At 39.4% G+C, this 57,671-nt stretch carries 54 protein-coding genes, 1 tRNA gene, 1 other RNA gene and 1 pseudogene (1 of these 57 cut by a window edge); 13 read left to right on the top strand and 44 right to left on the bottom strand.

All coding sequences use genetic code 11. The features are described from left to right. Positions 1–6: 6 nt before the first annotated feature. Positions 7–321 (top strand): thioredoxin, encoded by a 315-nt coding sequence (trxA, locus tag NMM19_RS04260; RefSeq protein ID WP_001029584.1) that lies wholly within the window; start codon positions 7–9, stop codon positions 319–321. An 89-nt stretch (positions 322–410) separates the two neighbouring features. Here trxA and NMM19_RS04255 read toward each other — a convergent pair whose 3' ends face one another. The 8 genes from NMM19_RS04255 to NMM19_RS04220 form a co-directional block, all read right to left on the bottom strand. Beyond that, complete coding sequence (locus NMM19_RS04255; protein ID WP_178894555.1) at positions 411–1,079, bottom strand: MIP/aquaporin family protein; 669 nt, start codon at positions 1,077–1,079, stop codon at positions 411–413. 412 nt (positions 1,080–1,491) lie between these two features. Continuing rightward, entirely contained in the window at positions 1,492–5,838 is a 4,347-nt protein-coding gene (locus tag NMM19_RS04250; protein ID WP_178894554.1) for a DUF4011 domain-containing protein, read from the bottom strand. Between the two features lie 133 nt (positions 5,839–5,971). Continuing rightward, entirely contained in the window at positions 5,972–6,718 is a 747-nt protein-coding gene (locus NMM19_RS04245) for a 16S rRNA (uracil(1498)-N(3))-methyltransferase (RefSeq protein ID WP_178894553.1), read from the bottom strand. A gap of 1 nt (position 6,719) precedes the next feature. After that, complete coding sequence (gene prmA, locus NMM19_RS04240; RefSeq protein WP_178894552.1) at positions 6,720–7,670, bottom strand: 50S ribosomal protein L11 methyltransferase; 951 nt, start codon at positions 7,668–7,670, stop codon at positions 6,720–6,722. 12 nt (positions 7,671–7,682) lie between these two features. Continuing rightward, complete coding sequence (locus tag NMM19_RS04235; protein WP_178894551.1) at positions 7,683–8,702, bottom strand: AbiH family protein; 1,020 nt, start codon at positions 8,700–8,702, stop codon at positions 7,683–7,685. Between the two features lie 20 nt (positions 8,703–8,722). Beyond that, on the bottom strand, positions 8,723–9,157 hold the full coding sequence (locus NMM19_RS04230; RefSeq protein ID WP_178894550.1) for an NUDIX hydrolase: 435 nt from the start codon (positions 9,155–9,157) through the stop codon (positions 8,723–8,725). A gap of 46 nt (positions 9,158–9,203) precedes the next feature. Beyond that, a complete protein-coding gene (locus tag NMM19_RS04225) occupies positions 9,204–9,746 on the bottom strand; it encodes a hypothetical protein (protein ID WP_254730115.1) in 543 nt (180 codons plus the stop codon). A 55-nt stretch (positions 9,747–9,801) separates the two neighbouring features. Continuing rightward, positions 9,802–10,272, bottom strand: a complete 471-nt coding sequence (locus tag NMM19_RS04220) for a DUF3013 family protein (RefSeq protein ID WP_178894549.1) — start codon at positions 10,270–10,272, stop codon at positions 9,802–9,804. 115 nt (positions 10,273–10,387) lie between these two features. Between NMM19_RS04220 and NMM19_RS04215 the strand changes: the two genes are divergently transcribed. From NMM19_RS04215 to NMM19_RS04205, 3 genes are all read left to right on the top strand, one after another. Continuing rightward, positions 10,388–11,659 carry a replication-associated recombination protein A gene (locus NMM19_RS04215; protein WP_178894548.1) on the top strand — a complete coding sequence of 424 codons (1,272 nt, stop codon included), beginning with the start codon at positions 10,388–10,390 and terminating at the stop codon, positions 11,657–11,659. 66 nt (positions 11,660–11,725) lie between these two features. Then, positions 11,726–11,919, top strand: a non-coding RNA gene (ssrS, locus tag NMM19_RS04210) — 6S RNA. A gap of 3 nt (positions 11,920–11,922) precedes the next feature. Then, positions 11,923–11,995: transfer RNA gene (locus NMM19_RS04205), tRNA-Lys, on the top strand. A gap of 86 nt (positions 11,996–12,081) precedes the next feature. On the opposite strand, the gene NMM19_RS04200 is transcribed toward NMM19_RS04205, so the two are convergent. The 4 genes and pseudogenes from NMM19_RS04200 to NMM19_RS08395 all read right to left on the bottom strand — a co-directional run bounded on the left by NMM19_RS04200 (position 12,082) and on the right by NMM19_RS08395 (position 14,629). Then, positions 12,082–13,221: a site-specific integrase gene (locus NMM19_RS04200; RefSeq protein WP_254730112.1), complete on the bottom strand. Its 1,140-nt coding sequence runs from the start codon at positions 13,219–13,221 to the stop codon at positions 12,082–12,084. Between the two features lies 1 nt (position 13,222). After that, positions 13,223–13,411, bottom strand: coding sequence for a DUF3173 domain-containing protein (locus NMM19_RS04195; RefSeq protein ID WP_000369785.1), 189 nt, complete (start codon positions 13,409–13,411; stop codon positions 13,223–13,225). An 11-nt stretch (positions 13,412–13,422) separates the two neighbouring features. Continuing rightward, positions 13,423–14,400, bottom strand: coding sequence for a replication initiation factor domain-containing protein (locus NMM19_RS04190; protein ID WP_254730110.1), 978 nt, complete (start codon positions 14,398–14,400; stop codon positions 13,423–13,425). A gap of 45 nt (positions 14,401–14,445) precedes the next feature. Next, positions 14,446–14,629, bottom strand: a pseudogene (locus tag NMM19_RS08395) (hypothetical protein). A 208-nt stretch (positions 14,630–14,837) separates the two neighbouring features. Here NMM19_RS08395 and NMM19_RS04185 point away from each other — a divergent pair. Further along, on the top strand, positions 14,838–15,347 hold the full coding sequence (locus tag NMM19_RS04185; protein ID WP_254730106.1) for a helix-turn-helix domain-containing protein: 510 nt from the start codon (positions 14,838–14,840) through the stop codon (positions 15,345–15,347). A gap of 222 nt (positions 15,348–15,569) precedes the next feature. Here the strand turns inward: NMM19_RS04185 and NMM19_RS04180 are convergent, their stop codons facing one another. Further along, complete coding sequence (locus NMM19_RS04180) at positions 15,570–16,109, bottom strand: DUF6609 family protein (protein ID WP_254730104.1); 540 nt, start codon at positions 16,107–16,109, stop codon at positions 15,570–15,572. 543 nt (positions 16,110–16,652) lie between these two features. Here NMM19_RS04180 and NMM19_RS04175 point away from each other — a divergent pair. Continuing rightward, positions 16,653–17,495: an aldo/keto reductase gene (locus NMM19_RS04175; RefSeq protein ID WP_070888836.1), complete on the top strand. Its 843-nt coding sequence runs from the start codon at positions 16,653–16,655 to the stop codon at positions 17,493–17,495. Positions 17,496–17,658: 163 nt separating this feature from the next. Beyond that, positions 17,659–18,804, top strand: coding sequence for a low temperature requirement protein A (locus NMM19_RS04170; RefSeq protein ID WP_254730101.1), 1,146 nt, complete (start codon positions 17,659–17,661; stop codon positions 18,802–18,804). A gap of 433 nt (positions 18,805–19,237) precedes the next feature. Here NMM19_RS04170 and NMM19_RS04165 read toward each other — a convergent pair whose 3' ends face one another. From NMM19_RS04165 to rpsL, 11 genes are all read right to left on the bottom strand, one after another. Then, on the bottom strand, positions 19,238–19,801 hold the full coding sequence (locus NMM19_RS04165) for an ABC transporter substrate-binding protein (protein ID WP_254730097.1): 564 nt from the start codon (positions 19,799–19,801) through the stop codon (positions 19,238–19,240). A 186-nt stretch (positions 19,802–19,987) separates the two neighbouring features. After that, positions 19,988–21,016 (bottom strand): tRNA preQ1(34) S-adenosylmethionine ribosyltransferase-isomerase QueA, encoded by a 1,029-nt coding sequence (gene queA, locus NMM19_RS04160; RefSeq protein ID WP_254730152.1) that lies wholly within the window; start codon positions 21,014–21,016, stop codon positions 19,988–19,990. A gap of 37 nt (positions 21,017–21,053) precedes the next feature. Next, the gene (locus tag NMM19_RS04155) at positions 21,054–21,962 is read right to left on the bottom strand and encodes a LysR family transcriptional regulator (RefSeq protein WP_254726727.1); all 909 of its coding nucleotides are present in this window, start codon (positions 21,960–21,962) and stop codon (positions 21,054–21,056) included. A gap of 141 nt (positions 21,963–22,103) precedes the next feature. Further along, positions 22,104–22,334 (bottom strand): GlsB/YeaQ/YmgE family stress response membrane protein, encoded by a 231-nt coding sequence (locus NMM19_RS04150; RefSeq protein WP_061863446.1) that lies wholly within the window; start codon positions 22,332–22,334, stop codon positions 22,104–22,106. A gap of 9 nt (positions 22,335–22,343) precedes the next feature. Next, positions 22,344–23,585 (bottom strand): aminopeptidase, encoded by a 1,242-nt coding sequence (locus NMM19_RS04145; protein WP_254730093.1) that lies wholly within the window; start codon positions 23,583–23,585, stop codon positions 22,344–22,346. A gap of 21 nt (positions 23,586–23,606) precedes the next feature. Continuing rightward, a complete protein-coding gene (locus tag NMM19_RS04140) occupies positions 23,607–23,759 on the bottom strand; it encodes a hypothetical protein (protein ID WP_223140520.1) in 153 nt (50 codons plus the stop codon). Positions 23,760–23,772: 13 nt separating this feature from the next. Further along, positions 23,773–24,450: a hypothetical protein gene (locus tag NMM19_RS04135; RefSeq protein WP_254730090.1), complete on the bottom strand. Its 678-nt coding sequence runs from the start codon at positions 24,448–24,450 to the stop codon at positions 23,773–23,775. A gap of 37 nt (positions 24,451–24,487) precedes the next feature. After that, on the bottom strand, positions 24,488–28,882 hold the full coding sequence (locus NMM19_RS04130) for a PolC-type DNA polymerase III (protein WP_254730087.1): 4,395 nt from the start codon (positions 28,880–28,882) through the stop codon (positions 24,488–24,490). A 113-nt stretch (positions 28,883–28,995) separates the two neighbouring features. Further along, positions 28,996–31,077 (bottom strand): elongation factor G, encoded by a 2,082-nt coding sequence (gene fusA, locus NMM19_RS04125; RefSeq protein ID WP_254730085.1) that lies wholly within the window; start codon positions 31,075–31,077, stop codon positions 28,996–28,998. Positions 31,078–31,350: 273 nt separating this feature from the next. Further along, positions 31,351–31,821, bottom strand: a complete 471-nt coding sequence (gene rpsG, locus NMM19_RS04120) for a 30S ribosomal protein S7 (RefSeq protein WP_000087873.1) — start codon at positions 31,819–31,821, stop codon at positions 31,351–31,353. A 19-nt stretch (positions 31,822–31,840) separates the two neighbouring features. After that, positions 31,841–32,257 carry a 30S ribosomal protein S12 gene (gene rpsL / locus NMM19_RS04115; RefSeq protein WP_001142333.1) on the bottom strand — a complete coding sequence of 139 codons (417 nt, stop codon included), beginning with the start codon at positions 32,255–32,257 and terminating at the stop codon, positions 31,841–31,843. Positions 32,258–32,599: 342 nt separating this feature from the next. Between rpsL and NMM19_RS04110 the strand changes: the two genes are divergently transcribed. Together NMM19_RS04110 and NMM19_RS04105 are read left to right on the top strand one after the other, a co-directional pair. Then, positions 32,600–33,040, top strand: a complete 441-nt coding sequence (locus NMM19_RS04110; protein ID WP_214262691.1) for a LytTR family DNA-binding domain-containing protein — start codon at positions 32,600–32,602, stop codon at positions 33,038–33,040. After that, positions 33,037–33,495, top strand: coding sequence for a DUF3021 domain-containing protein (locus tag NMM19_RS04105; RefSeq protein ID WP_254730083.1), 459 nt, complete (start codon positions 33,037–33,039; stop codon positions 33,493–33,495). The genes NMM19_RS04110 and NMM19_RS04105 overlap by 4 nt, the downstream gene beginning before the upstream one ends. 39 nt (positions 33,496–33,534) lie before the next feature. Here the strand turns inward: NMM19_RS04105 and mutS are convergent, their stop codons facing one another. Further along, positions 33,535–36,066: a DNA mismatch repair protein MutS gene (gene mutS / locus NMM19_RS04100; RefSeq protein ID WP_254730081.1), complete on the bottom strand. Its 2,532-nt coding sequence runs from the start codon at positions 36,064–36,066 to the stop codon at positions 33,535–33,537. Between the two features lie 46 nt (positions 36,067–36,112). Next, positions 36,113–36,559, bottom strand: a complete 447-nt coding sequence (gene argR / locus NMM19_RS04095) for an arginine repressor (RefSeq protein ID WP_178894533.1) — start codon at positions 36,557–36,559, stop codon at positions 36,113–36,115. Positions 36,560–36,712: 153 nt separating this feature from the next. Here argR and argS point away from each other — a divergent pair, with 153 nt between their 5' ends. Beyond that, positions 36,713–38,404: an arginine--tRNA ligase gene (gene argS, locus NMM19_RS04090; RefSeq protein ID WP_254730077.1), complete on the top strand. Its 1,692-nt coding sequence runs from the start codon at positions 36,713–36,715 to the stop codon at positions 38,402–38,404. Between the two features lie 260 nt (positions 38,405–38,664). Then, positions 38,665–38,913, top strand: coding sequence for a MarR family transcriptional regulator (locus tag NMM19_RS04085; RefSeq protein ID WP_254730075.1), 249 nt, complete (start codon positions 38,665–38,667; stop codon positions 38,911–38,913). A gap of 33 nt (positions 38,914–38,946) precedes the next feature. Here NMM19_RS04085 and NMM19_RS04080 read toward each other — a convergent pair whose 3' ends face one another. From NMM19_RS04080 to rpmF, 8 genes are all read right to left on the bottom strand, one after another. Next, entirely contained in the window at positions 38,947–39,156 is a 210-nt protein-coding gene (locus tag NMM19_RS04080) for a hypothetical protein (RefSeq protein ID WP_254730073.1), read from the bottom strand. A gap of 69 nt (positions 39,157–39,225) precedes the next feature. Then, on the bottom strand, positions 39,226–39,693 hold the full coding sequence (gene nrdI, locus NMM19_RS04075) for a class Ib ribonucleoside-diphosphate reductase assembly flavoprotein NrdI (RefSeq protein WP_006154931.1): 468 nt from the start codon (positions 39,691–39,693) through the stop codon (positions 39,226–39,228). A 75-nt stretch (positions 39,694–39,768) separates the two neighbouring features. Next, positions 39,769–40,299 carry an ABC transporter permease gene (locus NMM19_RS04070; protein WP_254730071.1) on the bottom strand — a complete coding sequence of 177 codons (531 nt, stop codon included), beginning with the start codon at positions 40,297–40,299 and terminating at the stop codon, positions 39,769–39,771. Positions 40,300–40,361: 62 nt separating this feature from the next. Then, positions 40,362–41,648, bottom strand: a complete 1,287-nt coding sequence (locus NMM19_RS04065; RefSeq protein ID WP_254730069.1) for a response regulator transcription factor — start codon at positions 41,646–41,648, stop codon at positions 40,362–40,364. A gap of 2 nt (positions 41,649–41,650) precedes the next feature. Beyond that, positions 41,651–43,324, bottom strand: coding sequence for a sensor histidine kinase (locus NMM19_RS04060; protein WP_254730149.1), 1,674 nt, complete (start codon positions 43,322–43,324; stop codon positions 41,651–41,653). Next, entirely contained in the window at positions 43,302–43,916 is a 615-nt protein-coding gene (locus tag NMM19_RS04055; protein ID WP_178894526.1) for a YesL family protein, read from the bottom strand. The genes NMM19_RS04060 and NMM19_RS04055 overlap by 23 nt, the downstream gene beginning before the upstream one ends. A gap of 570 nt (positions 43,917–44,486) precedes the next feature. Next, the gene (gene rpmG / locus NMM19_RS04050) at positions 44,487–44,636 is read right to left on the bottom strand and encodes a 50S ribosomal protein L33 (RefSeq protein WP_001265622.1); all 150 of its coding nucleotides are present in this window, start codon (positions 44,634–44,636) and stop codon (positions 44,487–44,489) included. A 15-nt stretch (positions 44,637–44,651) separates the two neighbouring features. Further along, entirely contained in the window at positions 44,652–44,834 is a 183-nt protein-coding gene (gene rpmF / locus NMM19_RS04045; protein ID WP_000290417.1) for a 50S ribosomal protein L32, read from the bottom strand. A 216-nt stretch (positions 44,835–45,050) separates the two neighbouring features. On the opposite strand from rpmF, the gene ilvD reads away from it, so the two are divergent. Next, positions 45,051–46,754 (top strand): dihydroxy-acid dehydratase, encoded by a 1,704-nt coding sequence (gene ilvD, locus NMM19_RS04040; protein WP_045613736.1) that lies wholly within the window; start codon positions 45,051–45,053, stop codon positions 46,752–46,754. Between the two features lie 60 nt (positions 46,755–46,814). Here the strand turns inward: ilvD and NMM19_RS04035 are convergent, their stop codons facing one another. From NMM19_RS04035 to tgt, 3 genes are all read right to left on the bottom strand, one after another. Beyond that, the gene (locus tag NMM19_RS04035; RefSeq protein WP_254730067.1) at positions 46,815–47,156 is read right to left on the bottom strand and encodes a metal-sulfur cluster assembly factor; all 342 of its coding nucleotides are present in this window, start codon (positions 47,154–47,156) and stop codon (positions 46,815–46,817) included. A gap of 117 nt (positions 47,157–47,273) precedes the next feature. After that, positions 47,274–49,091 (bottom strand): acyltransferase family protein, encoded by a 1,818-nt coding sequence (locus tag NMM19_RS04030; protein ID WP_254730065.1) that lies wholly within the window; start codon positions 49,089–49,091, stop codon positions 47,274–47,276. A gap of 134 nt (positions 49,092–49,225) precedes the next feature. After that, entirely contained in the window at positions 49,226–50,368 is a 1,143-nt protein-coding gene (gene tgt, locus NMM19_RS04025) for a tRNA guanosine(34) transglycosylase Tgt (RefSeq protein ID WP_004250663.1), read from the bottom strand. 116 nt (positions 50,369–50,484) lie between these two features. On the opposite strand from tgt, the gene NMM19_RS04020 reads away from it, so the two are divergent. Next, positions 50,485–51,342, top strand: a complete 858-nt coding sequence (locus NMM19_RS04020; RefSeq protein ID WP_254730063.1) for a DUF975 family protein — start codon at positions 50,485–50,487, stop codon at positions 51,340–51,342. 47 nt (positions 51,343–51,389) lie between these two features. Here NMM19_RS04020 and NMM19_RS04015 read toward each other — a convergent pair whose 3' ends face one another. The 7 genes from NMM19_RS04015 to thrC all read right to left on the bottom strand — a co-directional run. Then, positions 51,390–51,752, bottom strand: a complete 363-nt coding sequence (locus NMM19_RS04015; RefSeq protein ID WP_254730061.1) for a DUF1304 domain-containing protein — start codon at positions 51,750–51,752, stop codon at positions 51,390–51,392. Between the two features lie 10 nt (positions 51,753–51,762). After that, the gene (locus tag NMM19_RS04010) at positions 51,763–52,188 is read right to left on the bottom strand and encodes a MarR family winged helix-turn-helix transcriptional regulator (protein WP_254730147.1); all 426 of its coding nucleotides are present in this window, start codon (positions 52,186–52,188) and stop codon (positions 51,763–51,765) included. A gap of 155 nt (positions 52,189–52,343) precedes the next feature. Next, on the bottom strand, positions 52,344–53,207 hold the full coding sequence (locus NMM19_RS04005; protein WP_254730059.1) for a DUF2262 domain-containing protein: 864 nt from the start codon (positions 53,205–53,207) through the stop codon (positions 52,344–52,346). 149 nt (positions 53,208–53,356) lie between these two features. After that, a complete protein-coding gene (locus tag NMM19_RS04000; protein ID WP_254730057.1) occupies positions 53,357–54,514 on the bottom strand; it encodes a LysM domain-containing protein in 1,158 nt (385 codons plus the stop codon). A gap of 175 nt (positions 54,515–54,689) precedes the next feature. Continuing rightward, positions 54,690–55,304 (bottom strand): HAD family hydrolase, encoded by a 615-nt coding sequence (locus NMM19_RS03995; protein WP_178894516.1) that lies wholly within the window; start codon positions 55,302–55,304, stop codon positions 54,690–54,692. A gap of 3 nt (positions 55,305–55,307) precedes the next feature. Then, a complete protein-coding gene (locus tag NMM19_RS03990) occupies positions 55,308–56,588 on the bottom strand; it encodes an MATE family efflux transporter (RefSeq protein ID WP_254730055.1) in 1,281 nt (426 codons plus the stop codon). Positions 56,589–56,648: 60 nt separating this feature from the next. Continuing rightward, on the bottom strand, positions 56,649–57,671 hold the 3' portion of the coding sequence (gene thrC, locus NMM19_RS03985) for a threonine synthase (protein ID WP_178894514.1). The gene runs 462 nt beyond the window's last position; 1,023 of the gene's 1,485 nt are visible here — the last part of the coding sequence; the start codon falls outside the window, past its right edge — the gene reads right to left on this strand; it ends in the stop codon at positions 56,649–56,651.

Raw genomic sequence — 57,671 nt, 5'->3', positions numbered from 1 at the left:
AATACTATGGCAAAAGCAATTACAGATGCAACATTTGAACAAGAAACAAAAGACGGATTGGTCTTGGTAGACTTCTGGGCAACTTGGTGTGGTCCATGTCGTATGCAAGGTCCAATCTTGGACAAATTATCTGAAGAACTTTCAGAAGATGTCTTGAAAATCGTTAAAATGGACGTTGATGAAAACCCAAATACAGCTCGTTCATTTGGTATCATGTCTATCCCTACTCTACTCTTCAAGAAAGATGGCCAAGTTGTCAAACAAGTTGCAGGTGTCCACACTGCAGAACAAATCAAAGCAATCGTTGCTGAATTGAGTTAATTATAAAATCCCTCACCTCTTATCGTGGGGGATTTTAATATATAAAAAACCTACTCTCCTGTATGAAGAGTAGGTTTTTTGAGTTTCAATTATTCTTCAGTTCCAAGGAAGTTTTTAGCAACAAGAGCTGCAAGAACTCCACCAACGATTGGTGCAAGGATGAAAATCCAAACTTGTTGAAGGGCTGCGCCACCTACCAATACAGCAGGAGCCAAGCTACGAGCTGGGTTTACTGAAAGGCCAGTAATATTCAATCCAACAAGAATCAAAGCAGTCAATGACAAACCGATCACCAAACCAGCAATAGCGCCATTACCTTTGCTTGCTGAAGTCACAGTCATGATAACCAAAACAAACAAGAAAGTTGCGATTGTTTCAAACAAGAAACCACCAAATACAGTTACTCCATTTGCCAAGGCATTTTCACCAAGGCTTGCAGTTGACATACCTGAATTTGCCAAGAGGAAGAATACAGCTCCAGATGCAAGGAAAGCACCAACTACTTGACCAATGATGTAGTTTACAAGTTCTGAAGATGACAAACGTTTGTTAACAAACATAGCGATAGAAACAGCTGGGTTCAAGTGAGCACCTGAAACAGTTCCAATTGAGAAGGCTGCGACTACGATTGCTAAACCAAAAGCAAGAGCAATTCCAAGGTGTCCAAGTCCTTCAACACCATTTCCAAAAACAACAGCTCCTGTTCCGATGAACACAAGCATAAAAGTACCGATTAATTCAGCAACAAATTTTTTCATGTTAAGTCTCCTTTTTTCAAACTATGTATTAGTCTATCAGAAGAAGGAAAGGGTTTCAAGAAAAGTGCTTGGAAAATATACCAGGATACAAAGTCAAGCTTTCAGACAGGTTATCTACATTAAAAAGCCATCCGAAGATGGCTTTATACTATTTAAACCTAGAATTCTTAATTAAATACAATCAGATATAGAATGAAGTAAATAACTATCAATACTAATTCTACTGCAAGTTCAAATCTAACATCACGACCTTCAACTGCATTTTTTAAAATAGCCACAGCTAAGCCAAATATAATGATAATTAACAATCCTAAAAGCACCATTCTAAAATAACCTTCCTCTTCCTCTTTCTACACAATCTTTAATACTATACCTTCCTATACCTTCTGGATTATAGTTATTAGCACCATGCTTATCTTGTAACTGATTCTATTATTCCTCCTTTAATCACAATTCTATCATGGGCTATTAGTAATCTAAAGGCCGAACTGTAAACATCTATATAGCCTTGAGTAAGACGAAGTTTCCCAAATACCTCTTTATTAATATAGCGCATCAAATCCTTTACATTATAGCCAACAAATCTAGATGCAACTAACATAATAATATTAGATAATTCATATAAATTTTCTTCAAAGTCATAAACATCTCCATTATATCTTGGAAGATTATTTCCAACTTTAGAATCAGTAACAGTTATGAGATTAGAAGGTATTGTTTCTTCATTTTCTATCACAACATCATCTGACAACATAGAATAATTTTCTATTAATTTTTCAATGGCATTTACTAACTTATTCTTCTCATTGACATTATCGTGAATCCAAGAAGTTGACCATATCCTATAAAAATTCCAACCTTTAGACTCTAAAATTTCCTGACGTAAACGATCACGATCCCGAGCAGTTTTCGAAGAATGATAGGCTGCACCATCACATTCTATAGCTAATACATATCTCCCAGGTATATTAGGATGTATAATAGCCATATCTATTCTATATCCTGAAGCTCCTACTTGTGTGTGAACTTTATACCCTTTAGTCACTAAAAAATTATATACATTTTCTTCAAAATCGGAATCAAATTCTGGAGATTTTTGTTCTTCATGCTCTTCATAGCCAAGTAAGGCCGGGATCCCCTTCTCCGCAAATTCTAGAAAATCTCTAAAAATAATTCTATTTTCATTTGTAGTTTCTTCTATCGGAATATCTACTCCTCTAATACTAGAAATAACATGCATAGTTTCCCTAGCTCTAGATACAGCAACGTTTAATCTTCGCTCTCCTCCAGACTTTGTCAAAGGTCCAAAATTCATTCTAAGTTTACCATCTGGATTTTTACCATATCCAACACTTAAAATAACTATATCTCTTTCATCTCCTTGAACATTCTCGAGGTTCTTAACAAAGAATGATTCATGCTTCGATTCATCAAAAAATGCTTCTAATTCTGGATTTTCCTCTCTAAATTTGAATAACTTATCTTCTATAACTCGTGCTTGACTCATTCCAAAGGCAACTACACCTACAGATTTATTTGGACAATTTATTGCAATGTTTTTGATTACTTCAATAACTTTATCTGCTTCAATAGAATTTCCAAATTTCGATTCCCATACCCCGTCTGGTATAAATGTAAACTGAACATTGCTATGAATATCAGAATTGTCAGTTGGAAATGTATATAGTCTATTGTTATAAAATTTTTTATTAGAAAAAGCAATCAATGATTCATCTTTACTACGATAATGCCAATTTAAATATGTTTCAGGTATTTTTACACTAAGTTCATCTAATATAGATTCCATATCTTCAATATCAATTTCGTCATCCTTCAAATCTCCTTCGTCGTTAGAGGAATCAAAAAATGATGTTGGCGGCATTTGTTTACTATCTCCAGCTACAATAATTTGTTTTCCTCTACTTATAGCTGCAACTGCATATTCTGTCTTAACTTGAGATGCTTCGTCGAATATAACTAAATCAAATTGCCAATTGTCAATTGAAGAAAAGTAGGTACTTACGGTCAATGGAGACATCATAATACAAGGCTTTAACCTAGGTAATAAATTTGGTAAACTTTGAATAAGTTTTCTGGTTGACATCAATCTAACTTTTTTAGCAATTTCTTTTTTTAAAACTGCAATTTCACCACCAGAAATACGAATACTATCATTTACACTTGGTAATCTATCCACCAAATACTTAAATATTCTATCTCTAGCCATTGAAAAAGTAGATTTATCATGAGATTTAAAATTTTCAATACGCTCAGCTATCTCTTTTGAGGACAACTGACTAATTTTCTTATAATTAGGATTTTTTTCAAGAACAAGCATTAAGTATCTTTTTAAAAATATTGGATAAATCAAATGTGATAAAATTGGTTGTCTTTCAAGTTTTGAAATAAAATCTGATAATTTATATGTATCCAAAAGTTCGTTTTTAATCTTTTTGTAAGCAAAAAATTCATCTCGTTTAGAAAAATCTAAATCTTGTATAAAATAAATAATATCATCAATATTTCTGTTGATTGACGGAAATAATTTATAAAACTCCTGTAATGAAACATCCATTCTATGCTCATTATCTAGAAATGAACTAACTAATTTTTCCAATTCTAACCAATTAACATCTTTTTCTCCGGCAATTAATTCCTGTAGTTCTTCAACTGCTATAATCCACTTATCATCTTTATAAAAAGCCTGTTTAATTTCAAGTAACCATGAAACTCCGTTTAAAATGTTATTAATCATCTCGTCTGTATAATTATATGATTTACCTAATTTTTCATTAATTCTATTTTTAATTTCATTAATTTTGATATACAAACTATCCAATTCAATATCACTTGATTTAATTTTTAAAAGTTTTTCGAAGTTATAAATTAATTGTTCATAATCTAATTTTAATTCTTTAGTTAATAATTTATTTTTTCTAAAAATTTCTTTGTAAGTTGTTGAAAATAATCTCTTGAAGGGCGAATTATACTCATACTTAAACACCTTTAAAAGTTGTTCTATATTTTCTGTTCTTAAGAATTCTTCGTCAAAAATTTCTCGAATTTCATTTTCATTATCATTTTTAGATATTATCAAATTCTGTTGTTGATTTAATAACTTTGTTAATTCTAGAATATCTAACCTTATATCTTCTAGATTTAATGTAATCCACCTTGATGAAAAACTTCCATTCTTTTCAATCATTAATTTTTGCAACAGATGAAAACCCGCTCTCATTTCTGTTGAATTAAATGAGTTTGAAACTATACAAGAAATTCTCTGATTCAGATTTAAACTAAGATTTCTTAATTCAATTATATCCTTACATAACGTAGATAATTCTGTAATTTTTGTGAACGAAAGCTCTCCTTCATAGTTCTTCCATGAATTATTATTATATCTTGTGGAATCCGTGATATATGACTTAGCAAATTTCGTTATTATTTGCAAAAGCTGATCCATCTCATTATGGCTAAGATCCAGAATCGATTCATCTACTTCAAACAGTAAATCATCTGCTGTTATTACTGATGATAGCTTGCCTTGTAAATAATAAATTGATTGAGTTTTATTATTAGCATCATGTAAAATGTCAACGTAATCGTCTAAATCTCTCACTTCTTCATCAAGTCTTGAATACAAGTATAAATTTTCATCTTTAAATTTATAGGATTTTTCAGAAAGTAATAACGCACTCTGTAACTGATTTCTTATTTCTCCCTTCTTTTGTTTCGTATTATGCAGAGTAAGTACAAAATCTGATAGACCTTGATGCTGTAATTTCTTATATACAACATCTAAAGCCGCCTGCTTCTCTGAAACAAATAGAACCTTTCTTCCCATTCCTAGTTGTTCAGCAATAATATTTGTTATTGTTTGAGATTTCCCTGTCCCTGGTGGTCCTTGAAGAACAAAACTGTCTCCTCTCCTCGCCCTACTAATTGCTTCTTGTTGACTTGAATCTGCATCCAGTATCTGTAACCTACTAATGGAAGGTTCTTTTCTTAGATTAATCTCTTTGTTATAACCTTCAAAGAGTTGATCAACTTCATCAGTTTGTTCTCCTGATATTGCTTTTATAAAAGGATTATTACGAAGATTATCTTTATTTCTTTCTAAATCTTTTTGAATAACTAAATTTTGAAAATTGAAAGTATCAATGACAATAGTTTCATTTATAGTCCAATCGAAATCTGAAATTTGTCGTTTAAAATAGTCTAAAGCATCTCTTATATGAGAAAAATCATAATAACTATCAATAATTACACCAAAATCATCAAAAAGCTTTTTGCTTATTACTGGATTAACAACAATATCTTCATCATTTTTAATGGTAATCTCTATAGGAGAAGATAAGTTTTCACGTACAATCTTTATAGGAACTAAAACAAGAGGAGATTCTAGTTTTTTATCAAAATAGTTTGACTCTCCCCACTCTAGCATACCGAAAGCTGCATAACCTATATTAAACCCAAGCTCGTCTTCTGCTTCTTTAATTTGTTTTCGTATATATTCAAGTTTCCTATTTCGACTTCTGATAAATTCATCTTCTTGAGAATTACTACTATCTTTAAAAACAAAACCATTCCCATTTACCAATTTATCAAATAACTCTTCTATATCACCGTCTGGTTTATATGTTCCCGCTTTACGAACTTTATAATTTAACAGTCTATTTCTTCTTGATAAATCTAATAATTTTTTATTCCATAGGTCAAATTTCTGTTCAAAAATTCCTGTAGTTTTTACTTCTTCCATAATTCCTAATAATCTCCAATTATAAATTTAATTAGTAATGTTATTTAAACATAATTACCTATAGATATTTCCAAATTTTTATTAATGAATTTTTTAAAAATTAGAAATGAAATATAGAAAAATTATCAAGTATTCATTTTCTAACTAACTCTAGAATAACACTAACTGCTCCCAAGGCATAAAGTGGTGCTGTTTCTGTTCTTAGAATACGAGGCCCAAGTCCTGCAAGGACTGCTCCTTTAGCCTGGAAGCTTTCAACTTCTGCAGGTGAAAGACCTCCTTCTGGTCCAAAGATAAAGAGCAGTTTAGCTCCTTTTTCAAGACTAGTAATAGCCTGGATAAGAGCAGCTGATTCTCCTTCTTTTGCTGACTCTTCATAGGCTACCACAATGCGGTCAAACTGGTCCAGTTGGGCTAGAAAGTCAGACTTTTTTTCAAAAAGAGTGATACTTGGGACAAGGTTTCGCTTACTTTGTTCTGCTGCTCCGAGGGCGATTTTTTCTAACTTCTCAACCTTTTTGCCCAATTTCTTGCCATCCCATTTGGAAACTGACCAATCGGCAGGGAAGGCCCAGATTTGACTAGCTCCGAGCTCTGTCACTTTTTGAGTGATGAACTCCAGCTTGTCCCCCTTGGGAAAACCTGATGCGATGGTCACTTGGACTGGCAGTTCCACATTGTCTACTAATTCCTCAATCAGCTCCAACTGACGTGCCTCTACATTGACCACGCGCGCCAAGCGCTTAATCCCATCATCAAAGACTAGAGTCACCTCATCGTCTTCTTTCAGGCGCATGACCTGAAACATGTGCTTGCTAGTCTCTTTGTCCTCAATGGTGACAGGCGAGACAGGCAAGCCTTTTACAAAATACTGCTGCATGTTAGCCTCCAATCACACCAGGGATATCTTTGGTTTTCTTGAAGACGCAGGCATTCCATTCCCCTTGAATCATGTGGGTTTCAAGGAAAAATCCAGCTGCTTCTGCTGATTCACGTACCATATTCCACTTGTCCTTGATAATGCCACTCATGATCAGGTAACCTTCGTCCTTGACCAAACGATAGGCATCATCCGTCAGATGAATGAGGATATCCGCCAAGATATTAGCAACGATGACATCTGCCTCAATCTCCACACCCTTAAGCAAATCTCCTGGGGCTACATGGATGTTTTCCATGCTCGGGTTGAGCTCAATATTTTCCTGAGCGACGCGAACCGCCACATCATCCAAGTCATAGGCGAAGATTTCCTTGGCACCCAGAAGCGAGCTAGCAATAGAAAGGACGCCTGAACCTGTCCCTACATCTAGCACCGTTTCCCCACCGCGAAGAACCTGCTCCAAGGCAAAAAGACTCATCTTGGTCGTTGGGTGAGTTCCTGTCCCAAAGGCCATCCCTGGATCTAGTTTGATAATCTTTTCTCCAGCAGTCGCCTCGTAGTCTGTCCATGACGGCACGATAGTCAAGTCATGAGTGATGCGAGCTGGTTCATAGTATTTCTTCCAGTTGTCAGCCCAGTCTTCCTCAGCCAAGGCTGTCGTGCCAATCTTAACCTCACCCAGATCCATAAAGTCGGTCAATTCTGCCAGACGAGCCTGCAAATCAGTCTCCACTGTCGCTACATCAACCGTATCAGGATAGTAGGCGGTCACCACAATTTCTTCTTGTTGCTCGACCTCTGGGAAAATTTCACCGAAGCGGTCCACATTTCCCACATAGTCCATGCTGTCTTCAATCGCAACACCTTGGGCACCTAGTTCAATCAAAAGATTGGAAACTAATTCCTCCCCCTCACGTTTCACTGTTACTTTTAACTCTTGCCATGTTTCCATTTTGTATTGTGCTTACCTTTCCATCAGGTTAAAAATAGTCTTTCCAATAACAACAATAAGATTATCTCTTAATTTCTTCTCTAACTCTAAATCAATACCACTATTCTGTATGAATTTATCTTCTACTTTTCTATATAAACGTTTCACCTTAGTGGGGTTTCCGGGATCAAACTTAGGCACATAATGATAAATTATGACAGGAACAGAACTGCTGATTGATCTTTCAGCAATCTGACTCCAGATATACTTATCAGTCTCTCCCAAAGAAACCCCATAAAGAATAATAATATCAGAGTTTTTAATAATATCACTATTTTTCACATCCATATTTTCTCTATAGTTCTTCAAAACTAAGTTTTTTACGAGGGATTCTTTTTGTTCTTCTTCAAAACTATTTGAAATTTGTGTTTCATCGCTAACTCCTAAAACAGTACAGATATCTACTGTCCCATGTGCATGAATCGGAGATTTAATATGAAAATTATAATCACTAGTTCTTAATTTGTTTACAAAAGATTTTCCAGATCTATCGTATAATCTATCTAACACATTTGTATAGTTAAGGGTTAATATATTCACGATGTCGTGTTGATATAGATTTTCTTTAAATTTTTTATCAATAGTAGATTGATTTAATACAGGGAGAGAATTTTTCAAATCATTTAGAGTACTTTCAAAGTCAATTACAATACCTTCCTCAAGATTTTGCTCTTGTTGTAATCGTAGATATTCTCTTAAATCGTCGACTACCTCACTAAAATCGTCTATAAATTTCTCCTTCATTTCTATACTTGAGGAGATGAAGTCGTGATCTTTTGTTAATTGGCCTATTGAATATTCAAAATCTGACCAATTTTCATAATTATTTTCTTTATCAGAGAATAGAGATTCATAAATTAAATTTGAATATTCTTCCTCGTTCTCTTTCCTACTTATGTAAGCCTTATTTTGAAATTCATAAAAATCCTTATATCTTGTTTTCAAACCATATTGCAAGTCCAAACCATTTCCAACTATATAAGTAATATTCATATCTTTAAATTTTACCCTCTCTAATAACTTTCCTCCAAATAATCCCTCAATCTCCCCTGTAACTGAGGCACTGCTTGTTTAGAATTGGGAAATTCCTCAATGCTCATCAGTTTGTAAGCCTGTCCTTCATCTCCAAAGTTGATCTTGTCAAACTGATTCTGACTTATCTGACCGACCATAAAGACAGACTGCCGACCTTCAAAGAGCATGCTGGGATAGACCTTGCTCCAGAGCAGACAATCCTCATTTAAATGAATTCCCAGTTCCTCATAAACTTCACGCGCTACGCATTCAAAAGGGCTTTCGTCCCCTTCACGACCTCCACCTGGCAACTCCCACATATTGGGCCAAGGGATATTTTCCTTGTCATCACGCAAGATGGTCAGCAACTCTTCTCCACAAAATAGAGTAATTTTGCAGCCCGTAAAATCCAAGTGTTTATCCAATAATTCCATGATGACCTTTTCTTATCATAACTACTACTCTATAGAAAACCCCTAGCTAGCTTTCTTCAATCACCTTTTGGCACTCTGCATCCCAGTACGCCTGCCATCTGCCATGTTTTTTAGCAAAATAAACCGTAAACTCATCACTTACATAATCTGCAACATAGCGAAGATTAGGAGGATTTTCATCAAAACTTAATATCCAAGGATGGAAGTAAAAGGTTTTCTCCCACCTTTTCTGAGTATAGCCGAGATTCTTGGCAAACTGAGGGATAGGTTGTTGCAACTCGCTTTCCAAATGGGACTGAATGGCATTGTCAAAACTATTCAAACGAGCTAATAGTTGCTTAAACTGATCCTCCTCCTCAATTTTGAAATCACCTATGAACTCAAATTCTGCAAAGTCTATAGAAAATTCAAATAATGTGATTTTACCATCCTCAACATAGTGCCCATCTTCATCAACACAACAACGAGTTCCTGACTTCAATACTCGCTCGAAATCTAGATCCGCAAAGCGATTGCGGGGAAGAATATCAACTGACGGCTCAGTTTTAGCTGACCTTCTCCTGAAAAACTGTTTGACTTTTTCTAGCATAGTCTCCCCCTTCTCCTTGAATTCATTATTTAAAAATGTCCACTTAGAATCTTTTCTAATATCTCGGATAAGGGTAAAATTCTCCCTCTTCCAAGCCTACTTTTCCTTCTTCAAAGACTTCTTGGTTCCATTCCATGACAAATTCTTCTGCTTCTGGGTCTTCCAAAAAGTCCATGAGGGCATCTAGTCCAACCTCTGCAGTATCTTTGAGAAATAGTGCAAAATAAGCTAAGAATTCACGAGAAAAACCTTTTTTGGGCAGGTAAGGGATGACTGTCAAATAGTCTTCTGCATTAACTGTTGACTTGGCAGGGTTATAAAAAAGCACTGCTTCTTCAAAAAGGATATCATCTGACGAAACCTCTCCGTACTCATCCAGCATCTCCACCCCTGCAGGATTTTGTGCCTCTAATAGAAAACTCACTTCAACCGCATGATTGCGCTTATCCCAACTAATCTCATAATCAAAAGGAAAGTTCTTGTCCAACTCTTCTTGTAAAACATCTAAAAATCCGTATGTTGCCATTTTGTCCTCTTTCTATACGACTCTTAAATCGCCCCGAATACTCGGAAATATGCTAAAATAGATACTACCATATTACCACATATACATCAGAAAATCCATGTTAGAAAGGACTGCTATGCCAGACAATCTCGCACTTCGTATGCGCCCAAAAACCATCGACCAGGTTATCGGTCAGGAGCATCTGGTCGGCCCAGGAAAAATCATCCGTCGCATGGTGGAGGCTAACCGTCTATCATCCATGATTCTCTATGGACCTCCGGGCATCGGAAAAACCAGTATCGCTTCAGCCATCGCTGGAACGACCAAGTATGCCTTTCGAACCTTTAATGCCACTGTTGATAGTAAAAAACGTCTCCAAGAAATCGCCGAAGAAGCCAAATTCTCAGGTGGATTGGTACTACTCCTAGACGAGATTCATCGTCTCGACAAGACCAAACAAGACTTTCTCCTTCCTCTCTTGGAAAGTGGATTGGTTATCATGATTGGGGCTACTACTGAAAATCCTTTCTTTTCTGTCACCCCAGCTATCCGTAGTCGGGTTCAAATTTTTGAATTGGAACCCTTGTCTAACCAAGATGTCAAAGAAGCCATTCAAATCTCCCTGACTGATCCTGAACGAGGTTTTGATTTCCCAGTTGAGTTAGATGATGATGCCCTTGATTTTATCGCAACATCTACCAATGGAGATCTTCGTTCTGCCTTTAATTCGCTGGATTTGGCAGTTCTTTCTACTCCGGCAAATGATGACGGTATCCGCCATATTACACTCGATATCATGGAAAATAGTCTGCAGAGAAGCTACATCACCATGGATAAGGATGGAGACGGACACTACGATGTTCTCTCAGCTCTGCAGAAATCCATTCGAGGTTCGGATGTAGATGCTAGTCTCCACTATGCTGCTCGCCTGATAGAGGCTGGTGACCTACCTAGCCTGGCACGTCGTTTGACTGTGATTGCTTATGAGGATATTGGCTTGGCTAATCCCGATGCCCAGATCCATACTGTGACTGCTTTGGATGCTGCACAGAGGATTGGATTTCCAGAAGCTCGAATTCTCATTGCCAATGTCGTCATTGATCTGGCACTCTCGCCCAAGTCAAACTCAGCCTATGTGGCTATGGATAAGGCTCTGGCTGACCTCAAAACATCGGGGCACCTGCCGATTCCAAGACACCTAAGAGATGGTCACTATAGTGGAAGCAAGGAGCTCGGAAACGCCCAAAACTACCTCTATCCTCATAACTATCCTGGTCACTGGGTCAAACAAGAATACCTACCAGAAAAAATCCGTGACCATAGCTACTTTTCTGCAGAAGATAGTGGAAAATACGAACGGGCCCTGGCTCAACGCAAGGAAACCATTGATAAATTACGAAACTTGTGAAATCCTTTTCAAAAAGTTGCATTTCCCCCTTGATTTTTTTTGAAAAAGTGGTATCATATAAACATAGAAACGCTGTGGTGTACGACTTCACATTCAAGTGTTGACCGACTATTTTTTGTATTTTTAGGGAAACAAAAGACTTCTAACAGCATGTAGGCCGTCTCACACGGAAACAGCTTCAGTTAGAGCGAGTTGCCCACCTGCTTAGTTGCGCGGGTTCAATACAAACCGTGAAGTTTCGGCACCAATACAGCTTTTTATTTGCCTCCTTAGCTCAGTTGGTAGAGCAGTAGACTCTTAATCTATGGGTCGCAGGTTCGAGCCCTGCAGGGGGCATCTAAATCAACAGGAAAAAGCCTTGATTTATAAGGCTTTTTTGCTTGTCTATAACTGATTTGCCCCATCATTTGCCCCACATTTTTTTATGAGCAATCTTTCCAGACATCTCTAATTTGATTAAATTCTTCAAAAATTTTCTCTTCTAAAGTGTGTCCATATACTTCTACTAACATTGAAATATCTCTATGCCCTAGAATTTTTGCAATAACTCCAAGGTCAAATCCTTTGTGCCATAGGTAGCTTCCATAGGTATGACGTGCTCCTTTTGTCGTGATAATTGGATAAATATCTAATTCATTTAAAAGAACACTCATAGCTTTATTGACACTTGCAATATCTGGTACCAAGTGAATATATCCATAATGCTGAAAAATCATTTTATACCTATTCTTGATTCCTAGCTCTTTATTAGCCTTCTCCTGTTCAATTTTTAGAACTTGTAATATCTTAATACATTCTTCGTCTATCGGTACCATCCGAATAGACGTTTTGTTTTTTGGAGGGACAAATTTATGAGAGAGGGTATTAAACCTCCTATATGTTTTTAGCAGTCCTCTGTCAAAGTCAACTTCATTCCAAGTTAACGCTATTAACTCTCCAAACCTCATGCCTGTTTTTAGTAGAAAATAGACGATATACGGAACAATTGAACGTTGGTAATCAAATTTTCTCTTTACTGCTAAAAGTAAATCCAGATAGTCCTTTTCTGTATGTAAATATTTCTCTTCTGTCATCTGTTGTTCTTTGGATGAAAATAACTCGACATGTTGTGTAAAATCATCTATTAGAACTTTGTCGGCAATTGCCATTTGGATGCTCTGATGAATCCCAGTATTCAATCTACCAAGAAAATTTCTACCAACTGTCTGCCCATACTTATTCATAATTCTTTGGTATTCACTCGCACGAATTTGAGTGACTTTTTTATTTCCAAATAATTTTTCAATTGTGTTTTTACGGAGAAGATATTTTTTCTTTGTCTCTTCCGACCTACTACTCGGTAAAATTTTAAGTTCAAGCCATTCTTGATATAGATCGACAAGAGAAATATCTCTAGAAATTCTTTTCCCTAAACGAAGTTCTTGCAGAATCGGTTCAGCTTCTGACTCTGCAAGTTTTTTTGTTTTAAAACCGCTATTATGAACAACAGTTTTTCCTTCGTTACGAATTTCATAGGTCCATAAATTACTATCTCCTCGCTTTCGATAACGAACACTTGCCATATTAAGCCACCTCTGTTCCTAGAATCTCATTTACAACACTTTTTGGAACAACCATCAAACGTTTGCGATTATAAAATGTATAGCCTCGTGATACAAGTAATTCTCTTGCCTGATGAATGATATCATTCGCTGTATGAGGGCGATAGCCCATTTCAATTAATTCTTTGTTACTAATTAAATTATTGTCCATAGTTATCCTCCTTATTTATTTTCTAAATTCAGAAACTCGCCTACAAGTAGTTGTAATTCTGCATTTAATTTAGGGAGATTCTGTATTAATACTTCTTTTAATTCTTCCGCAAATTGGTTCGTTTCTTCTCTCAATAGTTTGCGGACTCTTGTTTTTTTCTTTTTGATGCTGTCTGATTTTAAATTTGGAAAAGCCAATGATAACAGTTCAGGATTGTTGAGAAAGATAATTGTAAATGCTCTTTGATCCACTCGAATATGTTCTAGCTTATAAAATCCGAAATTATCAAGTCGATTCATAATATCTTGGACCATTTCCTCACCAATCGCTTTGGTTCTAAGTTGGAACTCCAGTCTCCACCAAAACGGATTTACAGCCAAATCTAGCTTCTCTTCGCGCTTGTGAGCAATGATTTCTTTATTCTTATCATATAACCTAACTTGTACATTACTACCGCTAGAACCCCAATATTTCGTCTCTAATTCGCCCCCTCTACCGTAGAAGACCTTATGGGTAACACCACCTTTAATATGTTGCAAATTAACGATTTCAGGCTTGTTGAAAATGTCAAATGCCAAATCAAAACGAGACAAACGTACCGTCAATGAATTCAATCTAGCAAAGTACATTAATTGCCTCCATACTTGCATTCCATCAAATTCTTTTAAAGTATTAGGATTGAAATCAATTCGAATCAATTGTTCATTTCCATAAATGGCTAATTGGAAAAATATAATATTGATCGAATCATACTCATTAAAAACTTTAGCTAAAGTAAAGACATCATCTCGAACATTATCATATATTTCAAATGAGTCAACTTTTGCACTTATTGCCTGTTTCAGATTTTTGAAAATTCGTCTTAGGGAACCCGTGTCTGTATCCCAGATAACCGTTAATCTATCAATACTGACATCTAACCGCTGTACTAATTCTCCTACATCACATCGTTCTTGAATGCTTCTTAAATCTTGTATAGAAACCAACAAAATTGTCCCCCCTTCTTTTAGATTTTTTAGGCCTCAGAAACACCGTCAAATCAACGTTTGCTCGTTCCGTCGTTCTTTGGGCGTTGCCCTAAGTGTACCTTTTTGCTGGCTGTTAGAATAGCCAGCTTTTACTTGGCTAGAAATTGTCTGGACGGCCAGTCTGCAGGACTTCGCCTGACTTCCCGTCAGGCTCGTCCCTTGACCTTGTCCACACAATTTCTAGCACCAAGGATTTGAATAGTCATAAGTCATAGTCTCGTCCTCAACTTCTTCCTCACTCACCAATCCTAAACTTACGAACTATTTTGTATTATTTATAACTTATTTATAAGTTATAAATATATTTTATAAAAAATATTTTAAATAGTCAACTAAAAACTTGATTTGTAAGTTTATAGATGATAGAATAAGTTTAAAATACAACATAGGAGTTTCTCATGACCTTTATTATTCAAAATTTTGGACCCAATTTGGCACGACTACGCATAGAAAAAGGAGTAAGTCAAACTCAACTTGCGGAAGATTTAGGAATCGGTAAACAGTCCATCTCTGATTATGAAAAACAAAAAAGCTATCCTACCTTTGCAAATTTAGATAAGATAGCAGAATATTTTAATGCAACTCCAACCCAACTATTTGGAACTAGTAAAGAGATTGAGTTAGAAAAGAGTGTTCTTGAATCGAATGAATACTCTGATAAAGTAAGTGAAATCTTAAAAGCTGTCAAATACATCGAGCATTTCCTACATACTGATGGACAGCACTTAGAAGATTTACTTTACCTAACAAGAGGCAACCAACTATACACAGAAGATGGAAAAGAGTTGTATATTGATCCAACTTCTCAGAAAAGAACATTTCATAACCAATATGAACCTGGTTTTATTGTAGCAAGAGAAAAATCTCCACTAGAACTCTTAATTGAAAATAAGGAGCTATTAGATTAAATAAAAAAAAGCGAGGATAACCTCGCTTTTCTATTGTATAATCTTATCTTCGAAAGCCGTTTTCCCGACGGCTTTTTTGTTAGACTAAATATGTCAGAAGGAGGGAGAAATATGATTTCACAAGCTAAGTATTTTGAGCAAAGAAAAAACAGTAAACCTTTTTCCGATTTACTGTTCCTCTGTTATTCTTATTAAGTTGCTAGTTCAACAAACAATTGGGATTTATTGCTTCGTTGCTTTAGAAAAAAATAACAAATAAACTCCAAATATAAATTTAATTATTGCATCAATATAGGCAAATAGTACCAAAGGGACAGCAGAAAAAATATACCCCATGATAATATTAATAGTGCACATAATTCCTAATAAAATCATTGATTTTCCATGTACAAAATAGAATGGGAAAAAATGCAATGCTGTGGCTAATAATGCCCCCAACCATATCAATCTCCAATTCTCCGTAGCAAAAAATGGACCGCCTAAAAAAAACATTAATATAAACAGTAATATTATTGAGTATTGAGAAACCTTATTTTGAAATTTAGTTGATGAACCAGTGGATAGTTTTTTTAGTAAGTTTTTATTCATATTAATCGAAAAAAAGAAAACTATATAACCTGTACTAAACACTTGCATATTTATAATTTGGTGTCCACCTATTAAGGTAGCAACTGCGATAACTATGGCAACCGCAATTAACCATAAACCGCAAGATTTTTTATAATTAAATTCTAACTTTTCATTTTTTTCATATCCTAACATTCGCCGAAAAACCTCTCTAAATTCTAATTTATTTGTCTATGTTGCTTAATATTATAGCATTTTTTAGGCATTTTTTCTATTGCCGGATTTCATACTCACTCGCTACTATTCCCCATTAGAATGTATTGGCATTTACTATAAAAGGGAACAGAGGTTCATACGAAGTCTTCTGGCAATATCCGTTAGTGATACTTTCTCAGTTAGAAGTTGAGCAACCTTTTGTCAGACAAGGTTAGAGATTAGGAAACCTTTATGAGTCATTCGTTATTTTTGCCCCACTTTTGCCCCATTTTTAAATCCTGACATTGAAAATACCTAAAAGTATTTCCTAAAATCAGCTATATTTCAATATTTTTGTTTATTTTCAATATGAAAAGTTCTTACAAATTCATTCTCTTCCCAAGTAATAATATCTCCAAAGGCTGTTACGAACATCGGAAAAAGAAGTAAGGAACTATTCATAATAATAGCCGTAGCAAATCTTTGCATTTTTGCCTTATCTTATTTAAGATAGTACTATTAAAAAAAGAAAAGGTGAAAATCATGGAAACATATACACTTGCAAATGGGGTTGCTATTCCTAAAATTGGTTTTGGAACTTGGCAAATTGCTGAAGGCGAAGAAGCCTATAACAGCGTTAGCTTCGCACTTAAGGCTGGTTACACACATATTGATACCGCACAAATTTACGGTAACGAGGTTTCTGTAGGTAAGGCGATTGCTGATAGTAATTTGGCACGTGAGGATATTTTCCTAACTACCAAACTTTGGAATGATAAGCACGATTACGAGTTGGCTAAGACTTCTATCGATGAGTCTCTCGAAAGACTCGGTGTGGATTATTTGGATCTTTTGCTTATCCATTGGCCAAATCCAAAGGCACTTCGTGAGAATGATGCTTGGAAGTCTGGTAATGCAGGCGCTTGGAAGGCAATGGAAGAAGCCTACAAAGAAGGTAAGGTGCGTGCTATCGGTGTGTCTAACTTTATGCAACATCACCTAGAAGCTCTTCTTGAAACGGCTGAAATTGTGCCACATGTCAATCAAATCCTCTTGGCTCCAGGTTGTGACCAAAAAGACTTAGTTGCCTATTGCCAAGAGCGCGATATCCTTCTTGAAGCCTATAGTCCACTAGGTACAGGTAGCATTTTTGGAAATGAAGATGTTGAAGCAGTGGCTGAACGTAACGGTAAATCTGTAGCACAAGTTGCTCTGCGTTGGAGCCTTCAAAAAGGTTTCTTGCCACTACCTAAGTCTGTGACACCTAAAAATATTGAAGCCAACTTGGATATCTTCGACTTCGACTTATCAGAGGAAGATATGGCAGTCTTGGATAAGATTCAAGGCATCAAAACTCAGAATGATCCTGACACAGTTAATTTTTAATAGGATTTTAAGCAACTCGTCAGGGTTGCTTTTTCAAGTAAATGACAAAAGAAGTCAAGGTTTTGACAATTCGCGCCACATGAAATTATTTAAGCATATCCTTTTCTTTCATTACCATTTTCTGTTATAATGTATTGTATTTCTAAAGTAGAAAGGTATTAATATGACAACTCTTATTAAACATAAACGTGTAGAATTTTCAGAACTTTTTTATGACTTAGTTTTTGTTTTTGCAATTTCAAAAGTAACTACTTTAATTGACCATCTTCATAACGGTATTTTGACTTGGAATTCTTTCCTTGATTTTCTCATTGCTACTTTGTTTCTCATCGATTCCTGGATGATTCAAACCGATTATACCAATCGCTATGGAAAGAACTCTTTATTTAACATAGTAATCATGTTTATCAAAATGGGAATTTTACTCTTTATAGCCAATATGATTGGACCTGATTGGCAACAATATTTTCATTATCTCTGTTGGGCTATTGGTACATTAACCCTTACCTTATTTTTTCAATATTTGGTTGAATTTTTTAGAAAATCAACCGATGATGCTAATCGGGAAAGTATCAAAGGTTTTCTATGGATAACAGGTCTAGGAAGTTTAGGAGTCTATCTAGCAGCTCTTCTTCCTATTTACCTTAGAGTCTATATCTTATTTGCTAGTATTCTGCTAACATTTATTATGCCAAGTATCTTGCTTAATAAAGATAAGCATTACCAGGTAAATCTCCCCCATTTAATCGAGCGCATCTCCCTTCTTGTCATTATTATGTTTGGAGAGATGATTACGGAGCTAGCTAACTTCTTTACAATCGAGAATTTCTCGATTTATTCGGTTCTTTATTTCATTATTATGATTTCTCTGTTCTTGTTTTATTTTGGTCAATTCGACCATGCTATTGATGAAAAATCTAATCAAAAGAGGCTATTTCTAATTTACAGTCACTATCCTATTTTCATTGGACTTATGATGATGACTGTATCGATGGGATTTCTTCAGAATCCTGAAGCTAATCGTCTCTTTGCAACCAGCTTCTCTTATATCGGATTTGGCCTCTTTCAAGCTGCTGTCCTAGTAAATGGGCCCCATAACAAACACTATCTTCGCTATTCGAAAAGTTACTACTGTGTCCAAGCTACACTCTATCTGGCTGCCTTGATTCTCTCTTTAATCTTTGCTTCTAATCCTATAATAGTAGTAAGTATTACAACCATTTTAGCTCTAGCTATAGCTATTCATTCTATTTATTTTTATATGACACAGACTAAAAAACATTCCAAATCTAACTGGGGGTTCTTTTAATGAGTTTATAGCATTAAAAAAGCCTTGGTTTTCCAAGGCTTTTTTTTCATTAATTTGTTTTTCCATTTTATCCTCCGATTTGAACTCGCACTGACATTTATTTATAACAACACTATATATCTAGTATGGCATAATCATTAGGTATTATAGATTTTCAAACCAAATGTGAGTCATTCGTTTTTGCCCCACTTTTGCCACGTTTTTAAAGCCTGACAGTGAAAACACCTAAAAGTATTTCCCTAAAATCAGCTATATTTCAACACTTTTGTTTATTTTCAATATGAAAAGTTCTTACAAATTCATGTAGGGGGCATCTAAATCAACAGGAAAAAGCCTTGATTTCAAGGCTTTTTTGATGTCAAAAAATCTTATTCAAACTTTTCACCATATAAAAAGTGAGCCATCGGTTTAGCCCACCTCTTCTTTTTCATGCTTAATTACGGTAAAATTGGTTATCTTTGTCGCTTACAGATTGACCGATAGACAAGACGTCTTGGCTACCGTCTGTACCTGTCACTTCATTTTGGACTCCAGCTGGGGTAAAGATCAGTCGTGCCCCTTGTCCACCACCGACAAGATGAATACCTGTTGAGTAGTAGCCATCTTTTTCCTCTACTTGACCCATCTCGTATTTAAAGGTTCCATTTGCACTTTGGATTGTCACAATTCCATCTGCTGTGACTGTTGCAGTTGTTCCCGCGTAGTTTTCCCAAGTTCCTACAAATTTAGCGTAAGCCTCTTGTGATTTTTTCTTATCTTCCTTTTGTTCTGCTTGAGTGGTTGTAGCTTCTGTCGCACTATTTGTTTCTGACTTCTGCTCCTCTTTTTGGCCTGCTTCAGTTTTACTTGCGGACTCTGTAGTCACCTTGCTTGTTGTCTCCTTTTGGTTTGAAGATGACGTATTCTTGTCGGTCTTTCCACCACAGGCAACCAAGGTCAAGGCAGTCAACAAGGTCAGGACTGATAGGCTCGTATAGCGCAATGTTTTGTTTTTCATAAAAATCTCCTTTGAAATAGACTCAGATAAAAGTAGCTCGTCAGATTTTGCATATATTTGACGGCTGTATCGTAGTCTTCAGTGTATCATTTATTTGCTTTTAATTCAATAGCTATCATATATCGAAAAAAGGCTAATTCAAGTAGGAATTAGCCCTTTTATTTCTAGTTTTGATTTTCTCGTTTTTTAGTAGATAAACATGGCATCGCCAAAGCTAAAGAAACGGTATCTTTGGTCGATAGCATGCTGGTAGGCTTCGAGGACCAATTCACGGCCTGCAAAGGCAGAAACTAGCATAACCAAAGTAGACTTCGGTAAATGGAAATTCGTAGAAAAAGCATCCACCACCTTCCAGTCATAGCCTGGTTTGATAAAGATATTGGTCCAGCCAGAGTCGGCCTGGATTTGCCCATCAAACTTGCTTCCGATAGTCTCTAGCGTACGGATAGAAGTTGTTCCCACAGCAATCACGCGACCACCATTTTCCTTGACCTGACGCAAGGTCGAAGCGGCTTCCTCAGATAATTGGTAAAACTCTGAGTGCATTTCGTGTTCATCTAGATTGTCGACTGAAACAGGTCTAAAGGTACCAAGACCAACGTGCAAGGTCAAGTAGACTAGGTGAACTCCTTTTTGTTGGATCTCTTCTAGTAATTCTTTGGTAAAATGCAGACCCGCAGTTGGGGCAGCAGCTGAGCCACTCTCCTTGGCATAGACGGTCTGGTACCGTTCACGGTCATCCAACTTTTCGTGGATATAAGGAGGCAAAGGCATTTCTCCCAGACTTTCAAGCACTTCTAGGAAAATTCCCTCATACTCAAAACGAACAATACGACCGCCATGGGTTAATTCCTCGGTCACAACTGCGCTAAGTCGACCATCACCAAAGATAACACGGGTGCCGACCTTGAGACGTTTGGCAGGTTTTGCCAAGACTTCCCATTCGTCTCCTGCTGTATTTTTCAAGAGCAAGAGTTCAACGTGTCCCCCTGTTTCTTCTTTTTGACCATGAAGTCGAGCTGGCAAGACACGGGTATCATTCATAACTAGGGCATCACCTGGCTCTAGCATTTCGATAATGGAGTGAAAGTGGCGATCTTGAAATTCTCCAGTCTGGCGATTGACTATCAAGAGTTTAGAGGCATCGCGCTTTTCCAAAGGAGTCTGAGCAATCAATTCCTCTGGTAAGTGAAAATCAAAATCATTGGTATTCATTGGTGTCATTTTCCCTTTTCTTTTCTAATAGAATTCATTAGCTGTCAAAGCGAACTTCTTCAAGTAGGTATTCAATGAAGCGTTCACCCATCTTGGACAAGCTAGTTTTCTCATGCTGAATATAAACTAATTCAATCGGATCATCAATATCAAGTGGAATAGAAACGATATTGTCCCCATTAAGGTTACTATTGAGGATACCAGTCGCGATGGTATAACCGTCCAAACCAATCAAGAGATTGAACAAGGTCGCACGGTCACTAACCACGATGGATTTCTTGTGGTGTTCCTGTGACAAAATCTCTTCTGAAAAGTAGAAGGAATTATGGGTCCCTTGGTCGTAGCTCAAATATGGGAAGTCTTCTAGATCTGCCAACTGCACCTTGTCTCTTTTAGCAAGAGGGTTGGACTTGCTGACAAAGATATGGGGCTGGGCTGTAAAGAGATGATGAGCAACTAGATGGTTGTCATCCAACATCTTCGAAAGAACATCTCGGTTATAGCTATTTAAAAAGAGGACTCCGACTTCACTGCGGAAGTTCTTGACGTCGTCGATGATTTCCCAGGTTCTGGTTTCACGCAAAAAAAGCTCATACTTTTCCATATCGCTTTTCTTAAGCAAGGAAACAAAGGCATTGACCACAAAAGCATAGTGTTGCGAAGACACACTAAAAAGCTCGCGATGAGCGATTGGGTTCTTATAGCGTTCTTCTAGAAGTTGCGTTTGCTCGACAACCTGACGGGCATAGGATAAAAACTCCATCCCATCACGCGTGAGGGTAATTCCCTTGGGGTTTCGGATAAAAATCTCAATTCCCATCTCATTTTCTAGGTCACGAACGGCATTTGATAGACTCGGTTGTGTAATGAATAGTTGCTTGGCCGCCTCATTCATGGAACCAGTCTCTACGATTTTGATAATATAGTGTAATTGTTGAATTCTCATGTTTTTATTGTACCATACTTGACGCAATATAAAAAGAACCAGTCACTGAAAGCCAAGCTAGTCGCATATCAGTCTTTTTGCAGTTCATAAAAAAGAGGTTGGAAGATTTCCAACCTCTTTATCTGTTCTAGCAAGTTAAAACTAGCTTCCTCTTTCCCAGAAGATGGCTAATAAAATCATGGCTCCTAAAACTGATGGGATAATGGCTGTACCGTTTAGGCTTGGACCCCATGCACCAAAGAGTAATTGTCCTAAAAAGGCACCAATCCATCCGAGAAACATTTTTCCGAAGCATCCCATCCGTTCTCCACGATTGGTGATAGCTCCTGCTAATAATCCGATCAAAAGACCGACAAACATACTTCCAATCATAGTTTCTCCTTAAATTGCCCAATCTCCATTGCGGAAGAGTGGTACGCGTGTTCCATCCTCACGGATACCATCGATATCCATTTGGTTAGAACCAATCATAAAGTCAACGTGAACGTCTGAACGGTTAAGTCCTGTAGCTTCCAGCTCTTCTTCGCTCATCTCTGCTCCACCAACAACGCTCGTTGCATAGGCTGCACCGATAGCCAAGTGGTTTGAAGCATTTTCATCGAAAAGAGTGTTAAAGAAAGTAATACCTGACTGTGAAATTGGGCTTGGATCTGGTACCAAGGCACATTCACCCAAGGCACGCGCACCAGCATTCTTAAAGACAAGGTCCTTCATAACCTGGTCACCCTTTTCAGCTGTAATATCTACAATTTGACCATTTTCAAAGGTCACCTTGATGCCTTCGATGATATTTCCATTGTAGCTAAGAGGTTTCGTAGATGTTACATAACCATCTGCACGACGGAAGTCAGGAGCTGTAAAGACTTCTTCTGTTGGCATATTTGGCAAGAATCCTTCACCTTGAGCATTGATAGCTCCAGCTGATTCCCAAACGTGGTTCTTAGGCAAGCCAAGTGTCAAATCAGTTCCAGGTGCTGTGTAGTGAAGGGCTGAGAATTGCTCTTTGTTGAGCATCTCTGCCTTGCTCTTGAGAATAGCTGCATGTTCTTCCCAAGCCTTAACTGGATCCTCTTCGTAGACACGGCAAGTTTTGAAGATTTGGTCCCAAAGGAGATCTACTGCTTCTTCGTCACTCGCAGCATTTGGAAAGACTTTCTTAGCCCACTCGAGTCCAGCTGCAGCTGCTACAGTCCAGCTAACCTTGTTAGATTGAGTTGCGATACGCATTGGTTTCATAGCAATTCCCATTGCTTTAGCAGAAGCTGAAAGCTTTTCAGCGTCCACTCCGTTCAAGGCACCTGGGTCAGAAGAACGGACACCGAGACGACTTGCTTTGTTTTCAAGAAGGTAGTTCATCTCAGCAATCTTGTATTCGGGAACATTGTCCAAACGTTCTAGTGGCGCGTGAAGGAATTTCTCACGATTTACAAAGTCATCTGCCCATTGGACGATTACTTCATGTGCTCCAAGGGCATAAGCTTCTTTGACGATTAAGTGAGCCAACTCACGTTGCTCCACATCGATTGAGAGAGCTAAAGTGTGACCCGGTTGCACGTTAACTCCGTTTGCAACCAAAAGCTTAGCGTATTTTTCTAGATTTTCTTTAAAATTTGGTAAAACCATTTGTGTTTCCCTTTTCTATTTTTATTTTTCTTTCAAAGCAGAAAATAATCCTGCTAAAGCAATAGCACCAGACAAGAGTGCTGTCGATAGAAGAATTGTCTGATCAGCAAGCTCTAACTGATATTCAAAAACCTTTTGAGCAGGTTTGTCTTCCGCAAAAATTCTGAGTTTCATCAAAAGTCCTTTCTTATTCTTCGTACTCTCCTAGATAGAGACGTCGAGCCTCTGGGCTGTTAGTGAGGATATCTACATAAGTTTCATAGTCATCAAGCAGGGGCTTTCCCAAAGAGATATCTTGTTCTGGATTTATATTTTTCCCATAAAGATAGCAAAGGTAGAGACGCTCATTGAGTGTTGGAAATACTTCAATGGACATGTGTTCAGCCTGACCTACTCGTTCCCAATCCTGTTCTTTGATATCTGGTATGATATAAGCTTGGAAGAGGCCCATAAGTGGATTATCCTCCGGTTGACCACTGTCCTTATCCGCTAGAACTAAAGAACAGCGTCGACCAAAACCAGCTACTTGGCGCTCTCGTCCCTTTACCGAAACAGTAATAGGATGCCCTCCAATATGGCTATAGATCCATTCTTTGGGTAGTCCATAATCTAACAGGGGCTCAAGATTTTTAACAATCGTTACAGAACTATAGCGTAGAAACTGACGAGTAACTGCTTTACAAAAGAGGATATCCTCCTCTTTCAAGGTCACTCCCTTCCAGTTATTTTCTTCGTTAAAATGGTTGAAAAATACCAGATAGGGATCACGCACCATTTGTGCTAATACGTAAACGCCATTTCGCAAGCGTATGGAAATAATTTCCCCTGGTTTCCAAGGTGTTGCTCTTTTTTTCTTTACCATCATTAACTAACCTCAAACCTACATAAGACATTTCAAGATCTTAAAACAAATCATCAAACAAACTCAACTGATTGTCCTCTGGCATATTGCCGAGAATGCCCATTTCATCCATCTTTTCAACCAAGGTTGATGAGAGTCCACCGCGTTTGCGTAGTTCAGTTTTAGAGAGGAATTCTCCTTCTTGACGAGCGCGCACCAATTGCTTGGCAACGTTCTCTCCTAGACCATCCATAGCGACAAACGGTGGGATGAGGGTGTCTCCGTCGATGATGAATTCGGTCGCATCACTACGATAGAGGTCTAACTTGCCAAATTTGAAACCTCGTTCCCACATTTCATTGACGATTTCAAGCGTTGTATAGAGGTCAATTTCTACGTTAGAAGCTTCATTGTTCTTGCGCTTCTCAGCAATTTCTTGCATCTTGCGTTTAATAGCATCCAAGCCTGCCCCCATGGTCTTGATATCAAAGGCCTTAGCACGGATGGAGAAGTAAGCACAATAATAATAAATCGGGTGGTGAACCTTGAAGTAAGCCACTCGAAGGGCCATCATAACGTAGGCTGCCGCATGGGCTTTAGGGAACATGTACTTGATTTTTCCACAAGATTCGATATACCACTCAGGCACATTATTGGCCTTCATGGCTTCGATATAACCATTGCGCTCTTCTTCTGAGATTTTAAGCCACAATCCCTTACGCACTCGCTCCATGATGGTAAAGGCCATCTTAGGATCTAAACCTGCGTGCATGAGGTAAACCATGATGTCATCCCGACATCCGATAACGGTTGATAGGTCCGCTATTCCAGCCTTAATCAAATCTTGGGCATTTCCCAACCAAACGTCGGTACCGTGAGACAGACCAGAAAGCTGAAGCAACTCCGCAAAGGTCGTCGGATGGGTTTCATCAACCATCCCTCGAACAAAGTTGGTTCCAAATTCTGGAATCCCCAGCATACCCGTCGGCGTCCCGATTTGTTCAGGAGTCACACCTAGCACATCCGTCCCAGAAAAGAGGGCCATCACGCCTTCATCATCCATAGGGATCTCATTAGGGTCAATCCCAGACAAGTCCTGCAATTTCCGAATCATGGTCGGATCATCATGACCCAGGACATCGAGTTTGAGGACGTTCTCATCGATATCGTGGAAGTTAAAGTGAGTGGTCTGCCATTCAGCAGTGACATCATCTGCAGGATACTGTACTGGAGTAAAGTCATAGACATCCATATAATTAGGGATAACCACGATTCCTCCTGGGTGCTGACCGGTCGTCCGTTTAACACCAGCAGCTCCTTGGGCTAGACGCTCAACTTCGGCTTCTCGGTAGAATTTGCCATAGTCACGCTCGTAACCCTTGACAAATCCATAGGCTGTTTTAGCAGCCACCGTACCAACCGTTCCTGCACGGAAGGCATATTCTTCCCCAAAGATATCACGAACATCCAAGTGGGCGCTCGGTTGGTCTTCACCTGAGAAGTTCAAATCGATATCAGGTACCTTATCCCCATCAAAACCAAGGAAGGTCTCGAAAGGAATATCCTGGCCATTCTTGCTGAGTTTGTGGCCACAGTTTGGACAGTCTTTATTGGGCATATCAAATCCTGAACCGTAGGAACCATCCGTGATAAACTCACTATACTGACACTGGCCACAGACATAGTGAGGCGAGAGCGGATTGACCTCGGTAATCCCAATCATGGTCGCAACGAAACTGGAACCAACAGACCCACGGGAACCAACCAAGTAGCCTCGTTCGTTTGAACGGTGCACTAGCATTTGTGAAGCCAGATAAATCACAGCAAATCCATTCCCCAGAATAGAGGTTAGTTCTTTTTCAATCCGCAAATCGACAATATCTGGCAGAGGATTTCCATAGATTTCAAAAGCTTTTTTATAGGTTAACTCGGCGACCGTTTCTTCAGCCTTGTCAATGAAAGGCGTGTATAAGTCGCCTTTAACGACCTCAACAGGCTCAAAGATTTCTGCCATGGCGTTGGTATTTTCAATGACAATCTTGCGAGCCAAGTCTTCCCCTAAAAAGGCAAATTCATCCAACATTTCATTAGTTGTTCTAAAGTGTGCCTTTGGTAGCGGAGCTGGTTGGGCAGCTTCTCCATGACCGATCGTTCGGTTAATCATAGCCCCCTGACCTAGACTGCGGACGATGATTTCTCGATAAATCTCATCCTCAGGTTCGATATAGTGGACGTTTCCTGTCGCAAGAACTGGCTTACCGAGACGCTCTCCGACCTCAATCAAGCTCTTGATGATGGTGTGGAGTTCCTCCATATCCTTAACCTGCTCTTTGGCAATCAAAGGTGCATAGATAGCCGGAGGCATCACCTCGATAAAGTCATAGTATTTAGCTACTTCAACTGCCGCATCTACTCCTTGTGACACGACTGCATCAAAGACTTCTCCTTCCGTACAAGCCGATCCCAAGATTAAACCTTCTCGATGGGCATCCAGAACCGTACGTGGAATTCGTGGAACTCCTTCAAAATACTGGGTGTTTGAGAGAGAAACCAGCTTAAAGATATTTTTTAAGCCCACCTGATTTTTCACATAGATGGTCGCATGCTTGACTCGAGCTTTTTTATACGAATCTGGGCTGATTAAATCAAGGTTTAATCGTGCCAAATCTGTCACACCATGTTTTTCTGCCACTTCCTTGATAAAGATAAAGAGCAGACGGCCAGTTGCTTCTGCATCGTAGTTGGCCATGTGGTGGTGTTCTAAAGCAACACCAAAACGTTTAGTCAAAGGTCCTAGACCATGACGTTTGTATTCGGGATAGAGATTTCTAGCGAATTCTAACGTATCAATGACAGGTTGTGTGATTTTTGGCAGTCCATGACGCTCGTAGTTGGCGTTCATAAAGCCAACGTCAAAGGTTGCATTGTGGGCTACAAGAACGGTATCCTTACAAAATTCTTGGAACTCTTTTAAAACTTGAACCAAGGGTTTGGCATTTTTTACATGGTCATCCGTAATTCCTGTTAATTCAGTTGTAAAAGCTGACAAAGGATGCCCTGGATTGATAAACTCATCAAATTCAGCGACGATATTGCCCTTATACATCTTGGAAGCTGCAACCTGAATCAAGTCATTATAGATTGCTGAAAGTCCTGTCGTTTCCACGTCAAAGACTACATAAGTAGCTTCAGAAAGGTCCATCTCTACTTCGTTATAGACGATAGGAACACGGTCTTCAACGATATTGGCTTCCATCCCATAGATTAGCTGGATGCCAGCTTTCTTAGCTGCCTTATAGCCATGAGGGAAGGATTGAACATTCCCGTGGTCTGTGATTGCTACTGCCTTGTGTCCCCATTTGGCTGCTTTCGCAACGAGTTCCTCAACTTCAGGTAGAGCATCCATAGTCGACATATTGGTATGTGCATGGAACTCAACCCGACGTTCTCCCTCTGGCATCAGATCCTTACGCTCATAGTGGACAACTTCCTGCACATCTTGCACATTCATGGTCAAGTCTCGCGTGAAATTATTCATTTCAACATTCCCACGAACACGAAGCCAAGAGTTTTTCTTGATCATGTCAAACTTCTGAGCTTCTTCTTCATTTTTGACCCATTTTTGCATAGAGAAACTAGAAGTATAGTCGGTCATCTTGAAGTTAATCAAAACACGACCTGTTCTAGTCACCTTCTGCTCAACATCAAAAACAACTCCTTCAAATACCAAACGGTTCTCCTCAGTATTGACCTCAATCATTGGAGTAATTTCTGCCTTGTCTAGTTTTGGCTTGGCAGCTGCCTTCTTAGCTTGAAAATCAAAGACAGGCTTGTCCTCTACTGGAGGTGGTGGCGCCATCTGTTCCAACTGTTCCATAGTCCGAAGAGTTTCTTCATTGGCAGCCTGAACAATCATTTGATTTTCCGAATGGAAAGCTTCTTGCTCTTCCTTGGTCAAATCTTCATTTTTCTCTAAAACACAAGTGAATTTAGGAAAGCCAAAGAGTTCCAGCTGTTTACTGAGATTTGGCAGGTGGTTTTTTCTAAAATGTTCTGTATCTGCTGCTTCAGAAGCTTCAATAATCAACTGATCATTTTCAACACGAACCTGACAGTTTTGATACATGGAACGAAAACCCTGGCTAGAACAAGGCCCATCTGAAAAAGCCTCTTGATAGTAGGCTTGTAAAAGCTCTCTTGAAAAATCTTGATTTTTCGTTTTAATCTCGAAAGTCGCTTGATTTCCTGTTTTTGAAAATTCTTCTTTCAATCCCTTCTTCAATGCTAAAAAGAGTTCAAAGGGGAGGATATCCTCAAAAGCAAAACAAAACTCCCAAATATTACTTTGCTTGTGTACAATAACTTGTTCAATTTCAGCCTGAGAGAAGGCCTCATGATTTCTTATGTCAGCGGGAATTCCCAACTGGTTCATTAAAATTTCAAAAGTGGTTGACATCCATTTTCCTCACAATATACTCCTTCTATTTTACCATATTTGAAGCCATTTTAGCTATTTCTACCAAACAGAAAAAGAAGCCACAAAGTGACTTCTTTTAAAGTGACGGTGAATTATTCTTCACCTTTGTTTTTCTTAATGATTTCTTCTTGTACTGACTTAGGTACATCTTCGTAGTGGTCGAATACCATCATGAATGTACCACGTCCTTGTGATGCAGAACGAAGAACTGTTGCGTAACCGAACATTTCAGCAAGTGGAACGTAAGCACGAACGATTTGGCTGTTACCGTGTGCTTCCATACCATCTACACGTCCACGACGAGCAGTTACGTGACCCATAACATCACCAAGGTTTTCTTCTGGAACAGTGATTGTTACAAGCATCATTGGTTCAAGGATAGCTGGTTGTGCAGTCTTAGCAGCTTCTTTAAGTGCAAGAGATGCAGCGATCTTGAAGGCAGTTTCAGATGAGTCGACATCGTGGTATGAACCATCGTAAAGCTTAGCTTTAACGTCAACCATTGGGTAACCAGCAAGAACACCGTTAGCCATAGATTCTACCAAACCTTTTTCAACCGCTGGGATAAATTCACGAGGAACCACACCACCGACGATTGCGTTTTCGAATTCGAATCCTTTACCTTCTTCGTTTGGAGTAAATTCAATCCATACATCACCGAATTGACCTTTACCACCAGACTGACGTTTGAAGAATCCACGTGCTTGAGTAGGAGCGCGGAATGTTTCACGGTAAGATACTTGAGGAGCACCTACGTTCGCTTCAACTTTGAACTCACGACGCATACGGTCAACAAGGACGTCAAGGTGAAGCTCACCCATACCAGAGATAACTGTTTCACCAGTTTCAACGTTTGTTTCAACGCGGAATGTTGGATCTTCTTCAGCCAATTTTTGAAGGGCGATACCCATCTTGTCTTGGTCTGCTTTAGATTTTGGCTCAACCATCAATTGGATAACTGGTTCTGGAACGTTGATTGACTCAAGGATGATTTTAGCTTTTTCATCTGTCAATGAGTCACCAGTTGTAGTATCTTTCAAACCAACGGCAGCAGCGATATCACCTGAGTAAACAGTATCGATTTCTTGACGGCTGTTAGCGTGCATTTGAAGGATACGTCCGATACGTTCACGTTTACCTTTAGAAGTGTTCAATACATAAGAACCTGATTGAAGAACACCTGAGTAAACACGGAAGAATGTCAAACGACCTACGAATGGGTCAGTCATGATCTTGAAGGCAAGAGCAGCGAATGGTTCTTCGTCAGATGCTGGACGAGTTTCTTCTTCATCTGTGTCTGGGTTGATACCTTTGATTGCTGGGATATCAAGTGGGCTTGGAAGGTAGTCGATAACCGCATCAAGCATCAATTGAACACCTTTGTTCTTGAAGGCAGAACCACACAATACTGGGAAGAATTCAACGTTGATAGTTGCTTTACGGATAGCAGCTTTCAATTCTTCGTTAGTGATTTCTTCACCTTCAAGGTATTTCATCATCAATTCTTCATCAGTTTCAGCAACTGCTTCAACCAATTTTTCACGGTATTCTTGGGCTTGGTCAAGGTATTCAGCTGGAATGTCTTCTTCAAGGATATCTGTACCAAGGTCGTTAGTATAGATTTCAGCCTTCATCTTGATCAAGTCGATGATTCCACGGAAGTCATCTTCAGCACCGATTGGCAATTGAATTGGGTGTGCGTTCGCTTGAAGACGATCGTGAAGTGTGCTTACTGAGTAAAGGAAGTCAGCACCGATTTTGTCCATTTTGTTGGCAAATACGATACGTGGAACTCCGTACTCAGTTGCTTGACGCCAAACTGTTTCAGTTTGAGGCTCAACACCTGATTGTGAGTCAAGAACTGTAACCGCACCGTCCAATACACGAAGAGAACGTTGTACTTCGATTGTGAAGTCCACGTGTCCTGGTGTGTCGATAATGTTTACGCGGTGGTTGTTCCATTGAGCTGTTGTCGCAGCAGATGTGATAGTGATACCACGTTCTTGCTCTTGCTCCATCCAGTCCATTTGTGACGCACCTTCGTGAGTTTCACCGATTTTGTGGATTTTACCAGTGTAGTAAAGAATACGCTCAGTTGTAGTTGTTTTACCGGCATCGACGTGAGCCATGATACCGATATTACGAGTTTTTTCAAGTGAAAATTCGCGTGCCATGAGGTTTGTTTCTCCTATATTTTTTATTTCTATTCTATTATAACACGATTTCAATAAAAACGGATAGGCAGGACCCACCCGTTCTCAGTGTTTATCTTGTTTAGTTGGTTTCAACTTGTGAGATGGGAAGTTGAATTGTAGCTAAGAGCTGACCGAGCTAAATTGAACCCGGGCTAAAAGCTCGGAAAATAGATACGCTTTCCTAGAATCGTTGATTCTTCGTCAAGCTTCCTAATTTTCAGTCGCTTTTTTAACGCCCTTAGTATCTTAATCTTACCAACGGAAGTGTGCGAAGGCACGGTTAGCTTCAGCCATACGGTGAGTGTCTTCACGTTTCTTAACTGCTGCACCAGTGTTGTTAGCAGCATCCAAGATTTCTTTTGCAAGACGGTCTTGCATTGTGTGTTCACCACGAAGGCGAGCGATTGTTACCAACCAACGAAGTCCAAGTGTTGTACGACGTTCTGGACGAACTTCAACTGGGACTTGGTAGTTAGATCCACCAACACGACGTGCACGTACTTCAAGTACAGGCATGATGTTTTCCATAGCTGTTTCAAATACTTCAAGTGCATCGTTGCCAGTAGCTTCTTTGATTTGCTCAAAAGCACCGTAAACGATTGAAGCAGCTGTACCACGTTTACCATCAAGCATAACGCGGTTGATAAGACGAGTAACTAGTTGTGAATTGTAAAGCGGATCTGGCAATACGTCACGTTTTGGAGCTCTATTTTTACGACTCATTTCTCTTTATCCCCTTTCCTTATGCTTTTTTCGGACGTTTAGTACCGTATTTAGAACGGCCTTGTTTACGATCGTTAACACCTGCAGTATCAAGTGCACCACGGACGATATGGTAACGTACCCCTGGAAGGTCTTTTACACGTCCACCACGAAGAAGCACCACGCTGTGCTCTTGCAAGTTGTGTCCGATACCTGGGATGTAGGCAGTAACTTCGATAAGGTTGCTCAAACGTACACGAGCAAATTTACGAAGGGCAGAGTTAGGTTTTTTAGGTGTCATAGTTCCAACACGAGTTGCTACACCACGTTTTTGTGGTGAAGAAACGTTTGTTTGAACTTTTTTATGACTGTTGTAACCAACGTTCAAAGCTGGTGATTTAGATTTTTCTACTTTTGATTTACGCGGTTTGCGAACCAATTGGTTAATTGTAGGCATCTACATTCTCCTGTGTTTTTTTATTTTTGGTGATGATACACTTGGTGACAGCTATCATCTGTGTGTACTTTTGCAACATTTGTCAGCACGTCCCTGTACACTCTTGAGAGACCAAAAGTAAAAAGTACCGTCTAACATTGTACCACTTTTTTTCTATTTTTGTCAATATATTTCTTCTTATTTTTTGACTTCTTTACTCTAAAATCTCTTTGAAAACGGTCACCTACCAGATAGACTCTTCAACCGACCACATAGACAAAGCTTCTTGTAATTGTCAAAAAAATGGTGTTTAATAGACTTGTAAGTAAGAGATCTCTATTACAACTAGATAAAGGAGAAATTATGAAAGTCAAACTCGACATTGATCAGCAATATGCAGAAGAACAAATTATCATAGAAGCACCAACTTTATCCCCTAGAGTTCAAAAAGTTCAAGACTTTGTTCAATCGCTGGATCAAAAAGAAACTCTTAAAGGAAAATTTCAAGATCAGGTTTTTCTTATCGAAATTCAAAAGATTCAACGGATTTACATTGAAAACCGTAAAGTGCTGGCTGAAACGGACAGTCGAATCTATGCTCTCGACATTCGTCTCTACCAAGCAGTTGAAATCTTACCTGCTTCCTTTATCCAAATTTCCCAATCTGAAATTGTCAACATAGATGCTATCAGTCATCTTAAACTAACCTCTAACGGCTTGATTGAAATTTATCTTAAAAACGAAAGTTTTACCTACTCATCTCGCCGTTACCTCAAAGCTATTAAGGAGAAATTAGAACTATGAAAAAACAAGTATTTCACGATGCCACAACTGGTATCCTCATCGGCCTCATCCTATCTATTATCTTTTCGTTTATCCACTCACCAAGTAACTACGCACCTCTCAGCCCCAACTCTTTGATTGGTCAATTCATGACCCAACATCAGGTGCATGGATCACTCGTCCTGCTTTACTGTCTGCTTATCTGGGCAGCGATTGGAGTCCTCTTTAGTTTTGGCGGTCGTCTCTTTGCTCAAGACTGGAGTCTCCTTCGAGCTACTGTCACTCACTTCTTCCTTATGTTGCTAGGTTTTGTCCCTCTAGCAATCCTAGCCGGTTGGTTCCCGCTTCACTGGACTTTCATTCTTCAACTCATCCCAGAGTTTGCAATCGTCTACCTCATCATCTGGGTTATTCTCTACAAGAGAGAATCCAAAAAGGTTGCACACATCAATCAACTATTGGCTCATAAAAAATAATACCTAAAAACCCACTCACAAAACGGAGTGGGTTTTTGCTTATAATTTTTGCTTCAGCTCTAACAAGAGATTCATGGCTTGCATAGGTGTTATATTGTAAACATCTATATTTGCCAACTCTGTCAGGATTGGATTTTCTTCTTTTTCATCAAAAAGCGACATCTGCTCATTGACAGTATTTTGATTGGTAGGAATTGGACTTTCCTGACCCTGGCTTTCTAGTTGAGTTAAAATCGCATCCGCTCTTTTTAGCAAGTCTGCTGGCAAACCTGCAATCTTGGCAACGTGAATACCGTACGATTTGTCTGCTGGGCCTGGTTCAATCTTATGAAGGAAAGTGACCTGACCATTTTGCTCAAGCGTAGCCACGTGAACATTCACTAGATGTTCAAGACTAGCTTCCAGACTGGTTAATTCATGGTAGTGAGTCGCAAAAAGAGTCTTGGATCCAATATGCTCGTGGATGTACTCGATGATAGACTGGGCTAAAGCCATTCCATCATAAGTTGCGGTTCCACGACCAAGCTCATCAAAGAGAATCAATGAATCCTTTGTCGCATGACTAATAGCATTGTTAGCTTCCATCATCTCTACCATAAAGGTAGATTGACCTGAAACCAAGTCATCTGCCGCCCCGATACGGGTAAAAATTGCATCAAAGATTGGCAAATGAGCACTTTCTGCAGGGACATAAGAGCCCATCTGTGCCATAACTGCAGTTATAGCCAACTGGCGCATATAAGTTGACTTCCCGCTCATGTTCGGACCTGTAATTAGTTGAATGCTAGTATCTTCATCCATCTGGATACTATTGGGAATATAGGTCTGAGCTCCCATGACCTTTTCAACGACGGCATGACGACCATTCTGGATATCAATCCGCGACTCTTGCCCAAACTCTGGTCGAATCAGGTGTTGTTTTTCCGCAACTACTGCCAAGCCTTGCAAGACATCGACAGTTGCAATTCCTTGGGCCAAGGCTTGCAGGCGTTGGATATACTTGCCAACCTCCTCACGAATACGCATAAAGATTTCGTACTCTAGGTTTGCTGATTTCTCACGCGCCTCTAACATTTCTCCCTCGATACGCGCTAACTCCTCTGTCCCAAAACGCTCAGAGTTTTTCAGCGTGGCCTTACGGAAGAAGTGGGCTGGTACGTTACCGAGCTGCGAGTTGGTCACATGGAAATAGTAGCCGTCTTTTTTATTGTAATCAATCTTGAGCGTATGGATGCCAGAGTTTTCTCTTTCCTTAGCTTCAATCTCAGCAATCCAACTAGTCCCCTCTCTGAGAACACGACGGTATTTGTCCAAGGTCTCGTCAAAGCCAGTCCGAATAATGCCACCCTCTGTAATCACGTGAGGAGCTTCCGGAGCAATAGCTGCACTAATGAGATTTTCCAACTCAGGAATAGCATCTAGTTGTTCAATCAGATAAGCTAGAGCTGGTTGCTCCATTCCCTCTAAAATGGCGCGAATCCTTGGAACACTTCCCAAGGTAGTCGCTAGTTGCAAGAGGTCTTTAGGATTGCTTTTCCCAAAAGAAACACGACTAGCCAGACGTTCGATATCGTAAACTCCCTTGAGGCTTTCCGTTAGATCGCTACGCTCAAAGAAATAGTCCAGAAAGACTTGCACAACTTCCTGACGTTCTAAGATACGGTCCTTATCAATCAAAGGGCGTTGAATCCAAGAACGCAAGAGTCGCATACCCATAGCAGTCTTGGTTTCATCTAGTAGCCAGAAAAGACTGCCTTGTTTCTTACCTGAGCGAGCATTTTCAACCAAATCCAAACTGGCCTTGGTTGCATAATCCATCTGCATAAAATCTTTGATTTCATAGCGAATAACTGGTTTTAAGTGATTCAACTCTCTCATCTGCGTTCGATGAACATACTGAAGAAGTTTTCCACTGGCTGCTCCTTCAACAGTTGTCAATCTTGAATCCAACAGGTGAACGTCTTCATATATTTCCTGTTCGTAGGAAAGGACTAGATTCATTTGACGACTGAGAATCTGCTCCTCTACTTCAGGCAAGTCATAACCAATCACCACTTCTCTAGCCTTGAGGTTACGGATTTCACCACAGACTAGAGAAAAATCTGATAGCCCCGTTACATAAAAATCACCTGTTACTAGGTCCATGTAGGCTAAACCATATTGAGACCCATCACGATCAATAGCTACCAAAAAGTTGTTTTGACTATCTGGCTTGCTACTATCAACGACCGTACCTGGTGTAATAACCTGGACAACTTCACGCTTGACCACACCGACAGCTTGTTTAGGATCTTCCATCTGTTCAGCTATAGCAACCTTGTAGCCACGCTCCACTAGAACATCGATATATTGTTGGGCAGAGTGGTAAGGAACACCAGCCATGGGAATAGGATTTTCAGCATTTTTATTACGACTGGTCAATGAGATTTCTAGTATCTGGGCAGCATTGACTGCATCCTCATAAAATAACTCATAAAAATCACCCATACGAAAAAGCAAAAAAGCATCTGGATATTGCTTTTTGATATCCACATACTGTTGCATACCAGGTGATAATTTTTCAGTAGCCATTCATTCTCTCCTTGTAAAAACAGTCCTGAGAGAAGCTCTCAAGACCTTATCTATCTTCCATTAGCTCTAGTAGGCGTTCTTCCATAACTTTAGCTGCATGTTGATCTTTACAGATAACCAACAAGGTATTCGCTCCTGCAACCGTTCCTAAAATCCATTCATCTTTATTTGAATCTACTACATTAGCTAAGACAGATGCTTCTCCAAGTTTTGTATGGAGCACCAAGGTGAATTCAGCTCTTGCAACACCTTCTAAGTGATGTGACAGAAATTCGACCAAATCAATCTTCTCTGTCTCATTTGCTAATACATAATAGACAACATCGTTTTTCTTAACTTTAGTTAAGCCAAGCTCTCGCAAATCACGAGATAAGGTCGTCTGTGTCACAAAGACATTACAAGCTTCCAATCGATCCTGAATTTCTTTTTGAGTGCCTAATTTTTCTTCTGTAATCATTCGCTTAATAAGCTGATGACGTTCTCTTTTTCTCATATGTTCCTCTCGAGTGCATATTTATAACATTTTACATTTTTTTAGTAAGAACATTATATCAAAAAAACTGGATATTTCAAAAAAATTCTCTTCTTTCCAAAAAAATGTAGTAAATTGTGTTAAAATAGTAGAAAAGCCCTAAAGGAGCCTTAAATGAATACAAAAGAATTGATTGCTAGCGAGTTGGCTAGCGTCATTGATAGCCTGGATCAAGAGGCTATTTTAAATTTACTAGAAACACCTAAAAACTCAGATATGGGAGATGTCGCCTTCCCTGCCTTCTCATTGGCAAAGGTTGAACGTAAAGCTCCTCAAATGATTGCTACTGACATCGCTGAAAAGATCAATAGCCAAGCTTTTGAAAAGGTTGTAGCAACAGGTCCTTACGTAAACTTCTTCCTTGATAAGGTTGCCATTTCTGGTCAAGTTCTACAAAACGTTATCACTGAAAAAGAGCACTACGCTGACCAAGAGATTGGCAATCAAGAAAATGTTGTCATTGACATGTCTAGCCCTAATATTGCTAAACCATTTTCAATCGGTCACCTTCGTTCAACAGTTATTGGAGATAGCTTGTCACATATCTTCCAAAAAATCGGCTATAAAACTGTCAAGGTCAACCATTTGGGAGACTGGGGTAAACAGTTTGGGATGCTGATTGTTGCCTACAAGAAATGGGGTAACGAGGAAGCTGTCAAAGCCCATCCAATCGATGAACTCCTCAAGCTCTATGTCCGCATTAATGCTGAAGCTGAGAACGACCCAAGCTTGGATGAAGAAGCGCGCGAATGGTTTCGCAAGCTTGAAAATGGAGATGAGGAAGCTCTTGCTCTTTGGCAATGGTTCCGCGATGAAAGCTTAGTAGAATTTAACCGCCTATACGATGAATTACAAGTTGAATTCGACAGCTATAACGGGGAAGCCTTCTACAACGACAAGATGGATGCAGTTGTAGACATCCTTTCTGAAAAAGGACTTTTGGTCGAATCAGAAGGTGCCCAAGTTGTGAATCTTGAAAAATACGGAATTGAACACCCAGCTCTTATCAAGAAATCTGACGGCGCGACTCTCTACATCACACGTGACCTAGCTGCAGCTCTCTACCGTAAAAACGAATATCAATTTGCCAAATCAATCTATGTTGTTGGTCAAGAGCAATCTGCTCACTTCAAACAACTCAAGGCTGTCTTGCAAGAGATGGGGTATGATTGGAGCCAAGACATTGTCCATGTTCCGTTTGGATTAGTAACAAAGGAAGGGAAAAAACTTTCTACTCGTAAAGGAAATGTTATCTTGTTAGAGCCAACTGTCGCAGAAGCCATCAGCCGTGCTAAAGCGCAGATCGAAGCAAAAAATCCTGAACTTGAAAACAAAGACCAGGTTGCCCACGCTGTTGGAGTTGGGGCTATTAAATTCTATGACCTTAAAACTGACCGTACAAATGGCTACGACTTCGACCTCGAAGCCATGGTATCCTTTGAAGGGGAGACTGGCCCTTATGTTCAATATGCCTACGCTCGTATCCAATCAATCTTGCGTAAAGCTGATTTCAAACCTGAAGCAGATGCCAACTATAGCTTGAACGATGCTGAAAGCTGGGAAATCATTAAACTAATCCAAGACTTCCCACGTATTATTAAACGTGCAGCTGATAACTATGAGCCGTCTATCATCGCTAAATTTGCAATCAGCTTAGCTCAAGCCTTTAACAAATACTATGCCCACACTCGTATCTTAGATGAAAGCCCAGAACGTGACAGTCGCCTAGCTCTCAGCTATGCAACAGCAGTTGTCCTTAAAGAAGCCCTTCGTCTGTTGGGTGTAGAGGCGCCAGAGAAGATGTGATTCAGTACCAACAATTGGAACTAAAGGTTCCTAATTGTTGGACACTAGCCGCTTTTATGCGGACTAGCTAACTGCCTCACTAGTCATGGCCCCTAAATATAATCGATTTAGGGGCCACGACGTCGTAAATGAGGCGACTTGCCTAAACGCTTCACTAATTAATAACAAGTAGCTAGGCGCTTACAGTACTATCACTCGAAAAATAAAAAAATTTACTTTTATCTTACCACCTACTTCTTTATCACTTAGGGAGAATTTTTATGAGCCAGTATGCTTATATTCTAGTTGTTATCAGTCTTCTTTTTCTCTTTCTTGTCAACAAATATGAAAAAGAGAAACTTCAAAGACTGCTTCAGAACCAACTATTGAAAGACCAAGCTTTTCGTGCAACTATCGAAGAGAAAATCCAAACGATAGAAAATATCAATGATGTCATTGACTACATCAACAAAGGCTACCGTTTAGGGATTCCTATTTCAAAAGAAATCGTTGACGAAATTCGCAACTAACAAAAAGACTCGAGATGCATTTCTCGAGTCTTTTTATTTATTTCTGACAGCTAAGATTTCTACCAGGATAACAATCCCTAAGGATACCATGGTTCCAAATGGTGCTGCATCTTCATCAAAAATTTTCTCAGAGAACAGTAGCAGAGCAATCGCTAATAGTAGCAAAGCACTGCATAGCAGAATATCCTTGAAGCTTGGTTTGCGTTTTATATACTTTAAAAATGATTTCTGTAGTTTACTCATTTCGATTGTCCCCTTTGAAGTAAATCCTTTATCCATAGAATAAAACTCTTCCTCAGAAAATCTAGCCTCTTATAAAGCTTCTAATTCATACAAGTCTGCAATAATCCCAGCAACCTTCTTGATGTCTCCTAGCATTCCGCGCATTTCAAAGTCAGCTAGGACTGGAAAACCAAAGCGCTGGCTATATTGCTTGGCGGTCAAACAGTATTGGTTATTGAAATTGCGGTTACCCGATCCTACGACACCAAAACACTTGCTAGCATTATCACCATATGCGATAAAGTCACCTACTGGAGTGGTCAAGATTTCCACATCTCCATTATCAACGCCATTGCCACCTTCTAGGTAAGTCGGTAGAAAAGCCACATATGGGTTGGTCATCTCAAAGAAGTCTTCTCCTTCCTTGACCAAGTCTTTAATATGAATTTTTTCCACATCAATATTCGCATACTGCTCCAACAAATAAGCTTTCAAACGTGTCACAAAACTCTCCGTGTTCCCACTCAGACTGATATAAACTAAGGAAATTTTTTTCATCTTTTCCTCCCTCTTTCTCGAATCCAAAAAAATAACTACCAAGATTGTATCTTGATAGTTATCCTTTGTCAACTCTTAGGCGAGTTCTTCCTCTTGAGATTCTGTTAGTTCTTTTTGCTGACGCCATATTTTATAAAAGACGATTCCCAAAAAGATAACATTGATGACGATGAATATGATAGTGGTTACTTTTGACATGACTTCCATTCCTAAACGAAGGGTGTCATCTTTAATCAATTGCATAGCATCTTGTAGATTCATATTGTCATGGACTAGTCCAACAATGGCTAGCAAGGCATATCCAACATAAGTGTAGTTTGCCAACTGCAAGTTCTTACGAATTAAGAAAACAAAGGCTACTACAACTAAGATAGCAGATAGAATAATTAGTATCGTGTTAAAAATAGAGTGAGATGACTCAGACACTTGGTGGGCATAGTTAACAGCATCTTCTATTTGTTGAGCACTAAGTGTCCCAACATTTTCTTGGCTAGCACGAAGGGCGTCCTTACTAGGTACTGGAGTGAGTATTCCAACTACTGCCAAGAATGAACTAATCGCTGATAACACCAATAAAACCCATAGATAGATTGGTTTCTTTTTCATAAAAGTAACCTCCTCATATTTTTTAAACTTATTATAGCATATTTTAAAATGGATAACAAAAGTTAGAGGGTGACCTCAATCTGCTTGCGGTAGGCCTTTGGAGACTTTCCACATAGTTTTCGAAAGACCTTGTAGAAATACCCTACATTACTATAACCAACCGTATAGCAAATATCCTCAATACTATCGTTTGTAGACAGCAAGAGTTGCTGAGCTGCTTTAATCCGTTGCTTATTTAGGAGTTCTGCAAAAGTTGAATTGGTTTCCTTCTTGATTAACTGACCTAAGTAAACAGGGTTGATAAAGAGGTCCTTACTGATATCCTTGAGAGACAGCTCTTTTTTATAGTCTCTACCAATGACTTCGAGTACACTGACGACATTTTCATTCATGCGGTATTGACCAAAGAAGGACGTCAAGGTTTCTTTTGTATAAGCCACTAAGTCCTCAAAGTTAGTAATAGCATGAATTCTCTTGACAATATCTGTCATATCATCTGCTTTCAAATGTTCAAAGAGATGGAAGACATCCATAACAAACTGAGTAAAGAGTTGCTTGGTGATGGATACCCTAGGTGTGTTTTCTAGCACAATCTTCTCGAGTAGGTTTAACTCATCGATAATCTGCTGAAGATTTCCCTGGATAATCACCCGATAGATGGGTTCATAATATGAGAAGAGACTTTCAGACTGATCGAGGTTTACAGTTCCATAGAAAAGTGCTTTTTCTACATTAAATTTCCATTTCTCAAAGTTGGCCTGATAAGGTGCCCCAAAAGGCAGAACGAGTAAACCGTCGAATTTCTGGTCCGCAATCACAATTTGCCAGTCCTGACCTAAAACGTAGTAAGGAATAACAAAATCCCCTTGTTTTTCTTTTGAAAGACCAATCCACCAGTTTTCTTTTTGAGAAAGATGCGCATTAAATGCTTCTTCATCTAATTTTTGACTTAAAATTTCTGGTTCATGCACTTTCTCACGAAGTTGACCAAGGATTTTCTCAAGTAAATGCTCCAGTTCAACCTTATCAACTGGTTTGACAAGGTAGTCTACAACATTGAGGTTCATGGCTTTCTTGACATAATCAAATTCTTGATAGCCTGAGAGAAGGATATAATATGCATCTGGCAACAATTCCTTCATCTCCCCAATCATTTCAAGACCTGTCTTGTCAGGCATGTTGACATCAGAAATGACGACATCTACAGGATGCTCTCGAACATAGTCCAATGCCTCGTCGGCATGGTTGGCTGTTGCGACAACTTCCATATCCCATTTTTCAAAAGGAATCAAACGCTTAAGTCCTTCTGTAATCATGTACTCATCATCAACTAATAGTACTTTATACATGTTTATCCTTTCTCTTCGTCCTGAATGGTGATTCTATATTGAACACCCTTTTGTTCAGCAGATTCTACGCTAATGTTATAGCGGTCTCCAAAGTAGAGTACAAAGCGTTCGTGGATATTCACAATCCCAATCGACTGTCGCTGCCCCTTATAATCTGCTGTGTGTTCAAAGGTTCTTTGAGCCAGTTTAGCTTGGATTTCTGCTAGTTTTTCAGGAGACATCCCACGACCATTATCGGTTACCAAGATTTCGACATAGCCATCTTTTTTCAAAGCCTTGATACTGATAACATTATCTGTTCTTTTGTGATCAACTCCATGGGCAAAATAATTTTCCACCAAAGGTTGGAGGGTGAACTTTGGAATACGCATTTCTTCCAATTCAGGATCAATTTTAAATCCATAGGCAATGGATTTTGGATAGCGAACCATACAGAGATAACTGTACTTCCGACAAAACTCCACTTCTTGTTTAAGGGTCGTTTCTCGCTCGTCAGAGATATTATTGCGTAGGAGACTACTGAACTCATAGATGATATCAGCTAATTCATTTTGGTTCTCCATAACTGCATACATTCGCAAAAATTCCAGAGTATTATACATGAAATGCGGATTAATCTGAGCTTGTAGCGCTCGCATGTTGGCATCTTTTTGATTGAGTTCCAGTTGATAAATATCGTGAATGTTACTTTCCAGTCGATCCAACATGTCATTTGTCGACTCGGCAATTAGAAGCAACTCCTGGTCCTTTTTGTTTGTATCAATTCTCTTGGTCTGCTCTCCCTTAGTAATGGCTTGAATGGAATCCACCAAGTCCACAACCTGACTTTGATAGTCAGAAAAGGTCCTTCTTAAGGTCATATATAAAATGATGATAAAGAGGGCGCTCAAACCTAAAATAAGTGCCGAACTTGCTAAGGTCCCACTCCAAACATAATCCTTTGGTACAGCTACTCGAACTTGATAACCATGGGCTGTTGTTCCTACTAACCAAGATTCATTAGTCCCTTTTGCCCCTATATAGAACATATCTGTTTCATATGGTGCAATGACAGTTACTGCTACAGGAATTGTTCCCCTAGTATTGTCAATCGCCTTATAGAGGAATTCTGGTTCTACGGAAATATAAATGACCCCTAGAGCTTGGTCCGATATGGGATCAGACACTGGAACAGCGAAACTATTGGCGTCCGGTTTAAAGCTATCAGCTGGAATCTTCTGTCCACCTCGGTTTCCTCTTTTGGAAACAAATACATCTGTTGAATCCTGTAGAACAATCGACACACCCGTTACAAAATCGTTTCGCACGTATATATCATCAATATTTTCATAAATGGAAACAGAAATATAAGGCGACGCCTTGCGTTCTAACTGCCAATAAAAATAATCCGGCGTGCTGAGACTAAAATATTTGTAAATCCCTTCGATGCGGGCTTGATTCTCGACCAATTCCTGAGCTAGGCGGGTTGATTCTCGATAATAGTATTCAACCTCATCAACTGTTCGAGCGAGAACACGCTGGCCAACACGATTGGCTTCCCTTTCACGCATATCCCAGTCTGCATAAGAAATCAAGAGAGCAAAGCAGGAAATGATGATAATCATTACCAGACTATAAATTCTTAGGAGTGAGTGGAGGCGAAACTGTTTGGTCTTATTTGGTTGCCAATTTTTCATGAATACTTTCATAAACAGGCTCCAATAAATCACTAATAAAGAAATGCCACATCCCAATACCTACAAAAGCGATGAGGGCCGGCATATAGAAACCAATAATGGCTAACAAGACGCTACCAAATAGAACCTTGGCCACTGCTGATAAACTCATAAAAATTCCGATAAAGGCAAGCTTTAGGGTGTTTTTATAGGATAATTCAAAGTAAACCTGCAACTTTAAAGATACCGTATAGGCCAAAAATACCAAGGCTACTAAAAAGATATTTAGAAAGGTTGCTGCCAAGTGAATAATAGTCTGGTTTGGCAATTGAATCATCAGATACAAGCCATAAATCAAGATGAAGTCAATCCCTATAAAGGTGTAAAAACTGAGATTGCTTTTTACAAAATTGCTCTTAAATAAAGCCCATGCTTCCTTGAAACGATAAGCACGATAAGAATAACCGTGTTCTGCATATAAACTCATGAGAGTTGCACTAGCGGGTGCTATACCAAAGACCACTCCTCCTGCTAGTGTCAATAACCAAAAATAAGCCGTCGCAATCATCCCCAAAAAGAAACGATGAAAGACTAGCTCAATGAAATTTCCCACGGTTTGCCTCCTATACATTAATCTAGTTTTATTATAACATATTTCAAGCGCTCTCAAAAATAGGAGCAGTAAAAAATAAATACATTTATTGGTTTAATAATGATATTTGTACTAAAATAAAGATAGATAGAGATACCGATTAATGACCAAAGAGGGTTTCAGAAAAGTTCAACATCTTTGCAGATTAAATAATTACTATTCAAATCAATTATTGGCTTTATAAAATAACGAAAGGAGTACTAGCCATGACTATTTCTATTTTAAGAACTACTTTGTTTTGTGTTGTGCTTATATTGAGCCTTTTCTCTGATAAATTGTTCAAACAACATGTAAAAATCGTAAAAATAATTTGCACTATAATCTTATTAGTCATTTCATTATCATATCTGTTCTAAGTTATTTTAAGAATACAGGAATTTGTTCGTCCTGTATTCTTTTTTCTGCCAAAATGTACATTGATCAAATAAATAACAAGTTGATAAAATTGATATGTGATTTCAAAACAAGACAAAAACGCTCCAGGCAATAGGACTAGAGCGTTTTTCTTATGTATTAATTCGTATTGAATGCTTACTTCACTTCTGTAAACACAACGTGTTTGCGAAGTTTTGGTGAGTATTTCTTCAATTGAAGACGGTCTGGAGTGTTACGTTTGTTTTTAGAAGTAAGGTACAAGCGTTCACCAGATTCTTTGTGTTCAAGTGTAATATTTACGCGCATGGTATCTCCCTTCTATTATTCAGCTGATGCAGCTTTAGCAATCTTACGTCCTTTGTAGTATCCTTTAAGTGATACGCGGTGAGAACGTGAGTAATCTCCAGTAGTTTCGTCAAAGTTTACAGACGGAGCTGTTACTTTGTAGTGTGTACGACGTTTGTTTTTCTTCGCTTTTGAAGTGCGACGTGCAGGTACTGCCATTTTGTTTTCTCCTTTTAAGATATAATTCAGTTAGGTTTGATTTTCATCAACTTTAATAGTATATCAAAACTTTTTTGTAAAGTAAAGTTACTTGACAAAAAAAGATTAATTTTTTTATAGTTCATTATTGAATTGTCTGAAAATTCAAGAATTTTCTTCTGTTCATTGCTTTTAAAATGTGCTATAATGGAACAAACTGAAACGGGAGGGACTTGAATGACAGAATTAGATAAACGTCACCGCAGCAGTATCTATGACAGCATGGTTAAATCACCAAACCGTGCCATGATGCGAGCAACCGGGATGACAGATAAAGACTTTGAAACACCTATTGTAGGTGTCATTTCAACCTGGGCAGAAAACACTCCATGTAATATTCACTTGCACGACTTTGGTAAGCTTGCAAAAGAAGGTGTCAAATCTGCTGGTGCTTGGCCTGTTCAATTTGGAACCATTACGGTAGCAGACGGGATTGCCATGGGAACGCCTGGTATGCGCTTCTCCCTAACGTCACGTGATATCATCGCGGATTCTATCGAAGCTGCCATGGGTGGTCACAACGTAGATGCCTTTGTGGCTATCGGTGGCTGTGATAAGAACATGCCTGGTTCTATGATTGCCATTGCCAATATGAATATCCCAGCCATTTTCGCCTACGGTGGTACTATCGCCCCTGGAAAACTGGATGGTAAAGACATCGACTTGGTTTCTGTATTTGAAGGTATCGGTAAGTGGAACCATGGTGACATGACGGCTGAAGACGTCAAACGTCTCGAATGTAATGCCTGCCCTGGCCCTGGTGGTTGCGGTGGTATGTATACTGCTAACACCATGGCTACTGCTATCGAAGTTTTGGGCATGAGCTTGCCAGGTTCTTCTTCTCACCCAGCTGAATCTGCTGATAAGAAAGAAGACATCGAAGCTGCTGGACGCGCTGTCGTCAAAATGCTTGAACTCGGTATCAAACCGTCTGATATATTGACTCGTGAAGCCTTTGAAGATGCCATTACAGTTACTATGGCTCTCGGTGGTTCTACAAATGCTACTCTTCACTTGCTCGCCATTGCCCATGCGGCTAATGTTGACTTGTCACTTGAGGACTTCAATACCATCCAAGAGCGTGTGCCTCACTTAGCCGACCTGAAACCTTCTGGTCAGTATGTCTTCCAAGACCTCTACGAAGTCGGTGGTGTGCCTGCGGTTATGAAGTACTTGTTGGCAAATGGATTCCTTCACGGAGACCGTATCACATGTACTGGTAAGACGGTCGCTGAAAACTTGGCTGATTTTGCAGACTTGACACCAGGTCAAAAAGTCATCATGCCACTTGAAAATCCTAAACGTGCAGACGGTCCGCTTATCATCCTGAACGGTAATCTTGCTCCTGATGGTGCAGTTGCCAAGGTATCTGGTGTGAAAGTTCGTCGTCACGTTGGTCCAGCCAAGGTCTTTGACTCTGAAGAAGATGCTATCCAAGCTGTCTTGTCAGATGAAATCGTTGATGGCGATGTTGTCGTTGTTCGTTTCGTTGGACCTAAGGGTGGTCCTGGTATGCCTGAGATGCTATCACTTTCTTCTATGATCGTTGGTAAAGGTCAAGGAGACAAGGTTGCCCTCTTGACAGACGGACGCTTCTCTGGTGGAACTTATGGTCTAGTTGTCGGACATATCGCACCTGAAGCTCAGGACGGTGGACCAATTGCCTACCTCCGCACAGGTGATATCGTCACAGTTGACCAAGATACTAAAGAAATTTCCATGGCTGTATCTGATGAAGAACTTGAAAAACGTAAGGCAGAAACAACCTTACCACCACTCTATAGTCGTGGTGTCCTTGGTAAGTACGCCCACACCGTATCTTCTGCATCACGTGGTGCTGTTACAGACTTCTGGAATATGGAACAATCTGGTAAAAAATAAGCAAATTAAAAGCAAGTCACTGTAGACTTGCTTTTTTTGTGTTTTTCAAAATAGGAACAACTATCGTGGAGGAAGTCCTAGAGCTATACGCCCATAACGACTAATACGTGTGATCTTCCAGGCAGGAGACCAGGTCACCTCAACCTTGACATCCTCAATCCCATCAATTTGTTTTAAACCTGCCACAATCTCAATCGGCAGACTTTCTGCACAGTCACAAGCAGTATCGGTGAAGGTCATGACAATCGTACAAAGTCCAGCCTCATCTAAATGAATCTCATAAATCAATCCAAGATTGTATACATCTAGTTCTACATCTGTATCATATACTTTTTCGAGTACTTCAATGATTTGGTCTTCCAAGGTTAGAGCGCGGTCATTAATCTTGATGTCTTCTCTCATTGCATTCCCTCCATTTTTTGACTGCTCCTATTTTCTCATAATTCTGACAATTTGGCAAGTTTTTCTCAATCCTGTTTAAAGCAAAAAAGTAGAGATTCTATCTCTACTTTTTATTGATTATTTTGATTTGACAGGTTTGTCTGCCAGAGCTTTAACGGCATTATTAATAGTTTCTGCATAAAGTTTAGCGCCTTCATCCTGCTTAGTGGTATCACTACCGAAGTGAACTCGGTCTGTCCCTTTCCAAATATCTGGATGATCTTTGGCGACTTGATTCCAATCTGCAAGTGCAATATATGGATACTTTTGTGCCAATTCACGCGCATAGCTTGCATACTGTTCTACGTAAGGTTGCGTTTCCTGCGTTGTATCACCCTCGTATGGAGTTACAAGGACAAGCTGATGTCCCTTAGGTAGATTTGTTATCAGTAGATCCAAATCAGCCTTATAATCTTCAGGATTATTAACACCAGTCGCGATGACTACAATTTTAGGCAAGGCTTTATTCTGACTGTAATTCAGCATCAATGCATTTGCTTGTTTGGTATTTCGACTGACTTGACCATCAATCTGAGCATCTGGTAAGATTTCTTTCAGTCCATCTGAAGCACGCAAGGTGACAGAATCTCCGATAATGGATACACCGTCAGATATATTGTAGCGACTTACTTCTGCTTGATCGGCCATAGTTTTTGTTCGAGTAATATTAGTTTGGGCTTGATTGAGACCAGTAACCATCAAATCCGTTTCAAAAGCACCTACTTGTGGAGCTATCAGTATCACGACCAAGGTAATCAAACTAAGAACTCCAACACTACCAGCAAAGATTGGCTTGATGTGAGGAATTTCTTCTGCCATTCGCAAGAGTTTGCTGGACTTCCCTGCAATCAAAGGTTCAATCACATAGAAAGAAAGGGTTGCGAAAAGATAAGAGAAGATAATCGTTAGAATCACTGCTAGTATATTTCCCACCAATTGAGAGAAAATAATATAAAACGGCCAGTGGAAAAGATAGACGGCATAGCTAGTGTCTGCTAAAAAACCGATAATCTTTGGTTCTTCGATTGTCGGAGTTTTCTCATGCAAAAGTCGTGCTGCAACAATCATCAGAAGGGCAGCTAAACTTGCTAACAAGAAGCCAAGTAAATAGGCAAAGAGATAAGTGAATTTCACAAAGAAGGTCAATAAGAGCAAGACTCCGAGCCCAGCTCCAAAGACTAGCAAAGTCTGCTTCAAATCCAAGCTTCTATTCAAACGTTTAAGAAGTGGCGTTGCATGACGAACCCCAATTACGGTAGCAAGCACACTACCTAAGAAGAACGGAAATACATGAGTCAAAGTTGAGAAGTAGAGTGTTGAGTAGGAACTAACGATAAAGCTACCAATAAACATAGAAAGGAAGCTAATCATAAAGGTCACTGAGGAAAGTAGGAAAATCATTCCTCGTAGTTGTCCACTTGTTTTTGCTCGTTTGGACAAGAACCAGACTGCTAAGCCCCACAAGATATAGTAATGAACTTCAACAGCTAAGCTCCAGTTGTGAACAAAGAGGTGAGGGATAAACTGAGATTCATAACTTCCTCCTGTCAACATTTCATAGAAGTTAGTCATAAATCCAAGAACGCCGGCAATTTGACCGCCGATTCCTGCCACATAATCCTGACGAACCAAGAACGTGAAAGGCATAACAACGAGGACCATCAAAACAACCGGCGGAAAAATTCGATAGAAGCGTCGTCTAAAAAATCCTAGGACATCAATCTTACCTTTTTGTCCAAATTCTTCTAATAATAGTGAAGTAATTAAAAAACCTGAAAATGTGAAGAAGACGTCAACCCCAAAGAAACCTCCTGGGAAAAGCGTCTGAAAGAAATGGTACAAGAGTACCAAAAGCAAACCTGTAATCCTAATTAAGGAAAACCATTTAATACGCATACGAGTTTATTCTCCATTCATTAGATTGGCAAAAAAGCTATCTAATTTTCAATCCATAATACCTTTATTCTATCAAAAAAAACAGAAAAATCCTAAGATAAAACTTAGGATTTTTAGCTGACATTAAGTTAAATTTAGAAATTACGTCCAGACTTGTTATAGCCATATTTTTCAACAAAATGCTCACGGAATTCCAAAAGATTATCATCCATGATAGCCTGACGAACCTGCTTCATGAGGTTGAGCAAGAAGTAAAGGTTATGGTAACTTGTCAAGCGGATACCAAAGGTTTCATCAGCCTTGAGCAAGTGACGAAGATAGGCACGGGTGTAGTTCTTACATGTGTAGCAATCACACTCTGGATCAAGTGGTGTGAAGTCCTCAGCAAACTGGGCATTCTTGACAACCAAACGTCCTTGGCTAGTCATACAAGTACCATTACGAGCGATACGCGTCGGTAAGACACAGTCAAACATATCAACACCACGAATAACACCATCAATCAAGCTATCTGGCGCTCCTACTCCCATCAAGTAACGAGGTTTATTTTCAGGAAGCAGTTGGGTCGTAAAGTCCAAAACTGCATTCATCTCTTCGTGGGTTTCTCCAACTGCTAGTCCTCCGATAGAGTAGCCTGGGAAGTCCATACTTACAAGATCATGAGCTGATTGACGGCGAAGGTCTTCAAATCCTGCCCCCTGTACAATCCCAAATAAACCTTGGTCATGTGGACGACGATGAGCTTTCAAGCCACGTTCAGCCCAACGACTGGTACGTTCGATTGATTTTTTTACATAATCATAGGGTTGATAAAATTGAGGGCACTCATCAAAGGACATCATGATGTCTGAACCTAAATTATTTTGGATAGAGATGGCCTTTTCTGGTGACAAGAACATCTTAGAACCATTGAGGTGATTCTTAAACGTTACCCCTTCTTCTGTGATATTACGGCTATCTGCTAGAGAGTACACTTGGAAGCCACCACTATCTGTCAAGATTGGTTGGTCCCAGTTCATGAACTTATGCAGCCCCCCAGCACGGGCAATGAGTTCGTCACCTGGTCGAAGCCACAAGTGATAAGTGTTGGACAGGATTATTCCCGACCCCATCTCTTTCAATTCTTCAGGAGACTGAGTCTTAACTGTTGCTTGAGTCCCTACTGGCATAAACATGGGTGTCGGGAAGGTACCATGTGGTGTGATAATCTCACCCAAACGAGCTCCTGTATGTTTTTCTTTCTTAATCAATCGATATTTGATTGGCGAATCTGACATTTTTTACCTCCGAAGCTGGGAAAGACAGTCCCAGTTCTTACTTTGTGCCCAAGGGCATACTGTATGATTCTATCAAAAAAAACAGGAACTGTCACGAACTATGGTATAATGAAAGAATGAAGTACCCAAAAATTAATTTAAAAGAAGTTCGCCAGCAGGCTAGACAATTTCAAGCTGAACACCCACGTCTGCTGCTTGTCTTTTTATTGCCAAGTATTCTCTTGATTCTATCGAGCTTCATCAGACCTTTATCCCTTCTCGACGAGGGCATTCTTGAACAGTCCTTCTTGAGTTTTCTAGGGATCACAATCCAATCTGCTCTCTTTCCGATTGCCGTTGGATTTACAAGCTCCATTATCCTAGCTGGTGCTCTCTTTACTACCATTAATCTTTACAGAATTTCTGAGATAGAGCTTTCCTTTAAAGATAGCCTGTCCTTGCTTGACAACCGCTTCTTTACCCAGACATTTCTAACTCTATTGCTCAAGCGTTTCTATCTCTTTTTATGGAGCATCCCTAATCTTTTTGGAGTCTACTTGCTCTTTTATAGCAGCGCCATGGCTCGTAAATTTGTGGAACTTCATCCCGAATTTCCATCTGTCGACGTGACAAATCCAGATATCGAACACTTCCTACTTACTTTCGCGCTCTACTTCTTTGGTAGTGTCCTTGTAATGATTTTAGGAACCATTCTCTATCTGCCACAATATTATGCCTATTCCCAAGTTGAACTGCTCTTATGTGACACCCTTGCAATCGGGATTGCCAAACCGAGCCGCGTGCTACATACCAGCCGCTTTCTCATGAAAGGCTATAAATTCCAACGCTTTGTCCTTGATTTACAGCTACTTCCTTGGTATATCCTTATCTGGATTAGCTTTGGAATCGCAAGTATCTCTATCTTCCCTTATATCTATAGTAGCCAAATCTTCTTCTATCAAAGGCTACTGGAAATCAAACGCAGAAAAGTTTAACAGCAGTTATTAAAAACCAGCACCTTCATAGAAAGTGCTGGTTGTTTTTATTTTAATAAGAGGATACTCAAAAGAGTTATGATCGCTGGACCACCTTGCTTTAGAATGATTTTTTTATCTGCTGTTAAAGCACCATAAGTCGCTGCTCCTATGACAAATAAAACAAAGATTGTTACGATTTCTAAGCTATGCGAGAAATAAATCCCATAGATAAGAAACACCCCAATCAAAGCATTATAAATACCTTGATTTTTAAACAGTGAGGTGACAGATGGTCGAGTCAACTCTTCCTTTTCCATATTAAAGACTCGGCTGGTTGCATCTGATTGGGTTGCGATACTCTCCAAATAAAAAATATAAAAATGTTCCAAGGCAACAAGTGTTGCTAAAATAGTAGTAATGAGTGACATCGTTTTCTCCTTAAAATTCTATTTTTTCTAGACCTGATACTAGTTTTGTCAGTAAGGTTGTCAGTTCTTTCTGCTCACCAGGCGATAAGATGCTCTCCATCTGTTCCTTCACATTCAAATGATATTTAGGAGGATTGACCAAGAGTTGATTCTTGGCTTCTTGGGTTAATTCAACTAGGACTTCTCGCTGATTGATTGGATTACGCTTACGACTGACATAACCCTCTGACTCTAAAACCTTAAAATGACGGGTCAAAGCTGCCTGGTCAATCTGTAACTTCTCCTGAACGGCAGTTTGGTTACACGGTGACTTTTGCAATAAAAACTGCAGAATTTGATAGCGGGTCAAACTAATTCCCAATTGTTTCTCAAAAAGTTGAGTAATCGTCTGATCTACCAAATGGAGCTGGTACAGTAATTCATGCATTTTTAGTATTTTCTCCTTTTGTCAATATTTGATTTATCAATAATTGACTTATCAAGTATACTACAAATAAATTGACGATGCAAATCTTTTGCTCACTCCGAAAAAAGCCTCTTGGTTTCAATCCCAAAAGGCTATTTTTTTATATTCCTAGATAAAATCCAGCACTAACCTACCAAATCTGCTCGAAGGATTTCTCCCTCTTTATCGATGACAACTTCGATAGCATGGCCTGCAAAAATTTCCTCGCTATCATCATAGTAGAGAGTCAATTCCCCATCTTCGTTGATCGATAGTTCACTCAAGGAAAGTGAGTTGGTAAAATACTCTTCTGTTAACTCCACATCATTTTCATCTGAATCAATCCAGTCTTGAGCTGTTTCCCACAGTTCTTTGACGATATAGTCTTTAATCTTAGCATCTTGAACTTGGAAAGATCCCATAAATTTCTTTAAATCATCGAAAGAACTTGGAGGAAGGCTTTCATCTGCACCCGCATCAAACATAGCATGAATCTTACCGCCTTCATAGGTGATGAAGCCTTCAAACCAAGAATAGGCTCTATTTAGGGTGAACTCCCCAATAGCGTCTCGAATGATAACAGGTTTCTGGTAGGTTTCGATCAAGGTCTCTAACCTAGCATCCGTAGATTGGTCATCTAGGTATTCCAGCAAGTGGTAGCAATTGTTCGCCACTTCTGACATATAAGGCTCTAACTCCATGAAGGGACGTTTTTGACACTTAATGCGGTGAATTTTGTAGGGTTCAAAACTAAAGCCCCAATGCTTTTCTTTAAATTCTTCCGGAGTCAGGAGCCATTCCAAACGTCCTTCAAGTTCAGAAAAGTCCTGAGTTTCGACATTGACACTAGCTTTAAAATGAACGGACGGCATTAGACACCCATCTTTTAAAGAAGCAGCCCCATTTACATTTTGGAGGGTAAAAATCAAGAGTTCGACAATTTCACCACAAAATTCCTTTTCAAAATCATCTCTTGTTTTCTCAAATGGGGGTTTTAATCGGTTTGTCATTCTTATCATCCTTTCGCTCTATGCTTAAAATCGTTAGTGTAGCTTTGTATCCGCTTACATTATATCGTGTTTTAAATTTTATTTCACTTATAAAGTGTGTCATAACAAAAAAAGAAGCGGAAACTCAAGTTCCCAACTTCTCATTATTCTTAGTTCATCGATACGTGTACGTGGTCATAGTGGTTTTCTGTAACGCTTCCACGATCTGGCATTGGATTCCAAGTGTAGGCTGGTCCGTATTTGCTATCAAATGGTGCGTAGAAACGTTGTTTCCAGATGATGTAACTGATGCCACGGCTAGCCATATTTTGGATAGCATAATCTGCAATTTGGTCACCTAGGGCTGAACTTACTGGAACCATAAAGTCAATAGCAAGACCTTTTCCGTGATCCCCACTATCTCCTGGGCGGTAACCACTAAATGATGTGATACCGAACAAGTTAGCTACTTCTTCTTTAAAGGCAGCCGTTTGTGGTTGTAGACCTGCATTTTCTGATTTTGAAGCTGCAATACTTGCATAATCAGGAGCGGCTGGCGCTGTATAAGTTGCTGATGCACCTTGACTTGGTTCAGCTTGATAAGTTGCTGGAGCTGACTGAGCTTCTGTTACTTCTTCAGTAGTAGCTTCTGTTGTAGTTGTCTCCTCAACTGTAGTCGTTGTTTCTTCAACAGTTGTAGTTGGTTCAGCAACTGTAGTTGTTGGTTCAGCGATCGTAGTTGTTTCCTCAACAGTAGTTGCTGTTTCTTCGACGGCAGATGTTTCTGCTGCAGCCTCTGTAGTAGTATCTACTACTGTTTCTTCTGCTGGTGTTGCAGTTTCTGTTGTTGCATCCTCACTAGCTTGTGAATCTGTTGTTTCTGCTACAACCTCTGTTTCTTCAACTGGTTGAGTCAAATCTTCAACTTTTACAGTTTGATCATCAACAGTGACTTGGTTGTTTGTCAAATCTGCTGTCGCAGTTGTTCCTTCACCACCGTTTTCTTGAGGTGTGTATACTTCAACTTCTGTTACTTCTTCATCTTCGTTAACAGTTGTAGTAAGAACTGTCTCAGGGAAAATCAAATCAATATTGCTGATCTTGTTCAAGTTAGCAAGGACATTTAAGTCTACTCCCAAAGCTTCTGCAATTGTACTTAGGGTATCTCCGTACTTAATTGTATAACTTGTTTTATTTTCGCTTTTAGCAACATCGTTTTGAATTTGCTCTACTGTACGTGGCGACCATGCAATTTCCTCTGCTTGAGCTGCCAAAGAAGGGGCAAGTGATAAAGCTACTGTTGATGCTAAAATAATTCTTATCTTCATACTATTCAAACTCCTTTTCAAATGTAGTACCTGTCTATCATAACACAAAGAAAAAATTAAAAAAGCCCTTTTGGGGCTATTTAACAGAACTGTACATTCGTTGTAACAAATCAAATTACTTGAAATAGTTTGTTAGTTTCTTGTCATCAAGCTGACACATTCTTCCTAAAAAACTCTAGAAAGAAAGCGAGCTAATATCTTCTAAATGCTCTATCTGTTGATTACAAGCTGCGGGAGAGGCAAGGAAATTGATACTCTGGATGCCACTGTTTTGAGCAAAATCGATATCCAAAGTTCTATCTCCTATATAATAGGTCTGTTCTGGATCCAAGTGGTATTTATCGATGAGGTAGGTAGCTGCTTCTGGACTTGGTTTACGAGCAAAACCGCTCTGGCTTGTCAAAATTTCTGTAAAATAAGAATCCAATCCTAGATCACGTAAAATGGTAAAGGCATTGTCTCCTTTATGAGTATAGACAAATTGCTGAATTCCTTGCTGATCTGCCCAAGCTAGAACCTCACGTGCACCTGGCATCAAGACGACTTGGGCATTTTTTTCAGCCAAGCTCTGAGCACGAACTTGATTGAGGAGCCCTACATCTAGTCCTCGCTCTTTTGCCACTTGCTCCAATAAATCCTGGACAGAATATTTCAAGATAAAAGCTCGAACTTCTTTCTTGTTATAAGGAAGAGAAAACTGACGATAGGTTTCCTCAATTCCTGCTAAAATGGCTTCATAAGAATCCAGTAAGGTTCCATCCAAATCCCAAATAAAAGCTGTTTCTTGCATTTCTTATCCTTTCGATGTCATATAAACTTGATAACGATAGCGTAGGAACATCCAACGGAAACCATTATCCAAAAGCGTCCCTGCCCAGATACCAGGCAAGCCCCAACCAAGAACAATTCCCATCAGGTAGCCTGTTCCGATACGGATACACCACATCCCGATACTTGTTGCATAAAAGGGGAGGCGAGCATTTCCCAAACCCTGCCAGATAGCTGTATAAATGACTGTCCCCGTCGTCATTGGAGTCCCTAGTAGAGAGAACAGCGTCACCAAAACACTGGCTTCAATAGCCACAGGATCACTGGTGTAGAGGTAACTTAGTGGGGTTCCGAGAGCATAGATACTAAGCGTCAAGGGCAACATGAGAAAGAGGGATAGCCAAAAAGTTTGCCTACTGAGCTTGTCCACCCTTGCCCAATCATTCTCCCCTACTGCTCGTGCCACCTGCATTACTGTTGCCGTCGCGACACCAAAAGCAGGCATGTAGTTAAATTGAGTCAAGACTTCACCAATCGCGTTTCCCGCAACTGCCTCTGTCCCAAAGGAAACAACCAAGGCAATAATGACAACATCTCCAGCTCGCATCATGAGACGCTCTCCCGCTGCAGGTAAAGCCAAGTTTAGCAAGTCTTTATCCAGTCCAAACCTTGGCCTCGTATATGGAAGTTTTAATTGTGACCACAAAATCACAACCCCGACCAAACGAGATAGAATGGTTCCCCAAGCTACACCAGCAATGCCCATATCAAGGATAAAAATAGCCATACTTGAAAAGACAATATTCAAGGCATTGGACAAGAGACTCACATAGAGGGGGAGACGAGGATTATGGGTAGCACGAATCAAGGCACCCAGACTAGTCATCAAGCCCAAGAGGACAATTGTCCCACCAACTAAAGCTAGGTATAGTCCACCACTCTCAGCTACAGCCGTTTCTGTCCCCAAAAGACCTATCATCTCTTGTCCTGCAAAGATGGACAAGGCTCCTAAAAATAAACTCAAGAGTAGGATGATTTTGAGTGCTTCTGTCACATGGTAGGCCAGTCTAGACTGGTCCTTCTGCCCCAAACTTTTTGAAATGACGCTTGAAATCGCAGCTCCTAGAGCAATAAAAATTGCCTGGTAAATGGTGATAATATTGCTCGCTACAGATACACCCGAAATGGCTATCAAACCTAGATGGGCCACCAGATAACTATCCACCATTCCCATGAGCATCTGCAAGAAATTTTCACCCATGGCTGGCAGGGCTATGTTGAGAATATCTTTATATTTCTTAAACAATCCTTCCTCCTGATGAAAAGAAACTCAGTTAGTTTCCCAACCGAGTTTACTTCCTCTGTTTTAAAGTCCTAGATAAGATTCTACTGCAGTCTGCATCTCTGCTGCTGCAACAGTTGTCTTGTGACGAACTGGAGCTGTTTCAAGGCCATCAACTGCTGGTGGCACTGCTACTCCTGAAATTTCATGTAATTGAGCCAAGGCTTCAAAGTCGCTAAGACCTGATTGTCCAGTTACAGCTTCCACCGCAACCACTGGGAATTTGTAAGGACTAGCTGTTGATGCAATCACTGTCTTGGTCGCATCACCAGTCGCTGCTTGGTATTTTTTATAAACTGCTGAAGCAACCGCTGTATGAGGATCCTCAATGTAAGAATCAGCCTCATAGACACGCTTAATTTCTGCTGCGGTCTCTGCTTCTGTTGCATACTCTGCCGCAAAGAGGTCCAAAATCTCTGTATCAAAGTCTGTCAATTCATACTGACCTTGAGTGTTCAAGGCATTCATGAGTTCCGCTGTCTTTTCAGCATCATTTCCCAAAAGATGGAAAATCAAGCGCTCCAAGTTTGAAGACACCAAGATATCCATAGATGGGCTAGTGGTCACTTTAAATTCACGCTTCTTGTCATAAACACGAGTTTTAAAGAAATCTGTCAAGACATTGTTGTCATTTGAAGCACAGATTAGCTTGCCGACTGGTAGGCCGATTTGTTTGGCGTAAAAGGCAGCCAAGATATTTCCAAAGTTTCCTGTCGGTACGGTAAAGTTAACCTTGTCACCAGCCACAATCTCGCCAGTTTTAACAAGCTGAGCGTAGGCATAAACATAGTAGACAATTTGTGGTACCAAACGGCCAATATTCATAGAGTTGGCTGATGAAAATTGGAGCTTGTTTGCTGCCAATTTCTCGCGAAGGGCCACATCGTTGAACATATGCTTCACATTTGTCTGAGCATCATCAAAGTTTCCATCAATGGCGATAACATGAGTGTTGTCCCCAGTTTGAGTGGTCATTTGCAACTCTTGCACCTTGCTGACACCGTCTTTTGGATAAAAGACGATGATTTCAGTGCCTGGAACATCTGC

Source organism: Streptococcus sp. CF8_St5-17 (assembly GCF_024295665.1).
Taxonomy (GTDB): Bacteria; Bacillota; Bacilli; order Lactobacillales; family Streptococcaceae; genus Streptococcus.
This window is presented reverse-complemented; position numbering and strand designations above follow the sequence as displayed.

What these genes read in the sequence shown, in the direction of transcription:
- trxA (WP_001029584.1), top strand. Translation starts at nt 7, where the DNA reads ATGGCAAAAGCAATTACAGATGCAACATTTGAACAAGAAACAAAAGAC.
- NMM19_RS04255 (WP_178894555.1), bottom strand. Translation starts at nt 1,079, where the DNA reads ATGAAAAAATTTGTTGCTGAATTAATCGGTACTTTTATGCTTGTGTTC.
- NMM19_RS04250 (WP_178894554.1), bottom strand. Translation starts at nt 5,838, where the DNA reads ATGGAAGAAGTAAAAACTACAGGAATTTTTGAACAGAAATTTGACCTA.
- NMM19_RS04245 (WP_178894553.1), bottom strand. Translation starts at nt 6,718, where the DNA reads ATGCAGCAGTATTTTGTAAAAGGCTTGCCTGTCTCGCCTGTCACCATT.
- prmA (WP_178894552.1), bottom strand. Translation starts at nt 7,670, where the DNA reads ATGGAAACATGGCAAGAGTTAAAAGTAACAGTGAAACGTGAGGGGGAG.
- NMM19_RS04235 (WP_178894551.1), bottom strand. Translation starts at nt 8,702, where the DNA reads ATGAATATTACTTATATAGTTGGAAATGGTTTGGACTTGCAATATGGT.
- NMM19_RS04230 (WP_178894550.1), bottom strand. Translation starts at nt 9,157, where the DNA reads ATGGAATTATTGGATAAACACTTGGATTTTACGGGCTGCAAAATTACT.
- NMM19_RS04225 (WP_254730115.1), bottom strand. Translation starts at nt 9,746, where the DNA reads ATGCTAGAAAAAGTCAAACAGTTTTTCAGGAGAAGGTCAGCTAAAACT.
- NMM19_RS04220 (WP_178894549.1), bottom strand. Translation starts at nt 10,272, where the DNA reads ATGGCAACATACGGATTTTTAGATGTTTTACAAGAAGAGTTGGACAAG.
- NMM19_RS04215 (WP_178894548.1), top strand. Translation starts at nt 10,388, where the DNA reads ATGCCAGACAATCTCGCACTTCGTATGCGCCCAAAAACCATCGACCAG.
- NMM19_RS04200 (WP_254730112.1), bottom strand. Translation starts at nt 13,221, where the DNA reads ATGGCAAGTGTTCGTTATCGAAAGCGAGGAGATAGTAATTTATGGACC.
- NMM19_RS04195 (WP_000369785.1), bottom strand. Translation starts at nt 13,411, where the DNA reads ATGGACAATAATTTAATTAGTAACAAAGAATTAATTGAAATGGGCTAT.
- NMM19_RS04185 (WP_254730106.1), top strand. Translation starts at nt 14,838, where the DNA reads ATGACCTTTATTATTCAAAATTTTGGACCCAATTTGGCACGACTACGC.
- NMM19_RS04180 (WP_254730104.1), bottom strand. Translation starts at nt 16,109, where the DNA reads ATGTTAGGATATGAAAAAAATGAAAAGTTAGAATTTAATTATAAAAAA.
- NMM19_RS04175 (WP_070888836.1), top strand. Translation starts at nt 16,653, where the DNA reads ATGGAAACATATACACTTGCAAATGGGGTTGCTATTCCTAAAATTGGT.
- NMM19_RS04170 (WP_254730101.1), top strand. Translation starts at nt 17,659, where the DNA reads ATGACAACTCTTATTAAACATAAACGTGTAGAATTTTCAGAACTTTTT.
- NMM19_RS04165 (WP_254730097.1), bottom strand. Translation starts at nt 19,801, where the DNA reads ATGAAAAACAAAACATTGCGCTATACGAGCCTATCAGTCCTGACCTTG.
- queA (WP_254730152.1), bottom strand. Translation starts at nt 21,016, where the DNA reads ATGAATACCAATGATTTTGATTTTCACTTACCAGAGGAATTGATTGCT.
- NMM19_RS04155 (WP_254726727.1), bottom strand. Translation starts at nt 21,962, where the DNA reads ATGAGAATTCAACAATTACACTATATTATCAAAATCGTAGAGACTGGT.
- NMM19_RS04150 (WP_061863446.1), bottom strand. Translation starts at nt 22,334, where the DNA reads ATGATTGGAAGTATGTTTGTCGGTCTTTTGATCGGATTATTAGCAGGA.
- NMM19_RS04145 (WP_254730093.1), bottom strand. Translation starts at nt 23,585, where the DNA reads ATGGTTTTACCAAATTTTAAAGAAAATCTAGAAAAATACGCTAAGCTT.
- NMM19_RS04140 (WP_223140520.1), bottom strand. Translation starts at nt 23,759, where the DNA reads ATGAAACTCAGAATTTTTGCGGAAGACAAACCTGCTCAAAAGGTTTTT.
- NMM19_RS04135 (WP_254730090.1), bottom strand. Translation starts at nt 24,450, where the DNA reads ATGATGGTAAAGAAAAAAAGAGCAACACCTTGGAAACCAGGGGAAATT.
- NMM19_RS04130 (WP_254730087.1), bottom strand. Translation starts at nt 28,882, where the DNA reads ATGTCAACCACTTTTGAAATTTTAATGAACCAGTTGGGAATTCCCGCT.
- fusA (WP_254730085.1), bottom strand. Translation starts at nt 31,077, where the DNA reads ATGGCACGCGAATTTTCACTTGAAAAAACTCGTAATATCGGTATCATG.
- rpsG (WP_000087873.1), bottom strand. Translation starts at nt 31,821, where the DNA reads ATGAGTCGTAAAAATAGAGCTCCAAAACGTGACGTATTGCCAGATCCG.
- rpsL (WP_001142333.1), bottom strand. Translation starts at nt 32,257, where the DNA reads ATGCCTACAATTAACCAATTGGTTCGCAAACCGCGTAAATCAAAAGTA.
- NMM19_RS04110 (WP_214262691.1), top strand. Translation starts at nt 32,600, where the DNA reads ATGAAAGTCAAACTCGACATTGATCAGCAATATGCAGAAGAACAAATT.
- NMM19_RS04105 (WP_254730083.1), top strand. Translation starts at nt 33,037, where the DNA reads ATGAAAAAACAAGTATTTCACGATGCCACAACTGGTATCCTCATCGGC.
- mutS (WP_254730081.1), bottom strand. Translation starts at nt 36,066, where the DNA reads ATGGCTACTGAAAAATTATCACCTGGTATGCAACAGTATGTGGATATC.
- argR (WP_178894533.1), bottom strand. Translation starts at nt 36,559, where the DNA reads ATGAGAAAAAGAGAACGTCATCAGCTTATTAAGCGAATGATTACAGAA.
- argS (WP_254730077.1), top strand. Translation starts at nt 36,713, where the DNA reads ATGAATACAAAAGAATTGATTGCTAGCGAGTTGGCTAGCGTCATTGAT.
- NMM19_RS04085 (WP_254730075.1), top strand. Translation starts at nt 38,665, where the DNA reads ATGAGCCAGTATGCTTATATTCTAGTTGTTATCAGTCTTCTTTTTCTC.
- NMM19_RS04080 (WP_254730073.1), bottom strand. Translation starts at nt 39,156, where the DNA reads ATGAGTAAACTACAGAAATCATTTTTAAAGTATATAAAACGCAAACCA.
- nrdI (WP_006154931.1), bottom strand. Translation starts at nt 39,693, where the DNA reads ATGAAAAAAATTTCCTTAGTTTATATCAGTCTGAGTGGGAACACGGAG.
- NMM19_RS04070 (WP_254730071.1), bottom strand. Translation starts at nt 40,299, where the DNA reads ATGAAAAAGAAACCAATCTATCTATGGGTTTTATTGGTGTTATCAGCG.
- NMM19_RS04065 (WP_254730069.1), bottom strand. Translation starts at nt 41,648, where the DNA reads ATGTATAAAGTACTATTAGTTGATGATGAGTACATGATTACAGAAGGA.
- NMM19_RS04060 (WP_254730149.1), bottom strand. Translation starts at nt 43,324, where the DNA reads ATGAAAAATTGGCAACCAAATAAGACCAAACAGTTTCGCCTCCACTCA.
- rpmG (WP_001265622.1), bottom strand. Translation starts at nt 44,636, where the DNA reads ATGCGCGTAAATATTACACTTGAACACAAAGAATCTGGTGAACGCTTG.
- rpmF (WP_000290417.1), bottom strand. Translation starts at nt 44,834, where the DNA reads ATGGCAGTACCTGCACGTCGCACTTCAAAAGCGAAGAAAAACAAACGT.
- ilvD (WP_045613736.1), top strand. Translation starts at nt 45,051, where the DNA reads ATGACAGAATTAGATAAACGTCACCGCAGCAGTATCTATGACAGCATG.
- NMM19_RS04035 (WP_254730067.1), bottom strand. Translation starts at nt 47,156, where the DNA reads ATGAGAGAAGACATCAAGATTAATGACCGCGCTCTAACCTTGGAAGAC.
- NMM19_RS04030 (WP_254730065.1), bottom strand. Translation starts at nt 49,091, where the DNA reads ATGCGTATTAAATGGTTTTCCTTAATTAGGATTACAGGTTTGCTTTTG.
- tgt (WP_004250663.1), bottom strand. Translation starts at nt 50,368, where the DNA reads ATGTCAGATTCGCCAATCAAATATCGATTGATTAAGAAAGAAAAACAT.
- NMM19_RS04020 (WP_254730063.1), top strand. Translation starts at nt 50,485, where the DNA reads ATGAAGTACCCAAAAATTAATTTAAAAGAAGTTCGCCAGCAGGCTAGA.
- NMM19_RS04015 (WP_254730061.1), bottom strand. Translation starts at nt 51,752, where the DNA reads ATGTCACTCATTACTACTATTTTAGCAACACTTGTTGCCTTGGAACAT.
- NMM19_RS04005 (WP_254730059.1), bottom strand. Translation starts at nt 53,207, where the DNA reads ATGACAAACCGATTAAAACCCCCATTTGAGAAAACAAGAGATGATTTT.
- NMM19_RS04000 (WP_254730057.1), bottom strand. Translation starts at nt 54,514, where the DNA reads ATGAAGATAAGAATTATTTTAGCATCAACAGTAGCTTTATCACTTGCC.
- NMM19_RS03995 (WP_178894516.1), bottom strand. Translation starts at nt 55,304, where the DNA reads ATGCAAGAAACAGCTTTTATTTGGGATTTGGATGGAACCTTACTGGAT.